Source organism: Aeromonas sp. 1805 (assembly GCF_013085525.1).
Classification (GTDB): Bacteria; Pseudomonadota; Gammaproteobacteria; order Enterobacterales; family Aeromonadaceae; genus Aeromonas; species Aeromonas hydrophila.
This window is the reverse complement of the sequence record NZ_CP038515.1, coordinates 1,013,280-1,069,440: the sequence shown is the minus strand read 5'-3', so window position 1 is coordinate 1,069,440 and position 56,161 is coordinate 1,013,280. Positions and strand designations below refer to the sequence as shown.

Here is a 56,161-nt window from a genome sequence, read left to right as displayed (position 1 = left end):
CAGGAACAGAAGGAACTGGTGGCCCAGCTGGTTGCTCAGGTGGCGAAGCGGGTGATCCAGGCCGAATTTACGCTCAATCCGCAACAGGTGCTCAAACAGGTAGAACAGGCGTTGGCGAGCCTGCCCGCTACCTCGGAAGAGCTGGTGATCTATCTCAGCGAAGGGGATCGGCAGCGACTGGCAGAGCAGGGGGTGACCCGCTGCGAGGGGTGGCCATTGCAGGTGGACCCGGCACTGGGCATAGGCGATGCACGCCTGGAGACCCGGGCGGCGGTCATAGAGGTCAACACGAGCGAACGTCTTGCCGCCTGCATGGAGCAGCTCAACAGCACACTGGAATTGCCCCAGGATGCATGAAGCCCTGCAACAGGCGCTCACATCGGCGCTGGACAGCTTTGACGATGTCCCCGGCTTTCGCCGCTATGGTCGGCTGGTGCGGGTAACAGGGTTGACGCTGGAGGTGGTGGGCTGCCAGCTGGTGATGGGTCAGCGTTGCAGGGTCGATACTGCGACAGGCACGCCATTGTTGGCTGAAGTGGTGGGCTTCAACCGCGATGTCTCCTATCTGATGCCGCTGCAACCGATGGGCGGTCTCTATGCCGGAGCCCGGGTTCTGCCCATCGACGGAGAAGAGACGATTCGGGTCGGTGAACACCTGCTGGGTCGTGTCGTCGATGGCCTGCTGCAGCCACTGGATGGCCGGCCGCTGTGCGATGAGGGGGAGCATGTTGCGCTGTTCTCTTCCCCTCCGAACCCTTTATTGCGTACACCGGTTCGCGAGCCGCTAGATGTCGGCATCCGCGCCATCAACGGCTTGCTGACCGTCGGCAAGGGACAGCGGCTGGGCCTGTTTGCGGGCTCAGGGGTCGGCAAGAGTATGTTGCTCGGCATGATGACCCGCAATACTACCGCCCAGATAGTCGTCGTCGGCCTGATTGGTGAGCGGGGACGCGAGGTGCGCGAGTTCATCGAGCACAGCCTGGGGGCGGAAGGGCTGGCTCGCGCCGTGGTGATAGCGGCGCCGGCAGATCAGTCACCACTGATGCGGCTGCGGGCGGCTCAGCTGTGCCACCGTATCGCCGAGTACTTTCGTGAGCAGGGTCAGGATGTGTTGCTGTTGATGGACTCTCTGACCCGCTATGCTCAGGCCCAGCGTGAAATAGCCCTGGCAATAGGGGAACCGCCTGCGACTCGAGGTTATCCACCCTCGGTATTCAGCATGCTGACCCAGCTGGTGGAACGAGCCGGTAATGGTACGCACCCGGATGGTTCCCTGAGCGCCTTCTATACGGTGCTGGCGGAGGGGGATGATCAGCAGGATCCGGTGGTGGATTCGGCTCGCGCCATTCTGGATGGTCACATAGTGTTGACCCGCAGATTGGCGGAGGAAGGTCACTATCCAGCCATCGACATTGGTGCCTCGGTCAGCCGGGTAATGCCGCAAGTGGTACCTGCCGAATGGCAACAACTGGCCGTCACGTTGCGTCAACTGTGGGGTCGCTATCAGCAGGTGCGTGAGCTGCTGCCGCTAGGTGGTTATCAGCCGGGCGCCGATCCCCAGATGGATGAAGCCGTGCAGCGTTATCCAGCTATTGCCGCCTTCCTGCAGCAAGGCATCCACGAAGAGACTCCCCTCGCTCAGGTCACCACCGGGCTCCGACAAGTGCTCGGAAGGCAATAAGGGGCTACCGTGCTGAAGTCTTATCTTGGTTTGCAGCAGGATGCGCTGGAAAACATGGGCAAGGAGCGCCAACGACTGCGGGAAGATGCCATGCGGGAAGAGCAGCGGGCATTGCGGTTGCAGGAGGTCATTGGCTCATTGCACTGTGGTTCGGCAACTTTTCACCCTCTGTTGTGGCTGAACAAGCATCAGATGGATGGTCAGCTGCGGCAACTGCTGGCCCATCAAATGCAGCAGTCTGCTCTGGCCAGACTCGATCTGGAGCGACACGAGGGAGAGGTGCTTAAACAGTTTGGTCGGGTCAAAGGGTTGGAACTGCTGTTGGATAAACGTGAACAGGCACAGCAGCGGCAGCTGGAGTCGCGCGATCAACGCCAGCTGGATGAGCTGGCCAGTCTGCGGCATCGCATGATGAAAGGGGAGTAGGGATTAATCCGGAAAGCGTTCCTGCTGCCCATAGGCGGGTTCCTGACCCAGCAGCGTATTGATGGTTTCTATCTGGCCGGCCAGCAAGCGGCCGTTGAGCTCGTTCTGACGCAGACATTGCTGCAACAGCTGTTCCAGCTGCAGCCACTGCTTGGCAACCTTGTGTTGCAGGTTGGCGGGCAGTTTTTCGATGAGTGCCGCCATCCCCTTTTCATCAGGCTTCAATCCCAGCGCCAGCAGATGCTGACAGCGTTGCTGCGCCTGTTGCTGCACCTGCATCATCAGTTGTGTTTGCTGCTGATTATGTTCAGCCAGCGCGTCGACGTCGTGAGCTGCCAGCAGACTATGCTGGCGCAGCAGCAGTTGTTGCAGGGCGACATAGCGGGTGCTGTCTTGCTGAATGCCCAGGATCAGTTCTTTGACCCTTTGCTTGGCGTCCATGCTCATCGACGATGCATGTCCAGAATGGCCTGACCCAGCGCATCCATGTCGAGTCCGAGCTTGCCCTCGCTGATGGCCTGGCGGATCCGGTTGACCTTGTCCATATCCACGTCGGAAGTCGTAGCCAGCTCGGCCCTCGCCTGATTCACGAACTGGGCCGTGGTGCTGATCTGGGCATCAGCTTGGCTGGCGCGTGGCTGCGACGGGGTGGATGGCGCTTCCTGCTTGCGTTGCAGCTGGGCCTGAACATAGAGCGGGTCGGTGCGTGTGATCTTCATAACGTCAATTCCTGATGGTCTATCTATGACAAGCGACCCAAGGTCGATGTAACTTAAATCAAACCTGTGCTTTGCGTTAAAAACGGGTTTCAACTTCCCCCTTGTCGATCACCCAGGCCTGGATTTCTTTGCCTGAACTCAGATTTTTCACCCGAATTCCCTCGCCGATGGCCCCGTTCGCCAGGGCTCGGCCCCGCGTGGTGGCGGAAAATCCATCTTGGCTAGCCCGGATCAACACCCCTTCACCTTCCCGTATGGCCCAGGCTTTCTGCAAATCCAGTTCGCCAATCAGCTGACCCATCCGCAGGTTGCGGTTGCTCTTGCTGCCCACCAGAGACTCTGAGGTGGGCACAAAGCCACGTTGCAACCGGCTGACCTCAAGTGATTTTTCGATGAGATCGCCCGGCCGGATGACATGGCCTCTCGGCAACTCCTGCGCCGTCACCCAGACCGGCAGCATCAGTGTCACCTCGACCCTGGCCCTGATCTGCCAGGCCGGGTCGACGCACTCTGCCAGATAGGGTCGTCGTCCCCAGGGCTGACGGTACTGACCGCCGGCCTGCAGGCGGATAGGTTGCGAGCAGTCGGGTAGATGGGTGACTGCCGGGGAGATCCAGACCTGATATTCCGCTTCGGGCGCTGGCCAGCCCTGCTGCTGCAGATAGGCATGCAGGGCCTGGCTGGCATCCTCCTGCAACAGCGCTTCAAGCTGCCGGGTCAGGGCGGTTGGCTCGGCCAGCAGTGGCCATGACAGTAGCCACAGGGCCAGCACGTTGCTTCGCTTCCATACGGGAAACAGTGCTTCCCCTTTTATCCGTGTTATCAGCCACTGTTGACGCTGTAACCAGCGGAAATAAAGGTTCTTCATGGTTGGCATGAGTCTTGATAAAGAGTGCACCGGTCTGACTGATTCATAGAAGGATGAAGCATGAGTATCTCATTTGACAGCGCTTTGGGTGTACACCCTTATGCCCTCGATGTGCGGGCGGATCGGGCGCGTATCCTGGCAGGCAACCTGGCCAATGTAGATACCCCAGGTTATCTGGCCCGGGATGTCGATTATAAGACGATTCTGGGGCGTGTCGCGCAGCAAGTTGCAGCGGGAGACGAGAGTGCCGCCATTGCACAGGGCAGCATGGCCAATGACATGCAGCATCCTCTCTATCGCATTCCCTATCAGGTATCGATGGATGGCAACACCGCCGAACTTAGCGTCGAGCAGAGCAAGTTTGCCAACAATGCTACTGATTTCCAGACCAGTCTCACCTTTCTGAATATGAAAATTACCGGGATCGCCAAAGCGATCGAGGGCCGCTGATTATGTCGTTCAATCGCATCTATGACATTGCCGGTAGTGCAATGCGAGCACAAACCGTTCGTCTGGACACAGTTGCCTCCAACCTGGCGAACGTGGACAGTGCTGCGGGCAGTGAAGAGGCTGCCTTCCGTGCCATCAAGCCGGTGTTCTCCACCCTCTATCAGCGGGTGCAGGATGCCGAGTCGCTGGGGTCGGCCCAGGTGCAGATTGCCGGCATAGTGCAATCGGATCGTCAGGTCGAGAAGCGTCTTGAGCCCACCAACCCCCTGGCTGATCAGGACGGCTTTGTCTACTACTCCAACGTCAACGCGGTGGAGGAGATGGCCGACATGATGAGTGCCTCCCGTGGGTTTGAAACCTCCGTCGAGGTGATCAACCGTATCAACAGCATGCAGCAGGGTCTGTTGCGCCTGGGTCAGGGAGTGTAAGCCATGAGCCTGCCTCAGGTAAGCAGTCTGGATACGGCCCGCAGCACCAGCCAGCGCAACACGACACCGGAGATAGCCCCCAATAACACGGCTGCCGGCCAGAATGCTCAGAGCGGTATGCAGTTGCGTAACGAATTCCTACAGATGATGGTTGCCCAGATCCAGAACCAGGATCCCACCAACCCCCTGGATGGTGCCCAGTATGTTACCCAGCTGGCCCAGTTCAGCATGGTGGAAGGGGTGGAAAGCCTGAAAGTCCTGCAGCAGAAGTCCATCAACATGATGGATACCCAGCAGGTACTGCAGAGTACGGACCTGATCGACAAGGAAGTGATGGTTCCGAGCAAGACACTGACCAAGAGCGATGAAAAAGCGATCCGGGGGCAGGTGGAGCTGGCCGGTGCAGCCGATCAGGTTGAGCTCAAGGTGTATGACGAGCACGGCACCCTGGTTGCAACCAAGAACTGGGGTGAGAGCAAGGCCGGTGGCCTCGACTATGAACTGCCGCCTTTGCCTGCCGGTGAATACAGCTTCGAGGTCAAAGCCTCGCTCAACGGTGTGGCGACCACTACCAAGAATTATGTGGCCAGCACGGTAGAGCGGGTCACCCTGCCTGGTACAGGCGAAATCATGTTACAGGTGGCCGGAGTGGGCGATGTCCCTCTCTTCAGCGCCATCCAGTTCGGCAAATCGGCGTAATCAGATAGGAGCGAAACTGTGTCTTTCAGTATCGGATTGAGCGGCCTGCGCGCCGTAAACCAGGAATTGAGTGTCATCAGCAACAACGTGGCCAACGCCAGCACGGCCGGCTTCAAGTCAAGCCGTGCCGAGTTTGCTGCCATCTATGGTGGCGGTCAGGCGGGCGGGGTCGAGATGAACAACGTTTCCCAGAACTTCGACCGCAATGGTGACGTGACCCGTACCGGTCGAGGGCTGGATCTGGCGATCTCGGGCAGCGGCTTCTTTGTACTCAAGGACAGCAACGGTCAGACCTCCTATACCCGGGCAGGCATGTTCCAGCGGGATCCTAACAATTACCTGACCACCGCCAGCGGTACCCGGCTGCAAGGCTACACCACCAATGATGCGGGCGAACTGCAGTCCGGCGTGGTGGGAGACATTCAGGTCAAGGCTGGCAGCCTGCCTGCCAAACCATCCGACAAGCTGGAGTTCGTCGCCAACCTCAAGGCCGATGCCGGCGTGATCGACCAGACAGCCCATCCGTTCGACCCAGCCAAGTCGGACAGCTTCAGCTATTCCCAGTCCAGCAAGGTGTATGATTCTCTGGGGGTTGAGCACACCGTCACCCAGTATTTCGTCAAGACGGCCGACAACACCTGGCAGGTCAACTATGCCTTCAATGGCACCAAGACAGGTACACCAGTGACGCTGGAGTTCAACACCAACGGTACCCTGAAGTCTCCGACGACCTCCCCGGTCCTGGACCTGACCCCACCCGGCGCTGAAAAGATCTCCCTGCAGGTCGATATCGCCCGTGTCAGTCAGTACGCCTCCGATTTCAACGCCACGCGCAACCAGTCAAATGGTTATGCGGCCGGCGATCTGACCGGGGTGCGGGTGGATGCCGATGGTGGTGTCTATGCCACCTTTACCAACGGTCAGAGCCTGTTGCAGGGCCAGGTGGTGATGGCGAACTTCACCAACCCCAACGGCCTGCTGCAAACCAACAACACCACCTGGCAGCAATCGTTCAGCTCTGGCCAGCCGGTATTGGGTGCCCCTGGCACAGGGACCATGGGGTCATTGACCGCAGGGGCCTATGAGGGCTCCAACGTGGATCTGACCGGGGAGCTGGTCAGCCTGATGACTTCTCAGCGCAACTATCAGGCCAACGCCAAGACCATCAGCTCCGCTGACAAGATGACTCAGGTTCTCTTCAACTCCTTCTAAGGCTTGATGCGTGGAAAAGCTTATCTATACCGCCATGTCGGGGGCGCAGCATACCCTGATGGCCCAGCAAATCCGGGCAAACAACCTGGCCAACGTTAACACGGCCGGCTTTCGGGCTGACTTCGAGCGCGTGTCGGCCTATGCCCTGGCCGGTGATGGCTATCCAAGCCGGGTAATGGCCCGCGAGGAGCTGGCCGGTACCGACTTCAAGGCGGGAGCCTTGATGCAGACGGGCCGCAAGCTGGATGTGGCGATCCGTGGTGAAGGCTTTATCACGGTCCAGACCGCCGATGGCAAAGAGGCCTATACCCGGGCCGGCAATCTGGAGAGTGATGCCGATGGTCTGCTGACGCTCAATGGTCGTCCGGTACTGGGGGAAGGCGGGGAAATGGTCCTTCCTGCCTATCGGGATCTGAGTTTTGGCAAGGACGGTTCACTCAGTATCACACCGCCCGGCGGCGGTGCCCGGCTGGATGTGGGGCGTCTCAAGCTGGTGAACCCGGACCCGGCAGAACTGGTCAAGGGGCCGGATGGTCTCTTCCGGTTGCGTCAGGGCGGGGATGCCGAGGCCAGCGAGCAGGTGGTACTGGCGTCCGGCTTTCTGGAAGGGGCGAACGTGAATGCAGTCGACGAGCTGATCAGCAGCATGTCGCTGACCCGCAATTTCGAACTGCAGGTCAAATTGATGAAAACAGCGGACGATCAGGCCCGGCAAGGTGCCCGGTTGATTTCCGGCCAGGGCTGATGAGTGGCGGGCTTGCTGCCCGCCACGGCCAATTCGCATTGAGGGGGCGTTGATGTCCTCATGAATCAGGTGGAGAGACGAAGATGCACGCGGCACTTTGGGTAAGTAAAACCGGTCTGTCGGCGCAAGATGCCAAAATGGCCAGTATTTCCAACAACTTGGCTAACGTAAACACGGTCGGATTCAAGCGCGATCGGGTTGCGTTTGAAGATCTGTTCTATCAGGTGCAACGCCAGCCCGGGGCCCAGCAGGATCAACAGAACCTGTCTCCCATCGGCATCCAGATGGGTAACGGGGTTCGTGTGGTCGGTACCCAGAAAGTGTTCACTCCCGGCCAGTTCCAGAACACCAACCAGGAGCTGGACATGGCGGTCGTGGGGGCCGGTTTCTTCGGGGTGGAACGCCCTGACGGTGAGACCGCCTATACCCGCAATGGTCAGTGGCATCGCAACGCCGAAGGCCTGCTAGTCAACTCCGATGGCTTGCCCATGCTGCCGCAGATCCAGATCCCGGACAATGCGACCAAGGTGTCCATTGGCACCGATGGAACCGTGAGTGCGACTTTGCCGGGCCAGCAGGAAAATGTGGAGCTGGGTCGCATCACCCTGACCAACTTTGCCAACCCTGCCGGCCTGGAAGCGCTCGGTGGCAACCTCTATCGAGCGACCGGCGCCTCTGGTGAGGCCATTGAAGGTGTGCCCGGTGAAGAGGCCATGGGGGCCATCAAGCAGTTCACGCTGGAGAGCTCCAACGTCAACGTGGTGGAAGAGATGGTCGACATGATCACTACCCAGCGGGCTTATGAGATGAACGCCAAGGTCGTCTCGTCGGCCGACCAGATGCTCAAGTTCATTACCCAAGCGCTGTGATGATGAAGACGATGTGGCGTTATCTGTGGGTGGTACTGCTGTTGGGCGGCTGTGCCACCTATGAGCTCAAGGCTCCCGAACCGGGTGAGGAAAAGTGGGCGCCTTCACGCCCCAAGTTGCCCGTCTCGGCCAAGGGGGAAGACGGCAGCCTCTATCGCGGCGACTACATGATGACCCTGTTTCAGGATCGTCGAGCCTATCGTATTGGCGATATTCTCACCGTAGTGCTGGAAGAGCGTACCCAGTCGAGTAAGAAAGCCAACACCAGTATGAGCAAGAACAGCAGCATGAACGTGCCGGCACCGACCATAGGTGGCAAGGTGCGTTCTGACTGGGGGGCGTCACTCAGCGCGGATCGTGACTTTGATGGCGGTGCGACTTCCAGCCAGCAAAATACTCTGGCCGGCTCGATCACGGTGACGGTGGCCGAAGTGATGCCAAACGGGGTGCTGGGGATCCGCGGCGAGAAGTGGATCAGGCTCAACCAGGGCGATGAGTATATCCGGTTGGGTGGCATGGTACGGGTTGAGGATATAGACCAGAGCAACCGTATTTCATCCCAGCGCATCGCCGATGCCCGCATCACCTATGCCGGGCGTGGAGCCCTTGCCGACAGCAACCAGATGGGGTGGCTGGGGCGTTTCTTCAGCTCCGCATTCGCCCCCTTTTGAGGTCTTACATGAACAGATGGTTTATCACCCTGCTTTGCCTCTGCCTGCCCTGGTGGGCCAATGCCGCACCCGCCAAGCGGGCCTTGCTGGATATCGCCGATGTGCAGGGGATGCGGACCAACCAGCTGGTGGGTTATGGGTTGGTGGTGGGTTTGTCCGGCACGGGTGACAAGAGTCAGGTCAAGTTCACCGGCCAGTCGATGGCCAACATGCTCAAGCAGTTTGGGGTCCAACTACCGGATGATATCGATCCCAAGCTCAAGAACGTTGCGGCGGTGTCGGTTCAGGCCAATTTGCCGGCTCTGGCAGGCAAGGGGCAGATGGTGGATGTAACGGTCACCTCGATCGGGGATGCCAAGAGTCTGCGCGGCGGTTCGCTGCTGCTGACGCCACTGCGCGGTATCGATGGGGAAGTGTATGCCGTCGCCCAGGGCAATCTGGTGGTGGCCGGGGTCAAGGCCGAGGGGCAGTCCGGTTCGTCGGTGACCATCAACGTGCCGACCGCAGGGATCATTCCCAACGGCGCCATCATAGAGCGCGAAGTGGCCAGCAACTTTGCGGAAAAGCCCGAAGTGACGCTCAATCTGCACCAGCCCAATTTCAAGACCGCTCGCAATGTGGAGCGGGAGATCAATCGCCAGCTGGGACCGGTGGCCAGAGCGGTCAGTGCGGGGCGGATCCAGGTGGCGGCACCCAAGGATGAGAGCCAGCGGATCTCGTTCATGGCGCTGTTGCAGGACATTCAGGTTGATATGGGCAAGGAGCGCCCACGGGTCGTCTTCAACAGCCGGACCGGAACCGTGGTCATGGGGCAGGGGGTCAAGGTTCACAAAGCGGCGGTCAGCCATGGTAGTCTGACGGTGACCATTGGCGAGAGCCAGACGGTCAGTCAGCCCAATGCCTTCTCCAATGGGCAGACCACCACGACCCCCAACTCGAAGATCCAGGTGGATCGGGAACGAAACAACATGTTTGTCTGGCCGGATGGCACCTCACTGGAGGTGATCGTCAAGGCAGTCAACTCGCTCGGGGCAACCCCCGATGATGTCATGGCCATCCTACAAGCACTCGATGAGGCTGGTGCCCTCGAGGGAGAGCTGGTGGTCATCTAAGGATCTCTATGACCAGAATAACCTCGGAACCTGGGTTTTATCAGGATCTCAACGAACTGCAGCAGATAAAGAGCAACCCGGATCAGCGTGCCGCACTGGATGCGGCCGCCGGCCAATTCGAGGTGAGCTTCCTGCAAACCGTGCTCAAGCACATGCGTTCAGCCTCCGATGCCATGCAGGACGAGGATGACAAGCTCATCAAGGGCCAGGAGCTCTATCGCGACATGTATGATAGCCAGCTGGCGATGAGCATGGTCAAGCGTGGCGGCATCGGGTTGAAAGAGCAGATGGTCAGCCAATTGGCGCCGACATTAAAGAATGCCGAGTCGGTGGTCGCTTCAGAACAGCAGACCCTGGCTGCCTTCAGTCAGCCTCTGAATTCGGCAAAAATGAGGAAAGTTGACTGATGTCGCTGCTCAATATCGGTTTTAGCGGACTTAACTCGGCCCAGATCGCGTTAAATATCACCGCCCAGAATATCGCCAATGTCAATACCATCGGCTATAGCCGCCAGGAAGCCATGATGGGCAGCCTGTCCGGTTTTGGCCGGCTGGATAATGGCCAGGGGGTAGAGGTAACCGGTGTTCGCAGGATCACGGATGACTATCTGGTCTCCCAACATTGGCGCAGCCGCTCTGCAACCGGCGCCTCTTACTCTTTCCATCAATACATCAATACCACCGAACAACTGCTGGGCAGCGAGTCGATGAACATCGCCAAGGGGCTGGACAGTTTCTTCGCCTCTCTGAGTGCAGCGCTCGACAGCCCGGAAACGCCGGCTCAGCGCAGCCAGATCGTCAGCTCGGCGGGGGCACTGGCCAACCGCTTTGGCCAATTGAATGAAAGCATGCTGACCCAGGAGAAGCAGATCGATGATCAGCTCAACAGTACCGTTTCTCAGGTTAACAGCTATCTGAAACAGGTTGCCGAGTTGAACACCCAGATCAGCGAGCAGGCCTCCAAGGGCGTCAATACCTCGGTGCTGGAAGACAGTCGCGAGCAGATCGTGCGTGAGCTGTCGACCTTCATGGAAGTCAGGGTCAACCGGCAAAGTGATGGTTCGTTCTCACTGAGCCTGCCTCAGGGCCAGCCGCTGGTGCTGGCCGGCAGCAGCAGTACACTCTCACTGGCGGGTGACAAGCTCAGTTTGAGCTTCGGTCCGCAATCGTTTGATATTCCCAAGCTGCATGGCGGCAGCCTGGCGGGGGTCATGGAATATCGGACGACAGTTCTGCGTCCGCTGCGTGACGAGCTCAACCAGATCGCGAAAAAACTGGCGGATGATTTCAATGCTAAGCAGGGTGGCGGTGTCGACTTGCATGGTAATCCGGGCAAGCCGCTCTTCACCTACGATCCCCTCAACCCGTCCGGCACTTTGAAGATTGCCGATGGCTTCACTGGCGATGACCTCGCCTTTGCCAAGGCCGGCGGCGGCAGTGGTGACAACCGCAATCTGCAGGAGCTGTTGACCATCAAAGATGATCAATATGATGCCTACAGCGCCTTGCTTGGCCGGATGGCGGTACAAAGTGGCCAGGCCAAGGCCACCATGACGGCTGATGCCAATATGGAGAAACAGCTGGCCACCAAGCTGAGCAGCGTCAGCGGGGTCAACACGGATGAGGAAGGGATCAAGATCATGGCCTATACCAAGGCGTATCAGGCCAACGCCAAGGTGATAAGCACTTCAGAGCAACTTTTCACCTCCATCCTGAACATGTTCTAGCGGAGCGATCATGCGCATCAGTACAAACCAGATTCAACTCAGCATGCTCGATAACCTGCAGTATGGTTTCGGTGAATATGCCCGCCTCGATCGTCAGATCTCCACCAACAAGCGTATTCTGCAGCCTTCTGATGACCCGGTGGGGAGTGTGCGTCTGCTCGGATTGAAGAAAGAGCAGGTGGCCATGGAGCAGTATCAGAAGAATATTGCCAATGCCAAGAGCCAGCTCTCTCAAGGGGAGATCCAGCTTGACACTATGACCAACATGCTGAGTCGATTGCGTGATCTGACCCAGACTGCTGCCAACGGCTCCCTTTCCGAAGATGATCGTCGGGCTGTTTCCAGCGAGTTGGCCATAATCAAGGATGGTTTGCTGGACCTCGCCAATGCCCGCAACGAGAGTGGCTCCAGTCTGTTTAGCGGCAGCCAGGTAGATAAGACCGCCATAGTGAAAGACTTGAGCGGTAACTATGTCTACCAGGGGGATAACTTGGTGCGCGAAGTCGGCATCGCCAAGGGGGTGACGGTGGAGCTTAACCATACCGCAGACAAGTTGTTCATCCAGAACGGGGACTTCTTTAAGCAGCTCGACGACATGGTGGCCTCTTTCGATAGTGGTGCTGCGGACTCTGCCGATAAGGCCAGGGCTATGCTGGATCGCAGTCTGACCCTGCAAGATGATATCAGCCAGATGGTCAGCACCATTGGTGCCCGCATCAATCTGCTCGACCAGGTGGATGAAGGGCATGCTGAGAAGAGCGTCTATAGCAAGGAGGTGAGCAATCAGATAGAGTCTCTCGACTATGCAAGTGCCGTCACCCAACAGGCCCATGTGCTGATGGCTCTGCAAGTTCAGCAGCAGGCCTTTGCCAAGGTCAATGGGCTGAGCCTGTTCAATTACATGCCATAAATCCAGTTTCAGGGAGCCATGATGCAGATTCAACAAACCCGTTTGGGCGGCGTGGCCGAAACGCCAGCCCAGCCTAGACTGCACGGGCGCGTGACTGCTCAGAGTGCGTCCCAACCAGCCACCAAAACAGAACGTCATCCCAATATAGTCCGGCTAGATCGCTGGGCCCTGATCGGTACGGCGCAGCAGCGGATCGCTCATGCCCAAGGGGGAGAGCAGGCTTTGAGCCAGGTTTGGGGTGAATTGAAGCGTCTCGAACAGCAGCTTGGTCAAAGCCGTGCCACCAGCGGTGATCTGGTCTCACGCCTCAAGTTGCTGGAAGAGAAGCTGACTCAACCCCAGGCACCGCTGACCACAGAGTTGAAGCCCCGCTTGCTCGCTTCAGCAGGGGAGAGCCGGGTAAGTTATGGCTCGGAGCGGATTGATCTGCTTAGTCCCAAGGCGAGTGCCGAACGCCTAGTCTTTTCCTTCCCGCAGACCAGCAGTGCCGTCGAGGTGATGCTTCCTGCTGGCGCCAATGAGACGGAAGCGGTTACCCGACTGGATCGGGCACTGCGCAAAGAGCATATTCAGGCTCGACTGAATGAACTGGGCAAGTTGGAACTGACCGTCCCCGAACTGCATCGACGCAAACTGGATGAACCGGTTCTGCTCAGTGGTGAGGGGATCCGTATTCCAGCAGGCAATCCTGTTCCGGTGCAGTTCAAACCCAAGCCTGGGCAGTTGACCCAGCTGGGGGAAGGTATTGACAAGGGGGAGATCAAGCAGGAGCAGCAGCGGCTAAAGAGGCTGCTCGGCGAGATCGAACAGTCGGTACGAGAACTTAAGCTGTTTCGCCAAAAGATGGTTAAGCAGCTTGACCGAGTGAAAGCACGCAGCCAGAACCTCAAGCAGGAAGAGCTTGAGCAGTTGCAGGGCAAGCTCAGCCAGCAACTCAAGGACGGTGGTTTCATGGGCACTATGGCCGGCTTGCTGGCCCAGGCCAATGTATCGCGCCAAAACGTTGTTGCCCTGTTGACCTGAGTCCGGACGAGTGCACCGATCTAAAAAACCGCCAGCGCTTTGCTGGCGGTTTTTATTTCAAGGTTTGAGGAGGGCGTAGAGGCTCAGATCCGATGCAAAACCAGACTCACTCAATCCTTGTTCTATGGTCTTGATAAAACCTGCATTGTGCTGGCGTATGGTGTGATAGCTGTAGAAAAGGTTGATGATATCCTGTTCTTCTAGCTCTTTATCCATGGCCAGCAGGCACAGGTAGCTGCGTAGCAGGAAGTAGTCGATAACCAGCAATTGATAGGCTTGGGCCGGGGTGCTCTGCTGCTGCGGGAAGTTATGGTGGTAGACGTAATAGAGCAGGTAGTTGTCCATGATCTGGGGGCGTACCGCCAAGAAGGGAACAACCTTGCCATACCAGGCCTGCTGCAGCTGTGCGAGTTTTTCCTCATCATAGACCCCCTCCAGCAGCCGGTTGATCTTGTCGAGACAGCCTTGCATGGTTTGCCGCCCACGCCTTCCCTGTGAGTAGGACAGCAATTGATGGGTGATGGTCCGCAGTCCCCACCATTGCAACCGTGGCAAGACCGGCAGCTGCTCGAACATGGTGAGGAGCTCTCCCCGTTCAGCCAGTACGGCCACCTGATCCAGAAAGGCTTCGTGTGACAGCTGTGCTGGATCCCGGTGGACCAGCATGCCGATGAGCCACAGCCGTATTTCGACGGGAACCTCCGTGGCAGCCAGTACATGGATGCTCAAGCTGTGCAGAGTGGCCATAGCGGTAGAGGGAGGGGATACGAACGGCAGGCGTTGATCCAGCTCGGTGACCTCGGTTTGCATTGCCATCGGATCGAGCAACAACTGCCGGCTGACTTCGGGGCAGGAGAGCATCAGGGATTTCCGGACCTGGTTGCCTATGCGTGAATGGGATCTTGGATAGGTTTTGCAGGTATGGCTCAGCGCTTCGGCACCAGCCTTGCTATGAATTTGGCAAAGACGATTCTCATCAAGGAAAGGGCAGGCTCCCTGCTCGTCAAGCTGGATCTCCCCCCAATGTTCATTGCTCTGTTTGACCTTGCGGATATGTAATTTGCTGAGGGACTGGACTGTGGGGTCAGGGTGCCTCTCGTAGCTTCGGAAGGTCAACTTGTCGATGCTGATGGTCCAGCTATGACAGCAGTTGTCCTCGCAGCGATCTCCTATGCACTGGAAATGTTTAACAAAGTGAGGGGTATAGAGAGAGGCTGCCATGTCGCTGTCCGGTAAAGAGAGGTGCCGTGATAATAGCAATAACCATGCCGAATACTCTGACTCTGCCACAGAGATCGTTGACTACGACGGGGTGAAGGAAGTGCAAAAAAATATGCGTCAAGCTGTCTACATTTCTGCGAGAAAGAGGTCGCCTATATCTGATGTCCACCTAACAGGCTGCTGTGCAGCGTCATATCGAGGAATACATCATGGGCTTGTCCATTCACACCAACTTCGCTTCTCTGACCACCCAGAGCCAGCTCAACACCACCAACAAGATGCTGGGCACCGCCATGCAGCGTCTGGGTACCGGTCTGCGCATCAACTCCGCCGCCGATGACGCCGCTGGCTTGCAGATGGCGACCCGTCTGCAATCTCAGTCCAGTGGTCAGAAAGTGGGCATGCGCAACTCTCAGGATGCCATCTCCATGATGCAGACCGGTGAAGGCGCCATGGATGAGATGAGCAACATCGTTCAGCGCATGAAGGATCTGGCTACCCAGTCTGCGAACGGCACCAGCACAGCTGAAGACCGCAAAGCCATGGATGCCGAGTTCACCGAGCTGCGCGCCGAGCTGGACAACATCAGCAACAACACCACCTTCGGTGGACAAGAGTTGCTCAAGACCGGCAAAGGTTTCCAGGAAGATGTGACCTTCCAGATTGGCGGTACCGGTGCCGAGAAGCTCGAACTGAAGAAGACTGGCACCCTGGCCAAGGCGCTGGCGGAAGTTGTGGGTACCGGCAAAGGTACCGATGGTGCAGCCGTCAAGGTAGGCATCGGCGATCAGGGCAAGGCAACTGCCGCCATGGCTGAACTGGATACCTTCTCCCAGAAGATCGGTGAGTCTCGTTCTGCCTTCGGTGCCAACATCAACCGCCTGGAACATACAGTAAACAACCTCTCTAACATGAAAGAGAACACTGATCTGGCAAACGGCCGTATTATGGATGCTGACTTCGCCCAAGAGAGCACCAACATGACCAAGAACCAGATGCTGATGCAGGCTGGCATGTCCGTGCTGTCCAACTCCAATCAGATGACCGGCATGGTGACTTCCCTGCTGCGTTAATTCAGGTGGCACTCATCCCATCCTTGGATGAGTGCCCTCTTCCTTCTGTTCTTCTACCTTCTTTCCGCTTTTCCGCATATTTTCCCGATCTCCATTCAAGTCTTGGCCGATTCCCGTCGCTTTTCATTCCCATAGGGTTACCCGCTGCATCGCAGCTTTTTAAGGAGTAAATCATGGGCTTGTCCATTCACACTAATTTCGCTTCCCTGACCACTCAGAGCCAGTTGAATTCCACCAACAAGATGCTGGGCACCGCCATGCAACGTCTGGGCACCGGTCTGCGCATCAACTCCGCCGCCGATGACGCCGCCGGTCTGCAGATGGCGACCCGTCTGCAATCCCAGTCCAGCGGTCAGAAAGTAGGCATGCGCAACTCCCAGGATGCCATCTCCATGATGCAGACTGGCGAAGGCGCCATGGACGAGATGAGCAATATCGTTCAGCGCATGAAGGATCTGGCTACTCAGTCTGCCAACGGCACCAGCACCGCTGACGATCGCAAGGCGATGAATGCCGAGTTCAGCGAACTGCGCGCCGAGCTGGACAACATCACCAACAACACCACCTTTGGTGGTCAGACTCTGCTGGCCAAGGATCAAGGTTTCCAGAAAGCCGTGACCTTCCAGATCGGTGGCACTGCCGCCGAGAAACTGGAGCTGAAGGATGATGGTGCCCTGGCCACCGCTCTTAAGGGCGTGATTGCCGATGACAAGGGTACCAAGGGTACCGCCGTCGCCGCTGGCATTGATGATCAGGCCAAAGCCACCGCCGCCATGGCCGAGCTGGACACCTTCTCCAAGGGGATCGGCGAGGCGCGTTCCGCCTTCGGTGCCAACATCAACCGTCTGGAACACACAGTCAACAACCTCTCCAACATGAAAGAGAACACCGATCTGGCGAACGGCCGTATTATGGATGCCGACTTCGCTCAGGAAAGCACCAACATGACCAAGAACCAGATGCTGATGCAGGCTGGCATGTCTGTGCTGTCCAACTCCAACCAGATGACCGGCATGGTGACTTCCCTGCTGCGTTAATCTGTTGCCTAGCCACCTCGAGAGGGGTGGCTTTGTTATTGTTTGTCCGTTGGAAAGCACCGACTCGGTTTTTTCCAACGAGCATGCCACCGATAAATTGATAGGGATGTGATGATGCAAGTAGATCCGGCCAGCATGGCAATGAAACTGGTAGCCATAGAGCGCCAGAACATGGATAAGCTGCTGAAGAAGCAGTTGGACAGTGTCAAGGGACAGCAGAGCGCCATCAGCACGCTCACCACCAAGCTGTCGACCTTCCAGACCATGCTCAAGGATTTGAACAAGGCGAGCAATCTGCAAGCCCAAAAGGCCAGTATGTCTCAAGAGGGGGTCATGACGGTCACCAGCAACGGCAAGGCCAGTTCGGGTCAGTACAACTTCTTCGTGGAGCAGCTGGCCCAGTCTCATCAGGTGGGTCTACAGCTCGACAGCGACACCACCCCACTGCCGACCAATGGTGTCTTCTCGCTCACTGTCAAGGGAAAGACTATCGACATCGATCTGGCGACCCTGCCTGCAGGCTCAACCGCCAAGGATCTGGTTTCCCATATCAACAATGCCAAGGACAACCCGGGTGTGAAGGCAACCCTGGTGCGTACCGACGGCAAGGTCAGCATGGTGCTGACCAGCAAGGAGAGTGGGGTGGAGAATGCCATCACGCTGAGCTATAGCGGAGATGGCTCGAATGCTCTGGGTACGGCCGTTGCCGGTAAGAAGGACATCACCCAGGCACAGGATGCCAAGCTGCGAATGGGGGGCGACAATCCGCTGACCATCACCTCCTCCAGCAACAAGATAGAAAACGTCGTTGACGGCTTGACCTTCCAGCTGACCAAGGCCCAGAAGGCGGGTGATGCCCCTCTAATGGTGACCATAGATCAGGACAAAGAAGCAGTGACGGGATCTCTCAAGAAGTTTGTCGACAGCTATAACGAGCTGGTCGATGAGCTGGCCAAGATGACCTCCAGCGACCCCAAGGCGCCGGGAGCCCTCTCTTCTGACAGCGGTGTGCGCAGTCTCAAGAGCACCCTGTCTCGCAGTGTGCGGGACCTGCCAGATGGATTTAGCCTCAGCAGTCTCGGCATCAAGACCGATAAGACGGGCAAGCTATCCTTCAACGAGACCGACTTCAACAAGGCGCTAGAGAAAGATCCCGAGCTGCTTGGTAAGGCTCTTATGGGCGATAATGGTCTGCTCAAGAAGATGAGTGATTCGCTCGATCCTTACACTAAAAGGGATGGTGCCCTCAAGGGACGCAAGACCGGCCTGGAAGCAAGTGAGAAACGGGTAACCGAGCGGATGGATGCGCTGGATCGTCGTATGGAATCCGCGTATAAGCGCTACCTCAATCAGTTCACCACTATGAACCAGATGATGCAGACTATGGGTGCTCTCTAAACCGGCACGCTTCCTGCTGTCTGTGGCATCTTTCCGGAACAAGCGAGTTGTACATGTTTGAAGATCAAGATGGCTACGATGCCTACCAATTCGCCGCTACCCAGGCCAAGGCGGCGAGTGCGGACCCACATCAGCTAGTGCTGATGTTGATGGATGGGCTGCTCGATGAAATGGCCCGGGCGGAAGGCCATATTCTGGCCAAGCAGTTTGAGCGAAAAGGACAAGCTATCAACAAATGCCTGCAGATCCTGGGGGGACTGGACAGTGCGCTGGACATGGAGAAGGGCGGGGAGCTTGCTGTCAACCTGCATCGTCTCTATGACTATTGTGGTCAGCGCCTGTTTGAAATCAGCGTATCGAACGATGTGGCCGGGTTCGCCGAAGTGCGTCGTATCCTGCTGGAGTTGAAGGAAGGTTGGGAAGCAATGGCGCGTCATCCTCGCTGATGCGGAAGTGATGCTTCCTTCGCCCCCGGACTGATCCCTGAGCATTCTCCTGAATTCCTGTGTTTCTCAGCTGGCCTGCTCCTTGCTAGCTGGCAAGGTCATTTTCATTGGGGGCCATCACCATGTCGGTAACCGGAACTAAGCAACTTACTGCAGAGCATGAGACTCGCCAGCGTCAGCTGCTGGGGTTGGGGCGTCTGATATTGCAGCAGGCCCGCGCCAGCCAGTGGGATGCCGTTCGTTTGGCTGATAGCCGATTGTCCCAGTTCATTCAGCATATGCAAGGGCAGCCAGAATTATGGGCCGCCATGCAACCTGCCAGGGATCAGGTGCGATCCTGGCAGCAGGAGGCCCTGCTGCTTTGCCAGCAAGAGACGGCCTTGCGTAAACGGGAGTGGCAGGAGTTGTCCCAGAAGCGGGAAGGGTTGCAAGCCTATGGCGAGGTACAGGAATGGGTATGATTCAGTTCCCAGGCCTTGATGGCTTGGCTGCGCTTGATTCCGCAGGATTCAATCGTCTTTCCCGGCAGCCTGATGGCCAGGGCGACACATACCAGCCGCTGGACTTGCCATTCATGGAAGAGCAGGTGGCATTGCCTTTGCCAGTTGAAACCATCGACGAGAAAGAGCCGGATGTGACTGATGAGCAGCGAGATGATGCCACAGAGCAGTTGGATTCTTTCAGCAACCTGCCCCCCGTTTTCCTCTTGACCGATGATGCTGCGAGACTGTCGATGCTGCGCCAGGCACAACCTGTAGCCGCAACAACTGGTGGAGGTGTTGAGTCTGTCCGACCTGACGGGTCGTCAGCTGTCTCGGCGGTATTGCGTTCACTGTCTGCCTATGGTCGTTCTGATTACAACAAAGTAGCAGGGGAGACGGCGGGTCCTCAGAGTGAAAATAGGGTGTTCGTCTCCAGTACGGATGCATCCAACCGCATGGGCACACAGCCTGCTAGGCAGACAATGGACCCGGTATTGCGTGACAAGGTGATTGCCAGTGTGCAGCCCCTGCTTGCGAGCGACGGTGCCGGTGAACGTGAATCCACCTTTGCCGATGTGAAAGGTGTGATCAGCAATCTGACGCCTGCGGCACCCCCCAAATCTGCCGAGTATCAATGGGCTCCTGTGAAGTTGGCCGACAACCCCGCTCAGTGGGGACAGCAGCTGATGGATGTGCTGAAAGACAAGGTGGAGCTTCAGGTCAACCAGCAGATCAAGCAGGCCCATATCCGGCTTGACCCCCCCGAACTGGGCCGACTCGAGTTGACTGTGCGTCTTGAGGGGGATCGCCTCAATGTTCAGCTCAACGTAACCAATCCTGCGGTGCGCGAGGCCTTGATCCAGTCGATGGAACGCTTGCGGATGAGCCTGACTCCCCATCATGCGGGGGGAGTCGAGGTCAACGTGGGTCAGGGGGGGAGCAAGAGCGCCAGGGTAAATGGCAACAACAGCAGATCATGGCCGGACGACGTCAATGGCAGAAAGAGTTCGAGCCTGCCGATAGCAGTGGACGTGACTGGTTGAACACCCTGGTTTGATTTTTATTATCCGGCAATAGCGAGAGTGATTTCATATTATGCGGCGAGTGGTTAAGTGGTTGATGATGGGCGTGATGGCTCTGTGCCTACTGGCCGTTCTGGCCTATGGGGCCTATTTGAAGCGAGATCTGGTTGCCGTATGGCTGGGATTGGCTGAGCCAAAACCCGAGCTCAGTGCCACTCCGCTGTTCAAGCCGATGGAGCGCTTTGTCATCAGCCTGGAAGGGGGTGTTGAGTCCCATTATCTCGTACTCGAGTTGGCTTTGGTGACCCACAATCCGGCACAGCTCAATTCGCTCAATGAGCTGACACCATTGATCCGCAATGCCATGGTGCAGTATTTCAGTCACCGTACCCACGATGACGTGAAGAAAGAGCTGCAGAACATCACTGCACTGCAAAGTTCTCTACTGGGCAAGCTGGTCACCACGTTGCAGAGTTATGGTTACAAGACCTATCTGGATGAGGTGTTGATCACCAAAGTGCTGGTGCAGTAACGCATATATGATCGATGTCGACTGGGATAGCCCGCATGAGTTCAGCGCTTCTCCTCCCCGTACGGGCGAGCAGGCCATACTGACCCGATATTTGCCGCTGGTGAAGCGAGCGGCCAGTCACTTGCGCAGTCAGGTGTCGGCTTGCTTCGATCAGGAAGATATGGAACAGGTTGGCATGATGGGGCTGCTGGAAGCCTGGCGCCGATACGACAGCGAGCCTGATGCCCAGTTTGAGAGTTATGCCTTCAAGCGGATCCGTGGGGCCATGCTGGATGAGCTTCGCCGCCTGGATTGGCGGCCGCGCCAACTGCGGCAGCAAGTACACAGTCATAATCAGGCCCAGCGTGAATTGCACAACCGATTGGGACGACCTCCATCAGAGCAGGAGTTGGCATCGGTATTGGAGTGCTCCATCGAGGAAGTGCGCCAGCTGGCCTATGCCAGTCAGGCTGAAGCGCTGCATAGCCTGGAGGAGTGGCTGGAGAACGGCGGCAAGGCGCCAGCTACCGAATCCGATGATGTCGATATGGCGATGACCATCAGCAAGGCGCTAACCTCGCTCGACAAGCGTGAGCAGCTGCTGCTCTCCCTCTACTATCAGCAAGAACTGAACATGAAAGAGATTGCCCTGGTGCTGGGGCTGACGGAGTCTCGGGTTTGTCAGTTGCACAAGCAGTGTGTCCTTCAGCTCAAGCAGCGTTTGGTCGACTCCATTTATTAACGCTTCACCATCCCTGGTGAGGATCCTTGAATTCTGCGGGAGCGTTCATGCAAAAACAGATAGGCCTTGGCGTCATTTTCATATGTGTGCTGGGTGGTTTCATGATGGCGGGTGGCAAGCCCATTGCCTTGTGGCAGCCTGCCGAGCTGATCATCATCATCGGGGCTGCGGTGGGCTCCATGTTCCTAGGCAATTCAAAGGAAGTGATGCATGAGATGTGGCGGCAGATGAAGTTGTGCTTCAAATCCAACAAGGATGAAAAAGAGATCTATCGTGAGCTGCTGACCCTGATGCATCAATTGCTGGAGGAGACGCGCAACAAGGGCATGAAGGCGCTGGATGAGCACATTGAGAACCCGCAGCAGAGTTCGGTGTTTCTGATGTATCCCCAGATATCGGAAGATCCCCAGTTGCTCGGTTTCATTATCGACAACCTACGTTTGCTGGGTATGGGCAAGATCACGCCTCATGAGTTGGATACCGTGCTGGAACAGGAGATCATGGCCATCGAGGAAGACATGCTCAAGCCGGCGCACGCACTGCACAAGACCGGGGAAGCTTGTCCAGGTTTTGGGATCTTGGCAGCCGTGATGGGGATCATCATTACCATGCAGCAACTGGACGGCCCGCTGAGCAATATCGGTGTGCATGTCGCTGCAGCGCTGGTAGGCACCTTCATCGGTATCTTCCTCTGTTACTGCCTGCTTGAGCCTATCAGCAATGCCATGGAAGAGATGGTCAAACGGCGGATCGGGCTGCTCATGTGCATTAAGTCTATTCTGATCGCCCAGTTGCGCGGCAAAACCCCGCTGATCTCGGTTGACTCGGGCCGTAAGATGTTGGAGCCCGATGTGAAACCCAGCTTCCTTGAACTGGAAGATTGGGTGACCAACAGGGCCATGTAATGCGCAATCACGAACAGATCATCATCAAACGCCAGCAACGGCGTAATAGTGCGCCCAAGGGGGGCGGGGCCTGGAAAGTTGCCTTTGCTGATTTTACCTTGGCAATGATGGCATTTTTCATGGTGCTCTGGATCCTGGCTGTTTCCAGCCAGGAGGAGCGTGAAGTCGTTGCCAGCCGTTTGCGTGATTACAGCATCATGGACAGCGAGGCCAATCCATTCGATATCAGAAATAGCCCCTATCCGGTTGATCTGGGTGGTAATCCTTCTGTATTGGAAGAACTCAGTCCCAAGTTCGTAGAACAAGGGCAGAGGATGCCGAGGCACATGGAGCGGGATCGCAGTATTTTTTCTGATGGTGCCAGCGGTGGTTATGAAAGTCTGTTGGTCGGAAAAATTGAAGGCGAGGCACAGATGAAACAGCTGGCCGGTTTCATTGGCTCGCTGGCTGAGCAGATGCAGGCCAAAAATAATCTGGAGTTACAGCTGGTCCCGCAGGGTCTGCGGATCCTCATTCGTGATGATGACGAGCGGGAGATGTACAGCCGTGGCAGTGCTCGCATCAGCCCCTTCTTCAGACATATGCTGATGGCGCTGGCTCCGATTTTTCAACGCGTCGAAAATCGAGTCATGATTTCGGGTCATACCGACAGCACCCCTTTCGCGGGGGATAATTACAGTAACTGGGAGCTGTCATCCGACCGCGCCATGATGGCAAGGCGGGTATTGCTGGCCGGTGGCATGCCTCCGGAACGAGTAGGGCAGGTCGTCGCCATGTCGGATACCATGCTGGAGAATACGGCTGACCCACGGGGCAGCCAGAATCGCCGGATTGAGCTGCTGGTGATGACCAGTCAGGCAGAAAAGAATCTGGAACAACTGTTTAGCGCACAAACGCAAGCCGCCGTGAAGCAGGCCAAGGACGAAACTTCCCATGGACAACCTTGAAGTAGCGCTGTCGGGACCGAGCGAGTTCAATGATCCCCGCCGCAAGGTACCCCGCTGGTATCTACACGACGGTACTACCCCCTTGGAATCACAAAGCTGCGGCATTGCTGCGCGGTTGATGGTCTCTGGTTTGCTGTTTGACAAGAGCATTGGCAGGGCAGTGATCAAGGATATTGGACCGGGAGGCGTTGGTTTTCTGGCTCCTGCCCGTTTCATCTTGCCCGAGACTGTCAGTTTGTCTCTCTCCCCCCGGATTGTGCTCGATTGCCGTATCACCCATCGACGAGCCATCGGGCAATATCTCAGTTTCTATGGTGCCCGCTGGTCAGTTCCTGAGTCAGTTGATCTCTCACCGGTACTCAGCCACTGGCGTCACTGTTTCATGGCAACAGGGGCGGGCGCCTCGTGTCCAGCCCCAGTGGATCCTGTAACGCATCCAGATTGATCTTACCCCGACTCATATCCAATCCTCTTGCCGCTTGCAGCAACAAGGGGTCATGCAAGCTTTCCAGTGACACTGCCTTGCGAAACACCGCTTTGCTGTTTTGGTGTGTCGGGGCAGGAGAGCCTCCCCGGCTGTAGACGATGGGACAGTTGGTGATTCCGGGAGCATCGGGAAGCTGCCACGCCGGGTTCCAGCGGCTTGCTTCATTCATCGCTACCCCCTTTGTCATGGCCCACTGCAACAGGGAGCAACTGCCAGGATGCATGGCTACCTGAATATTTTCTCCTGCTTGCCAGGAGGGCAGGGTGAGGTGGTGTTGTTCTGCTCGATCAAGCAATTGGGCTAGCGCGATAAAGCGAGCCACATAGAGGCGTGTTTCCGTGGGTAACTGCAGCTCCCATACATTGCGCGTACCTGCATTGAGCACAGCTTTCAGCACTCGGCCCTCCCCCGCGTTATAGGCCGCCAGCGCCAGTAACCAATCCTGCCCAAAGAATTGATGAAGCCAGCTGAGATAGGAAAGCGCAGCATCGGTCGCAAGAGGCAAGGAGTAGCGGCCATCAAAGCTTGGCATCATGGGAATGGAGAAGCGTGCGGCTGTGTCCGGCATCAACTGCCAGGGACCTGCGGCTCCTGCTGTCGATACCACATCCAGGCGATAACTGCTCTCAATCAGTGGCAAAAAGGCCAGCATACTGGGCAACTTGCGAGCGCTAACCTGTTGTTCTACCCAGCGGATCATTGGCTGGGATTGCGCCAGTCGTCTTTGCAGGTGATCTCGTTGCTTCAACAGAAACTGGGTTTGCTGAGTGACCAGATCAGCTCCTTTTCCTTGTATTGGGGTAGGAAAACCAGCCTGCCAATGATAGTTATGATAGGAATAACAATAAGGCGGAGTCATTAGCAGTACGCTAACTAGCCAGCGGATAGCTCGAGTCATGATATGGGGGAAAGGCAAGCAGCGCTAAAAAATAAAAACATGATGTATCTCAACAGTTTTCGATAGTTTTTGTCGACTGTTCATGTGGAATCCAGGATGTGATAAGCATGATAGCACGAGTAAAAAAGACCCCAAAAGCGGGCAAGGCGATCCAGAAATTTCTACTGTATTTGATTCTCGCCAATTTTGTATTGATGGGACTTTATGTCGTGCATGCCGGAGAGCTGGCATTTGGTACCAATATCCTGCTGACGTTCCTGCTGATTATCTACAATCTGCTGCTTTGCCAGCTGGTCTGCCTGCGAGCTCGACGTGCCGGGGATGGCTACATCATTTATCCCGTGGTCGGTGTTAGCATCATCTTGTGTGCCGTGGTGTTGTTCCGCTTCATTATTTCCCCCTGACAGAGTCGGCATTCAGGTCGACAGCTAATTAATCGATACACCTCTTGCGCAAATAACTTGTGGAAAATCAACTCATTTAATCCTCGCTGCTGAAACGCTGCGTCAATATGTTCCCCATGCCCGAGATCCTCGCTTGAAAAGCCCTCAGCACGTCCTTAAACTTCAAGGTGGGGAAAAGTGGATCAAAGTGGTTTTTATCGGGCGGTTTGCCCCCTTTAACTCATTTTCAGGGACTGCAATTTGTTGCGTGGTGCGCATGCCATCAGCCTCGACAGCAAGGGGCGATTGGCGATTCCGACCAAGTACCGTGATTGGCTGCGCGACGAAAGCGAGGGTCAGCTGGTCTGCACCATCGATATTGCCCATCCCTGCCTGTTGCTTTACCCCCTGAACGAATGGGAAGAGATCGAGCGCAAGCTCAAGACGCTCTCCAGCATGAATCCCCTTGAGCGCCGCCTGCAGCGGCTGTTGCTTGGGCATGCGACCGAATGCGAGCTGGACGGCAATGGCCGTCTGCTGCTCAGCCAGCCACTGCGCAGCCACGCCGGGCTGGACAAGAAGATCATGTTGGTGGGCCAGCTCAACAAGTTTGAGCTGTGGGATGAAGCCCGCTGGCAACAACAGGTCAATGATGACATTCAGGGCTTGCCCGAAGACGACTGGGCAAGCTCGCCACGACTACAGGATTTCTCTTTATAAATGACCCAAGCCGCTGAACACATCACAGTGCTGCTGCACGAAGCCGTTGAAGGGCTGGCCATCAAGCCGGACGGCATCTACGTCGACGGTACGTTTGGCCGGGGTGGTCACTCTCGTCTCATTCTCCAGCAGCTTGGCCCCAACGGCCGGCTGATCGCCATTGATAGGGATCCCCAAGCCATTGCCGAAGCGGCCAAGATCCAGGATCCGCGCTTCGAAATCGTGCACGGCCCCTTCTCCGGTATTGCCTCCTACCTGGATGAACGTGGCCTGCTGGGCAAGGTAGACGGTTTCCTGCTGGATCTGGGGGTCTCTTCTCCCCAGCTAGACGATGCCGAGCGCGGTTTCAGCTTCATGAAGGACGGTCCGCTCGACATGCGGATGGACCCCACCTCCGGTCAGAGCGCCGCCGAATGGCTGGCTCGTGCCGACGTGGACGACATTGCCTGGGTGCTGAAGACCTTCGGTGAGGAGCGTTTCGCCAAGAAGATCGCCCGTGCCATCGTGCACGATCGGGTGACCGAGCCCTATGTCCGCACCCGTCAACTGGCGGAGATGATTGCCCGCGTCAATCCGAGCAAGGAGAAGGGCAAGCACGCCGCCACCCGCAGCTTCCAGGCCATCCGCATCTACATCAACAGCGAGCTGGACGAGATCGAGACAGCGCTCAACGGTGCCCTGCAGGTGCTGGCACCGGAAGGTCGTCTCTCTGTCATCAGCTTCCACTCGCTGGAAGATCGGCTGGTGAAGCATTTCATTCGCAAGCATGAGAAAGGGCCGGAAGTGCCGCACGGCATTCCGTTGACCGAGGCCCAGTTGGCTGGCGGTCGCAAATTGAAGTCGGTCGGCAAGGCGCTCAAGCCTTCCGAGCACGAGGTCAATGAAAACAGCCGATCCCGCAGCTCGGTGCTGCGGGTCGCCCAGCGGTTGGCGGAGTAAGCCATGAGCGAGGTGCGCGTCCATCTGGCCAGGGAGATCCTCGGTGATCTCTGGCGACACAAGCTGCAGGTGGTGCTGGCCATCGCCGTGCTGATCACCGCCTTTGCAGTGATCCTGGTGACCAACATGACCCGCGGTCTGACGGCCAAGCAGAACGACCTGATGGCGGAGGAGGATCGGCTCAATATCGAATGGCGGCACCTGTTGCTGGAGCAGGGCACGCTGGCCGAGCACTCCCGGGTGGCGAGTCTGGCCATGGACAAGTTGCAGATGGCTCGCCCGCTGGTGACCACCGAGAAGGTAATTACACAACCATGAAACGCAAGGCTTCCGCCAAGGCCCAACCCAAGGTCAAAGCTCCGTCACTCTATCCGTGGCGCTTTCGCACGCTGGTGTTCTTCATCGGCATTGCGTTTGCCGGCTTGATCCTGCGACTGGCCTGGATCCAGGTGATCGACCCGGATCGGCTGCGTCAGGAAGGGGACATGCGTTCGCTGCGTACCACTGCCACTCAGGCGGTGCGCGGCATGATCACCGATCGCAACGGCGAGCAGCTGGCTGTGTCGGTTCCTGTGGAAGCCGTCTGGGCCGATCCCAAGACGGTGCACGAGTCTGGCGCCATCCATAACGAGCGGGCCTGGCTGGCCCTGTCCGCCGTGCTCAAGCTCGACATCAACACTCTCAAGCACCGCATCTCCAACCCGAGCAAGCGCTTCGTCTACCTGCAGCGTCAGGTGACGCCGGCGGTGGCGGAATACATCAAGGGCCTCAAGCTGGGCGGCATCTATCTGCGCCCCGAGGCGCGCCGTTTCTACCCGACCGGCGAGATCAGCGCCCACCTGGTGGGGGTAACCAACATCGACGGTAGCGGCATCGAGGGGATAGAGCGCAGCTACAACGAGTGGCTGACGGCAACCCCTGGTGAGATGCGTGTGCGCAAGGACAGGCAGGGCCGGGTCATCGAGCGGCTTGGTCTGGTCAAAGAGGGCAAGAACGCCAACGACCTGCAACTGAGCATCGATCAACGGGTGCAGGCGCTGGCCTACCGGGCGCTCAAGCGCGCCACCGACGAGAACAAGGCGACCTCCGGCTCCATGGTGATGCTGGACGTCAAGACCGGCGAGGTGCTCGCCATGGTCAACACCCCCTCCTACAACCCCAATAATCGCGGTCAGTATCAGAGTTTCCGGGTACGCAACCGGGTGGTGACCGATACCTATGAGCCGGGCTCCACCGTCAAGCCGCTGATCCTGCTCAGCGCCCTGCAAGCCGGCGTTACCAGCTGGAAGGACACCATTCCGGGTGGCCCGCTCTTTATCGGGGCCAAGCAGATCCGCGACGTGAGTATCCACAAGGCGACCAACCTGTACGACATCCTGCGCTACTCCTCCAACATCGGCATGTCGCGCATCGCGCTGCGGATGCCGGCGCAGGAGATGATCAACACCCTCAGCATGGTGGGCTTCGGGATGGACACCGGTAGCGGTCTGATGGGCGAAAGCAGCGGCATGCTGCCCCAGCGCCGGCGCTGGTCCGATATCGAACGGGCCACCCTGTCGTTCGGTTATGGCCTGCGGGTCACCCCGCTACAGCTGGCCTCCGCCTATGCCACCCTGGCCAACAAGGGCAAGCGGGTGCCGCTCTCCATCGTCAAGGTGACCGAGCCGCCCAAGGGGGAGCAGGTCATCGATCACAACAACGCCACCGCCATGTTGCAGGCGCTGGAGTACGTGGTCAGCAATGCCATTCCCAAAGCGCAGATCCCCGGTTACCGGGTCGGCGGCAAGAGTGGTACCGCCAAGGTCGCGGTCGCGGGTGGCTACGGCAAGGATTACATGGCCTGGTTCGCCGGTTTCGCCCCGGCCAGCAATCCCCGTTTCGTCATGGTAGTGGTGATCAACGAGCCCAAGGGCGACGCCTACTACGGTGGCGCCGTGGCAACGCCGCCGTTTGCCGAGGCCATGGGCGGGGTGCTGCAGCTCTTCAATATTCGTCCTGACGCGGTGCCGCCTGCGGTGCCCACCAAACTTGCCCGTACGGAGGCTTCCAATGTTGTCCCGCGCACTTGATCAACTGATGCGCCCCTTTGGCATTACTGCCCCGGCGCTCGCGCTTACCGACATCCAGCTGGACAGTCGGCAGGTCGGGCCCGGTTGTCTCTTCGTGGCGATTCGCGGGCATCAGGTGGATGGCAGACGGTTTATCGAACAGGCGGTGGCTCAGGGAGCGACCGCCGTACTGTTTGAAGAGGACGGTGAATTCGTGGCACCGGTGCTGAGCGTGCCTTGTCTCGGGATCCCGGATCTGCCAGCCAGGCTCTCCGAGCTGGCCGGCTATTGCTACGACCAGCCGGCCAGCAAGCTGGATCTGGTGGGCATCACCGGCACCAACGGCAAGAGCACCACGGCGCTGCTGGTGGCCAACTGGCGCACCCTGCTGGGGGGCAAGGCCGGGGTGATGGGCACCATTGGCAACGGCCTGTTCGGCGAGCTGGTGGAAGCGGAAAACACCACCGGCAGCGCGGTGCAGGTGCAGGCCAATCTGGCCGCTCTGCAAGCGCAGGGGGCGGATCTGGTGGCGATGGAGGTGTCCAGCCACGGCCTGGTACAGCATCGCGTCGCGGCCCTGCCGTTTGCCGCCGCCGTGTTCACCAACCTGAGCCGGGATCATCTGGACTATCACGGCACCATGGAGGCCTACGGCGCCGCCAAGGAAGAGCTGCTGAAACTGGTGGACGAACCCTGCGCCGTGCTCAATGCCGACGACCGGTTGGGCCGCCAATGGCTGGCCGCCTATCCGGCCGCCGTGGCGTTCAGCGTGCACGGCCCGGTGGCCGGTCACCCGGGGCGACAGCTGACGGCGCAGGGTCCCCATTTCCACCAGCAAGGTTTTCGCACGCAGATTAACTCCAGCTGGGGGAATGGTGTATTATCCGCCCCCTTGCTCGGGCGCTTCAACGTCAGCAACGTGCTGGCCGCGATGGGCGCCATGCTGGTGCTCGGTTATGACTTCGACGAGCTGCTGGCCAGCGCGCCGCAACTGCAGCCGGTAACCGGCCGCATGGAGTGCTTCGGTGGCGGCAAGGCGCCGCTCGCCGTGGTCGATTACGCCCACACGCCGGATGCGCTGGAGAAGGCCTTGCAGGCCCTGCGGGTGCACTGTGAAGGGCGGCTCTGGTGCCTGGTGGGCTGTGGTGGCGACAGGGATCGCGGCAAGCGTCCCATGATGGCCGCCATGGCAGAGCTGCATGCGGATCGCGTGATCCTGACCGATGACAATCCCCGTACCGAGGAGCCGGCCCGGATAATGGCCGACATGGTGGCGGGTCTTCGCGATCCCGGCGCCGTGCAGATCGAGCACGACAGGACCAAGGCAATCCAGCTGGCACTGAGCCAGGCGAGCAAACAGGACATCATCCTGGTGGCCGGTAAAGGCCACGAGGATTATCAGATCATTGGAACCGACAAGCGGCACTACAGCGACCGGGAAACCGTCGCGGCCGCCTTGCACACATTATTGGAGTCATTCGCATGATGACCCTCAGGCTTGCCGAGCTGGCGCAGGTACTCGATGCCCGTCTGATTGGTGAAGACGGAGCGATCACGGCTGTCAGCACCGACACCCGTACCCTGGGCGCAGGTGCGCTGTTTGTTGCGCTGCGCGGCGAGCGTTTCGATGCCCACGATTTCTGCGAGCAGGCCGTGGCCGCCGGGGCATCGGCCCTGCTGGTCGAGCGTGAACTGCCGTTGGCGATCCCCCAGCTGGTGGTGGCCGACAGTCTCAAGGGACTGGGTCGCCTCGGCCGGCTGGTGCGCGAGCGGATCAACCCGAAAGTGCTGGCCATCACCGGCAGCTGTGGCAAGACCACGGTGAAGGAGATGGCGACCGCCATCCTGCGTCAGGAAGGGGAAGTGCTGGCCACCGCCGGCAACTTCAACAACGAAGTGGGGGTGCCGCTGACCCTGCTGCGCCTCGAGCCGCAACACCGGTTTGCGGTGATGGAGCTGGGGGCCAACCACCCGGGCGAGATCGCCTGGACCACCTCGCTGGCGAAACCCGATGCCGCCATCATCAACAACGTGGCGGCCGCGCACCTGGAGGGCTTCGGCTCGCTGGAAGGGGTATTCCACGCCAAGAGCGAAATCTTCGAGGGGCTGGGCGAGGGCGGCACCGCCATCGTCAATGCCGACAACGAATTCTGGTCGAAGTGGCAGGCTCGCGGGATCCACTGCGCCTTCTCCATCAAGGATCAGCGTCAGCCGTTCCACGCCAGCAACGTGGTGATCAACCAGCAGGGTTGTGCCGAGTTCGTCATGGTGACCCCGCAGGGTGAAGTGAGCCTGACCCTGGCCATTCCGGGCCGCCACAACGTGGCGAACGCCCTGGCCGCCGCCGCCGGCACGCTGGCGCTCGGCGCCTTGCTCGCCTCGGTCAAGGCCGGGCTCGAGCAGATGGCGCCGGTCAAGGGCCGTTTCTGCGTCCAGCGCTGGGGTGGTCTCACCCTGGTGGACGACACCTACAACGCCAGCGTGGAGTCCGTACTGGCGGGCATCGATGCCCTGACCGCCATGAGCGGCTACAAGGTGCTGGTGTTCGGTGACATGAAGGAGTTGGGCGAGGAGTCCGCCGAGCAGCACGCCCGGGTCGGACGCCACGCCAGCGAGCGCGGCCTCGATGCCGTGCTGACCGTAGGGGAACAGAGTCGCCACACCGCAGATGCCGCGGCTGGCCGACATTTCGATAACAAGGCGTCGTTGTTTGAAGTGCTTGCGCAAATGATAAATACACATCAAGAAATCGCGATCCTGGTCAAGGGTGCCCGCGGCTCCCGCATGGAAGATATCGTCGAGATGGTCAAAGACCGTCAGGAGTCAGCCACATGCTAGTCTGGCTGGCGGAACTGCTCACCCCGCACTTCACCTTCTTCAACGTCTTCTCCTACCTGACGTTTCGCGCCATCCTGTCGATCATCACCGGCCTGGTGGTGGCGCTCTGGATGGGGCCGCGCCTCATCCGCCGATTGCAGATCCTCAAATTCGGCCAGGTGATCCGCAATGACGGTCCCGAGTCGCACCTGAGCAAGAAAGGCACCCCGACCATGGGCGGCCTGATGATCATCGCCGCCATCTTCATCTCGGTGCTGCTCTGGTGTCGCCTCGACAACCCCTATGTCTGGCTGGTGCTGTTCGTGCTGGGCGCCTATGGCGCCATCGGCTTCGCCGATGACTACCTCAAAGTGGTGCGCAAGAACACCGACGGCCTGATCGCCCGCTGGAAGTACTTCTGGCAATCCGCCGTTGCGCTGGGGGTGGCCGTGTTCCTTTACGCCACCGCCACTCACGACGGTCAGACCCAGCTGGTGGTGCCCTTCCTCAAAGACGTGATGCCGCAACTCGGGCTGATGTTCATCGTACTGACCTACTTCGTCATCGTCGGCACCTCCAATGCGGTCAATCTCACAGATGGCCTGGATGGTCTCGCCATCATGCCGACCGTGATGGTGGCGGGGGGCTTCGCCTTCATCGCCTGGGCCACCGGCAACGTCAATTTCGCCAACTACCTGCATATTCCCTATGTGCCCTATACCTCCGAGCTGGTGATCGTCTGTACCGCCATCGTCGGGGCGGGTCTGGGTTTCCTCTGGTTCAATACCTATCCCGCCCAGGTGTTCATGGGGGACGTGGGCTCCCTGGCGCTGGGCGGCGCGCTCGGCACCATCGCCGTGCTGGTGCGTCAGGAGTTTCTGCTGGTGATCATGGGCGGCGTCTTCGTGATGGAGACCGTCTCGGTGATCCTGCAGGTGGGGTCCTACAAGCTGCGCGGCGTGCGCATCTTCCGCATGGCACCGATCCATCACCACTATGAGAAGAAGGGCTGGCCGGAGCCGCGCGTCATCGTGCGCTTCTGGATCATCACTCTCATGCTGGTGCTGCTCGGCCTCGCCACCCTGAAGGTGAGGTAAGCCATGGTCATCATCATCGGACTCGGCAAAACCGGACTCTCCTGCGTCGACTACTTCCTCAGCCGTGGCGTGACGCCGCTGGTGATGGACACCCGCGCCAATCCGCCGGGCAAGGACGAGCTGCCCCCCGAGGTGGAACTCATCCACGGGCTGGATGGCGAGCTGCTCAAGCAGGCGCACATGATAGTGGCGAGCCCGGGCATTGCCCTGGCAACGCCGGAACTGCAAGCGGCTGCCGAGTTTGGGGTGCGCATCGTCGGCGACATCGAGCTGTTCGTGCGCGAGACCCAGGTGCCGGTGATCGCCATCACCGGCTCCAACGGCAAGAGCACGGTCACCACCCTGGTGGGCGAGATGATCGCCGAAGCCGGCCTCAAGGTCGGGGTGGGTGGCAACATCGGCACGCCGGCGCTCGAGCTGCTCAAGCAGCCGATGGATCTCTGCGTGCTGGAGCTCTCCAGCTTCCAGCTGGAGACCACCCACAGCCTGCGCGCCGCCGCCTCCGTGGTATTGAACCTCAGTGAAGATCATATGGATCGCTATCAGGGCATGGCCGACTATCGCGCCGCCAAGATGGAGATCCATCAGCACTCACAGCACATCCTGATCAATCGCGACGATGCCCAGACCCTGCCCGACGTGGGGCAGGTGTGGCAGAGCTTCGGCCTTGACTGCAACGGTTACGGTCGCTGCGAGCTGGATGGCCGTCACTGGCTGACCCTGCACGGCGAGCCGTTGCTGGCGGTGGACGAGATGAAGATCGTCGGCGCCCACAACCAGGCCAACGCGCTGGCCGCCATGGCCCTGTGCGATGCGGTCGGTATCCCGCGCGAGCCGCAGTTGCGAGTACTGCGCCGTTTCGAGGGGTTGCCCCACCGTGCCCGCTTCGTGCGGGAGGTAAACGGGGTGCGCTGGATCAACGACTCCAAGGCCACCAACGTGGGGGCGACCCTGGCTGCCGTGGCCGGGGTGCGCGAGTCGGTGAAGGGCCGTCTGCTGCTGCTGGCCGGTGGTCAGGGCAAGGGCCAGGATTTCGGCCCGGTGCAGGCGCTGCTCGGCAGCCAGATCGATCACATGTACTGTTTCGGCCAGGATGCCGAGGTGCTGCTGGCGCTGGGCGAGCAGACCGAGCGTGTGGCGGATCTGGATGCCGCGGTTGCCAAGGCGGCCGCCGATGCCAGACCTGGCGACTGGGTGCTGCTGGCGCCGGCCTGCGCCAGCCTGGACCAATTCAAGTCTTTCGAAGCGCGCGGTGATCGTTTCACCGAGCTGGTACAGAAGTTATGAACGCCCTTCGCGCAGTCGCAGGCTTCTTGCAGCGCTGGCTGTTGCCGGCGCGCCCTGCCGGTCTCTATGACCGGCAGCTGGTCGTGCTGGCGCTGGCGCTGATGGCGGTGGGTCTGGTGATCGTGGCTTCCGCCTCGATCCCGGAGGGGATCGCCATCAACAACGATCCCTTCATGTTCGTGAAGCGTCACGGCCTGTTTCTGCTGATGGCGCTCGGCATCTCCTGGTTCGTGCTGCAGGTGCCGATGGCGCGCTGGCAGCACTACAACGGCCCCATGCTGCTGCTGGCCATCGTCATGCTGGTGCTGGTGTTGCTGGTGGGCCGCAGCGTCAACGGCTCGGTGCGCTGGTTGCCGCTTGGCCCCTTCAACCTGCAGCCGGCCGAGTTCGGCAAGCTGGCGCTGTTCGTCTATCTGGCGGGTTATCTGGTGCGCCGTCAGAGCGAGGTGCGCGAGCGCTTCATCGGTTTCATGAAGCCGATGGCGGTGTTGTTCGTAGTGGCCATCCTGCTGCTGGCCCAGCCCGATCTGGGCTCGGTGGTGGTGATGTTCGTCACCTCGCTCGGCATGCTGTTCCTGGCCGGCGCCCGCCTGGTGCAGTTCATCGGTCTCATCCTGGTGGGGGTGAGCGCCGTGGTGACCCTGATCATCGCCGAGCCGTACCGGATGCGACGGGTGACCTCTTTCCTCGACCCCTGGGCCGATCCGTTCGGCAGCGGCTACCAGCTGACCCAGTCGCTAATGGCCTTCGGCCGTGGTAGCTGGTTTGGCGAGGGGCTTGGCAACTCCATCCAGAAGATGGAGTACCTGCCGGAGGCACACACCGACTTCGTGTTCGCCATCCTGGGTGAAGAGCTGGGCTATGTGGGCGTGCTGGGCGCGCTGTTTCTCATCTTTGCGCTGGCAATCAAGGCGCTCAAGCTGGGGCACCAGGCGCTGGTGGCCGAGCGACTGTATGAAGGCTATCTGGCCATCGGCATCGGCATCTGGTTCAGCTTCCAGACCTTCGTCAACGTGGGGGCAGCCAGCGGCATGATGCCGACCAAGGGGCTGACCCTGCCGCTGGTCAGTTATGGTGGTTCGAGCCTCATCATCATGATGGTGGCGGTGAGCATGTTGATTCGTATCGATTTCGAGTTGCGCCAGGCCAGTGCCCAGGCGCGCGTGCGGGAGGTTTAGTGAGCAAGACGCTGTTGGTGATGGCAGGCGGTACCGGGGGCCATGTGTTCCCCGGCTTGGCCGTGGCTGATCGCCTCAAGGCCCAGGGCTGGACCATTCACTGGCTCGGTACCGCCGACCGGATGGAGGCCGAGCTGGTGCCTGCCCATGGTTACCCCATCTCCTTCATCGATATCCAGGGAGTGCGTGGCAACGGCATCAAGCGTCTGCTGGTGGCGCCCTATCGCATCGTCAAATCCGTGCTGCAGGCGCGCCGGGTGCTCAAGACCATTCGCCCCGACGTGGTGCTCGGCATGGGCGGCTTTGCCTCCGGCCCGGGTGGCGTGGCGGCCTGGCTGTCCGGCATCCCGCTGCTGCTGCACGAGCAGAATGCTGCTGCAGGCCTGACCAACAAGTTGCTGGCTCGCCTCGCCAAGCGGGTGCTGATGGCATTTCCGGGCGCCTTCGCGCCGAGCCGTCGCACCGCCGTGGTGGGCAACCCGGTACGCCCTGAAGTGGTGGCGCTGCCGGATCCTCAACTGCGCAGCGGCGCTGAGCCACTGCGGTTGCTGATCGTCGGTGGCAGCCTGGGGGCCCGGGTGCTCAACGAACAGGTGCCGCCAGCGGTGGCGGCGGCTGGTGTACCCATCGAGGTACGTCACCAGTGTGGCAAGGGCAATCGGGATGCCGTGGCCGAAGCCTACGCCAAGCAGGGTGTTGCGGCTGAAGTGAGTGAATTTATCAAGGACATGGCCGGTGCCTATGCCTGGGCCGATCTGGTGGTGTGCCGGGCGGGGGCGCTGACCGTCTCCGAAGTGGCTGCCGCCGGGGTCGCTGCCATTTTTGTACCACTGCCCCACGCGGTGGATGATCACCAGACCCGTAACGCCCTGACCCTGGTCGACGGTGGTGCGGCTGAATTCCTGCCCCAATCCGAGCTGACGACGGCCTCGCTGGCTGCGCGTCTCTCCTGGCTTGCCGGGCGCAGGGAAACCCTATTGAACATGGCCCAGGCCGCCCGTCGCGTGGCCATTACCGATGCCGCCGAGCGGGTTGCCGACGAGTGCAAACGCCTGGCGACCGGGCAGATTGAGAGAGAACTATGACCAAGGTTGAACTGGCAAAACTGCGTACCGTTATCCCTGAAATGCGCCGCGTGCGTCGCATCCACTTCATCGGCATCGGTGGTGCCGGGATGGGCGGTATCGCCGAAGTACTTGCCAACGAAGGGTATCAGGTAACCGGCTCGGATCTGGCCCGCAATGCGGTGACCGAGCGACTCGAGTCCCTTGGTGCCCACATCTTCGTCGGCCACAGTGCCGAGCACGTGAACGAGGCGAGCGTGGTGGTGGTCTCCACCGCCATCAAGCAGGACAACCCCGAGCTGCTGGCCGCCCGCGAGCTGCGCATCCCCGTGGTGCGCCGCGCCGAGATGCTGGCCGAGCTGATGCGCTTCCGCCACGGCATCGCCATCGCCGGCACTCACGGCAAGACCACCACCACCAGCCTGGTGGCGAGCATCTATGCCGAAGCGGATCGGGATCCGACCTTCGTCATCGGTGGTTTGCTCAACAGCGCCGGCACCAATGCCCGCCTGGGTAGCAGCCGCTATCTGATTGCCGAGGCGGACGAGAGCGACGCCTCCTTCCTGCATCTGCAGCCGATGGTCTCCATCGTGACCAACATCGAAGCGGATCACATGGATACCTATGGTGGCGATTTCTCCAAGCTGAAGGCCACCTTCATCGACTTCCTGCACAACCTGCCGTTCTACGGGCTGGCCGTGGTGTGCGTGGATGACCCGGTGATCCGCGGCATGCTGCCGGAGATCGCCCGTCCCACCATCACCTATGGCCTGAGTGATGATGCCGATGTACAGGTGCTGGACTTCGTGCAGACCAGCAACCGCAGTCGCTTCCAGGTGCGCCGCAAAGATGCCGGCGAGCTGGAGGTGACCCTCAATCTGCCCGGCATTCACAACGCGCTCAATGCCGCCGCGGCGATTGCGGTCGCCACCGAGGACGGGATCGGCGATGATGCCATCATCCGGGCGCTGGCCAAGTTTGAAGGGGTGGGTCGCCGCTTCCAGCAATATGGCGAGTTCGAGACCGGTCGCGGCAGGGCCATGCTGGTGGATGACTACGGTCACCACCCGAGCGAGGTCAAGGTCACCATCAATGCAGCTCGCGCCGGCTGGCCCGAGAAGCGGTTGGTGATGGTGTTCCAGCCGCACCGCTACACCCGCACCCGCGATCTCTACGAAGACTTCGCGGACGTGCTCTCCAAGGTGGACGTGCTGGTGATGCTGGAGGTTTATGCCGCCGGTGAAGAGCCCATTCCGGGCGCCGATGGCCGTGCCCTGTGCCGCTCCATCCGCTCCCGCGGCAGCCTGGAGCCCATCTTTGTCGCGACGCCGGACGATGTGCCGGCGGTGCTGGCCGGGCTGGTCGGCGAGGGCGATCTGGTACTGACCCAGGGGGCAGGGAACGTCGGCGCACTGGCTCGCCGTCTCGGCGAGATGAAATTGAGCATCGAGAGCATGAAATCCGGCGCCTGAGGGCCCAATGAGTATTTTGACCGCCAAGCCGGGGCCTATATAATGGCGAACCGGTCTGCAAAGGGCCGGCATGGCGCGTTAAACGGGGATCGATCGGGTGGAGGCAAGGGCACAAGGGCGCACCAAGGGGGGCTTCATCGCCGGGGTGGGATTTTTCATCCTGGTCATGTGGGGCCTCTACCAGACCGCGCTGGATGTTAAAGATTGGCTGACGGATGCCAATCGGTTGCCCATGAGCGAGCTGTTGCTGCAGGGGCAACACCAGTATTTGCAAACCGATGAACTGCGCAGCGCCGTGCTGGATGGCGCCGAGTTGCGCAACTTCTTCGAGTTGGATGTGAACGAATTGCAGGCGCGGTTGAACGCCTTGCCTTGGGTGGCCCAGGTCTCGGTACGCAAGAAGTGGCCCAACAAGATCAAGGTCTATCTCACCGAACAGGCGGTTGCGGCCCGCTGGAATGGCAACCGCTTCGTCAACACCAAGGGTGAGGTGTTCAGTGCGCCGGACAGGGTGAAGACCCCTCTGATGCAGCTGTCCGGGCCAGAAGATCAGGCCGTCAAGGTGCTGGAGGCCAGCCGTCAATACGAGGCGCAGCTGGCGGCCAGAGGGTACAAGCTGCTGGGGGTGAATCTGACCCCCCGCCATGCCTGGGAACTGACCCTGGATGGCAACATTCAGCTGTTTTTGGGGCGCTCGGATATTGCGCTTCGACTGCAGCGGTTTATCGATGCCTTTCCGGTTATCGAGCCTCGTGAGCGGGTTGCTTACGTGGATCTTCGATACGACACCGGAATGGCAGTTGGCTGGAAGAAGAACGAAGAGAAAGTGAATGACCAAAACCGCAGATAGAAATCTGATTGTCGGACTGGATATCGGCACAACCAAGGTGGCGGTTCTGGTTGGCGAAGTGCTGCCAGACGGTGAGCTCAATGTCATCGGCATGGGCAGTCACGCCTCTCGCGGCATGGACAAGGGCGGGGTCAACGATCTTGATTCCGTGGTCAAGTCCCTGCGTCGCGCGGTGGAAGAGGCTGAAATGATGGCCGACTGCCAGATCAGCTCCGTCTATCTGGGGTTGTCCGGCAAGCATATCGACTGTCGCAATGAAACCGGCATGGTGCCCATCTCCGACGAAGAGGTGACCCAGGAAGACGTGGACAACGTCATCCACACCGCCAAGTCGGTACGGTTGTCCGATGAGCTCCGGGTGCTGCATGTGCTGCCCCAGGAGTTCGCCATCGACTACCAGGAAGGGATCAAGAACCCGGTCGGCCTCTCCGGCGTGCGGATGGCGGCCAAGGTGCACCTGATCACCTGCCACAACGACATGGCTCGCAACATCGAGAAATGTGTGGAGAAGGTGGGTCTGCGGGTGGATCAGCTGATCTTCTCCGCACTGGCGTCCAGCTACGCCGTGCTGACCGAAGACGAGAAAGAGCTGGGTGTCTGCGTGGTGGACATCGGTGGCGGCACCATGGACATGTCGCTGTTTACCGGCGGTGCCCTGCGTCACACCAAGGTGATCCCGTACGCCGGCAGCACGGTGACCAGCGACATCGCCTATGCCTTCGGCACCCCGCCGCTGGATGCGGAGGCGATCAAGGTGCGCTATGGCTGCGCCCTCGGCCGGCTGGTCAGCAAGGAAGACAATATTGAAGTACCCAGTGTCGGCGGCCGTCCGGCGCGCAGCCTGCAGCGGCAGACACTGGCTGAAGTGATTGAGCCCCGTTACACCGAGTTGCTCTCCATGGTGAATGATGAGCTGGTGCGGGTACAAAGCGAATTGAAAGCGCAGGGGGTCAAGCATCAGCTTGCAGCCGGTGTGGTCTTGACCGGCGGCGCTGCCCAGATCGAAGGCATTGTGGAGTGCGCAGAGCAGATCTTCCAGAGCCAGGTCCGGGTAGGGGAGCCCATGAATATCCGGGGATTGAGTGATTATGTGCAGGCGCCTGTGTACTCGACCGCGGTCGGGTTGCTGCAGTATGGCCGCACCCATCAATCCACCGGCAGTAGCAAGGAATATGCCGCCAAGGCAAGCGTAGGTGGGCTGGTCAAACGGGTCAGCAACTGGTTGCGTGGCGAGTTCTAAAAGATTTTGCTGAGTCAGGCAAATAAAGCGGAGAGACAACATGTTTGAATTTATGGATAGCCACACTGACGAAGCCGTCATTAAAGTGATTGGTGTGGGTGGCGGCGGCGGCAACGCGGTCGAGCACATGGTTCGTCAAAACATCGAAGGCGTTGAATTCATTACCGTCAACACCGACGCCCAGGCTCTGCGTAACTCCAGCGCCAACACAACCCTGCAGATCGGCGGTGGCATCACCAAGGGTCTGGGTGCCGGAGCCAATCCGGAAGTGGGTCGTGATGCGGCCATGGAAGATCGGGAAGCGCTGCGCGAGCTGCTGACCGGCTCCGACATGGTGTTCATCGCCGCCGGCATGGGTGGCGGTACCGGTACCGGTGCTGCACCGATCGTGGCCGAAGTGGCTCGCGAGATGGGTATTCTGACAGTTGCTGTCGTAACCAAGCCGTTCTCCTTTGAAGGGAAGAAGCGGATGGGCTTCGCGGCTCACGGCATCGAAGAGCTGTCCAAGAACGTCGACTCCCTGATCACCATCCCCAACGACAAGTTGCTGAAGGTGCTGGGCCGCGGCATCTCCCTGCTGGACGCCTTCAAGGCTGCCAACGATGTACTGCTTGGCGCGGTACAGGGCATTGCCGAGCTGATCACCCGTCCGGGCTTGATCAACGTCGACTTCGCGGACGTGCGTACCGTGATGCGTGAAATGGGTACCGCCATGATGGGTACCGGTTCCGCCTCCGGTGATGACCGTGCCGAAGAAGCGGCCGAGAAAGCCATCTCCAGCCCGCTGCTGGAAGACGTGGATCTGGCCGGTGCCCGTGGCATCCTGGTCAACATCACCGCCGGCATGGACATGACCATCGAAGAGTTCGAAACCGTGGGTAACGCGGTCAAGGCCTTCGCCTCCGAAAACGCCACCGTGGTGGTGGGTACCGTAATCGACCCGGAAATGCACGACGAACTGCGTGTGACCGTGGTTGCCACCGGTATCGGTGCCGAGCGTAAGCCGGACATCACGCTGGTGAAGAACAACATGGTACAAGAGCGTCCGGCCCGTCAGCCCCTGATCAGCGAAGCCCTGCAGTCTCGCGTGATGGAAGAGGCCCCGGCCAAGGTGGTCAACGCCGAGCCGCAAGCTCGTCGCGAACCGGATTATCTCGATATTCCTGCGTTCCTGCGCAAGCAAGCTGATTAAGCCTCTAATGACGCTGGTTTGTTTGTTGCTTAAGGAATGTGCTAAGATGGCCCGGCAACGACCATCTGGTCAGGAATTTGAGCTGTTAAGCGGATACGCCCATGATTAGACAAAGAACCTTGAAAACGAGTGTCCAGGCCACCGGTGTCGGCCTGCATTCGGGCCGGAAAGTCACAATGACGTTCCGTCCGGCGCCTGTTAACACAGGGATCGTTTACTTGCGTACCGATCTGAATCCTGTGGTTGAGCTGCCAGCCAATGCCGATCAGGTGCGTGATACCGTGCTTTGTACCGCTCTGGTCAATGAAGCCGGTGTCCGAGTCTCTACCATTGAGCACCTCTCTGCCGCGCTGGCCGGGATGGGCATCGACAACCTCTATGTCGAGGTTGATGCGCCCGAGATCCCGGTGATGGACGGCAGTGCGCACCCCTTTATCTACCTGCTGCAAGAAGTCGGTATCCGTGAACAGAATACGCCCAAGCAGTTTGTGCGGATCAAGCAGAGCATCCGAGTTGAAGACGGCGACAAGTGGGCGGAATTCCACCCCTATCGCAACGGCTTCAAGATGGATCTCGAGATCGACTTCCAGCATCCGGTATTTGAAGGACGCAATCAGCGTTGCGTGCTGGATTTCTCCGGTGCCTCTTTCGTGAAAGAGATCAGCCGTGCTCGTACGTTCGGTTTCATGCGTGACATCGAGTACCTGCGTTCCCAGAACCTGGCGCTGGGCGGTAGCCTGGAAAACGCCGTGGTGCTGGATGACTATCGGGTACTGAACGAAGATGGCCTGCGCTATGAAGATGAATTCGTCAAACACAAAATGTTGGATGCGATCGGTGACCTTTACATGTGTAACCGCAGCATCATTGGCGAATTCCGTGCCTACAAGACCGGCCATGCCCTGAACAACAAGCTGCTGCGTGCCTTGCTGGCCAAGCAGGAGGCCTGGGAACTGGTGACCTTCGAGGGTGAGGGCGACAAAGCGCCCATCGCTTACTACGATAACGGTCTGGTTCTGGCCTGATAGCTGTGCAACGGAACGTCGGTCCTCTCTCCGCACCGACGTTCCGTCATTTGTTTACTCCATTCTGTAATACCGATTATCTCCCGGTTTTATTTCCCGTGCGGGCCAATGGCCACACCTGACCGAGCAGACTGATTTCTATGAGCATTACCCTGATCCTCAATGGCAAGCAGCGACGCAAGTTGCACTTACCGAAACAACGTCTGGCCTGGGTCGGCGGTATCTTCTTCACTGTATTGGCCCTGAGTGGTGGCTGGCTCTGGCAGAGCTGGCATCAAAAAATGGAGGCGCTGGAAGTCGCGCTGGCCATGGCCGAACAGCAAAAATCCACGCAAGGAGCAGATGAAGCCCGCGAACAGCTTGCCATGCTGGCCGCCCAGGTGGGCACCATGCAGGGGCAGCTGGGTCGTCTCAACGCGCTCGGCGAGCGGCTGACCGAAAAGGCCGACCTCGATCCCGAAGAGTTCAATTTCAAGGAGCTGCCCCCCATGGGCGGCCCCTCCTATGATGCGGATCTGGAAGTCAGCCTCAACGAGCTGCAGGACTCCATGAAGCATCTCAGCCAGCAGCTCAGCAGTCGTGAAGAGCAGCTGTCGGTACTTGAATCTTTCATCATGAATCACCATATAACCGATGCCGGCTTTATTTCCGGAACACCGGTCAAGCAGGAGCGGGTTTGGGTCTCCTCTGGCTTTGGTGGCCGGGTCGATCCGTTCAACGGTCGCGCCAAGATGCACAAAGGGGTGGATTTCCGTGGCAAGCCCGGCACCCCCATTCTGGCGACGGGCCCGGGCGTAGTGAGCTGGGCGGGCCGTCATCCGGAATTTGGCAACATGGTGGAGATCAACCACGGCAATGGTTTGGTGACCCGCTATGCCCACAACTCCAAGTTGCTGGTCGAAGTGGGCACACTGGTCGATGAGGGCCAGAAAATTGCCTTGATGGGACGCACCGGTCGCGCGACCGGGGTCCATTTGCATTACGAAGTGTTGAAAGATGGTCGTCAGGTGGACCCCGCGCGTTTTCTCAATGCCAGACGGGGTTAGGTTTTTTTCTCCAGGTTCCAGTGACGGAACACTTATATAACCAGAAATAGTTGGTACCCATGATTAGCACACTGCTTACCAAGATTATCGGCAGCCGGAACGACAGAACGCTCAAGGCTCTGCGCAAAATTGTAAAACAGATCAATGCGATGGAGCCTCAGTTCGAAGCTCTGTCCGATGCACAGCTGCAGGCCAAGACGGCCGAGTATCGTCAGCGTCTGGAGCAGGGTGAGACACTGGAGCAGTTGCTGCCGGAGGCCTTTGCCACCGTGCGTGAAGCCTCTCGCCGGGTGTTCGGCATGCGTCACTTCGACGTCCAGCTGATCGGTGGCATGGTGCTGAACTCCAACCGCATCGCCGAGATGAAGACAGGTGAAGGTAAGACCCTCACCGCGACCCTGCCGGCCTACCTGAACGCCCTGAGCGGTCGTGGTGTGCACGTGGTGACCGTGAACGACTATCTGGCCAAGCGTGACGCCGAGGCGAACCGCCCGCTGTTCGCCTTCCTCGGCATGACAGTCGACTGCAACGTGCCCGGCATGGACGCGTCCCAGAAGCGTGACGCCTACGCCGCCGACATCACCTACGGTACCAACAACGAATTCGGTTTCGACTACCTGCGCGACAACATGGCGTTCTCGCCCGAGCAGCGCGTGCAGCGTCCGCTCAACTATGCGCTGGTGGATGAGGTGGACTCGGTGCTCATCGATGAAGCCCGTACCCCGCTCATCATCTCTGGCCCGGCTGAAGACAGCTCCGAGCTCTATATCCGCGTCAACAAGCTGATCCCGCTGCTGGTCAAGCAGGACAAGGAAGACTCTGAAGAGTACACCGGTGACGGCCACTACACGGTGGACGAGAAGAACCGCCAGGCATTGCTGACCGAGAACGGCCAGATCTTCGTGGAAGAGCTGCTCAAGAAAGAGGGGCTGCTGGCCGAGGACGATTCTTTGTTCTCCGCCACCAACATCAGCCTGCTGCACCACGTCAACGCCGGCCTGCGCGCCCATACCCTGTTTGAACGCAACGTCGACTACATCGTCCAGAAGGACGAGATCGTCATCGTTGACGAACACACCGGCCGTACCATGCCGGGTCGTCGCTGGTCCGATGGCCTGCATCAGGCGGTCGAAGCGAAGGAAGGGGTCAAGATCCAGAACGAGAACCAGACCCTGGCCTCCATCACCTTCCAGAACTACTTCCGTCTGTACGACAAGCTGGCGGGCATGACGGGTACTGCTGATACTGAAGCCTTTGAATTCCAGCAAATTTATGGCCTGGATACCGTGGTTATCCCGACCAACAAGCCGATGGTGCGCAAGGACATGGGCGATCTGGTCTACCTGACCGCCAACGAGAAATATGCTGCCATCATCGAAGACATTCGTGGTTGCGTCGAGCGTGGCCAGCCGGTGCTGGTGGGGACCGTCTCCATCGAGAACTCCGAGCTGCTCTCCGGCATACTGACCAAGGAAAACATCCCGCACAAGGTGCTGAACGCCAAGTTCCACGCCATGGAAGCGGAGATCGTCGCTCAGGCCGGCCAGACCGGCGCCGTCACCATCGCCACCAACATGGCCGGTCGTGGTACCGACATTGTGCTGGGTGGCAACTGGCAGGCAGAGATTGCCCAGCTGGAGAACCCGACCGAGGCACAAATCGCCGAGCTGAAAGCGGCCTGGCAGGTGCGTCATGATGCGGTATTGGCCGCCGGTGGTCTGCACATCATAGGTACCGAGCGCCACGAATCTCGTCGCATCGACAACCAGCTGCGCGGCCGTTCCGGTCGTCAGGGCGACCCGGGCTCCTCCCGTTTCTACCTCTCCATGGAAGATACCCTGATGCGGATCTTCGCCTCCGATCGCGTCACCGGCATGATGAAGAAGCTGGGGATGGAAGAGGGCGAGGCCATCGAGCACCCGTGGGTGACCAAGGCGATCGAGAACGCTCAGCGCAAGGTGGAAGGTCGCAACTTCGACATCCGCAAGAGCTTGCTGGAGTTTGACGACGTTGCCAACGACCAGCGCAAGGTGGTCTACGAGCAGCGCAACGAGTTGCTGGACACCAGCGACATCTCCGAGACCATCCACGTCATCCGTGACGATGTCTATGGCGCCATCATCGACGAGTACATCCCGCCGCAGTCCCTGGAAGAGATGTGGGACGTGCCGGGTCTGGAAGCCCGCCTGAAGTCCGACTTCGCGCTGGATCTGCCGTTGCAGCAGTGGCTGGCGGAAGACGACAAGCTCTATGAAGAAAAGCTGCGCGAGCGCATCCTGGATGAAGCCACCAAGCTCTATGCCCACAAGGAAGAGCTGGTCGGCAAGGAAGTGCTGCGCAACTTCGAGAAGGCGGTGATGCTGCAAACCCTGGACGGCCTGTGGAAAGAGCACCTGGCGGCCATGGATCACCTGCGTCAGGGCATCCATCTGCGCGGTTACGCCCAGAAGAACCCCAAGCAGGAGTACAAGCGCGAGTCCTTCGATCTGTTCACCCAGATGCTGGAAACCCTCAAGCGCGACGTGGTCAGCATCCTGAGCCGGGTACAGGTTCAGGAGCGCGACGTGGAGGCGATGGAAGAGCAGCAGCGCCAGCAGGCCGAAGCCGCTCCCCGCACCTACACCCATGCCGCGGCCGACAACCAGCTGGCTGACGACGAAGCCCAGGCCGAAGCTGCGCCGGTTACCTTCGTGCGGGACGAGCAGAAGGTGGGACGCAATGACCCCTGCCCGTGTGGCTCAGGCAAAAAATACAAGCACTGCCACGGTCAGTTGACCTGATAGCGCAATGACGATGATGCACCGCCTCCGGGCGGTGCATTCATTTCCGGCAGGCAAAGAGGGAGAGCCGTGCGATGAGCAAGATGCCGACAGGATGGGATACCACTGCCCACAACAGCTGGCTGGTCGGCCAGCGCCAGGTTGCCATCCAGCAACTGCTGGCCCGGCTCAACGGCAGCACGGCCAAGCCGGTAGCCTTGCAGCTGCAGTTTGCCTATTACCTCTTTCTGTGCGACGACCCGGCTTCTGCGGCGCAGGTGCTGGAGATGGCCCACAAGGCCGAACCCGGCAATGACGAGGTGCTGCGCAACCTCTGCGCTTGCCTGTCGCGGGCCGGTCAGTACGAGCTGGCAGTGGCGCGTTTGCAAACCCTGCTGCAGCGCGCCCCCGACGATTTCCACGCGCTGGACGCCCTCTGCGCCTCGTTGGCCAAGCTGGATCGCCACGATGAGGCTGCCCAGGCGGGAACCCGCTCACTGACCCTGAAGGCCCGGTCGGCGGGCAAGGCACCACCATCCTGGTCATTGCCTGCGGCAGAACCGGCCGTCTGGTTGGCCGATGGCAGTCGCAAGCCGGATGTCATCGCTTTTTCCCTGTGGGGCAGCGAGCCTCGCTATCTGCGGGGGGCCATCGACAACGTGCTGGCGGCGGCCTATCTCTACCCGGGCTGGCGGTTGCGTTTCTACGTGGATGAGAGCGTGCCGGCGGAGTTGCTCGCTGCGCTGCGCGAACTGGGGGCAGAGCTCTTGTTGCAGCCTGCCGGTCAGACTTTGCGTCAGCGTCTGTGCTGGCGTTTCCAGGTGGCCAATGATCCACTGGTGGAGCGCTTTCTGGTGCGGGATGTGGATTCGGTGCTGGGCGTGCGCGAGCGACTGGCGGTACAGGAGTGGCTTGCATCGACGCGCTGGTTTCATATCATGCGCGACTGGTGGAGCCATACCGATCTGGTGCTGGCGGGGATGTGGGGCGGGGTGGCCGGCGTATTGCCGCCGTTGGCGCCCCTGCTGGAAGGCTATCAGCCCGACGTGATGGAGACGCCAAACATCGACCAATGGTTTTTACGCGACCGGCTCTGGGGTTATCTCTCGCAGAGCTGTCTGGTGCACGATCGCTGCTTCACGCCGCCCGGTGCCATTCCCTGGCCGCAGCCCGCCCCTGGCGGGAGCGAACATGTGGGGCAGGATATCTTTACGGCACAAAGGGAGCCGCAGGCCCGTCGGCTGGCGCCCTGGATTGCCCGTTTGCCGTGTTTACGTTGAGGACAATGATGGAACAAAAGAAACGGATCTGGGTGGCGGTCGGCGTCATCGAGAACGAACGGGGCGATATCTTCATCGCCAAGCGCTCCGCCGATCGCCATCAGGGGGATCGCTGGGAGTTTCCCGGCGGCAAGGTGGAAGCCGGGGAGGATCTGCTTACCGCGCTGGATCGCGAACTGTGGGAAGAGATCGGGATCCGGGTGCAGGATTGCGCCCCCTTCATGGAACTGCATCACGACTACCCGGACAAGCAGGTGCTGCTGGATATCTGGAAGGTGACCCGCTTCAGCGGCGAGCCGTTTGGCAAGGAGGGGCAGGAGTGTCGCTGGGTGCCGCTGGCCTCGCTGCACGAGTACCACTTCCCCGATGCCAATGGCCCGATCGTGACGCGCTTGCAGGCATCACTGGCCGCACAGGGCTGATGTGAGCCGCAGTGCATACCAAAGCAAAAAGGGCCGTATCGGCCCTTTTTGCTTGCTGGCTTACTGCCACTGCTCCCCTTCTTCGGGGTATGGCAGCAGCTCCGGGTCTATTTCCCCCGGGATCCGCTTCTCCTCGTCGGCCCACTCGCCGAGATCGATCAGCTGGCAGCGCTTGCTGCAGAACGGGCGAAACGGGCTTTGCGGGCCCCATTCCAGCTCGGTTTGGCAGGTCGGGCACTTTACTTTGGTCACCATGAATACTCCTCAGCAGCAGGCAAGCTGGAAGGGGACATCACCGATCTGCTGCTCCGTGGTGGGCAGGAAACGCAGGGCGAACCGGTTCTTGTGGCCGCTCAGGGTGGGATAGCACTGCTGGGTGCCGGTCAGACGAATGCGGATCAGCTCGGCGCTCTCGGCAGTGTCCTGGAAGAAGCCGTTGACGGCAACCTGCTCGCTGAAGTTGCCGGACTCACGCCACAGTCGCAGCAGCAGGGAGATGGCGTTCATCAACAGATTGATGTCGCTCAGCCACAGCTGCATCTGCTGATGACGGGCGATGGCCGGGGTGGCGAGCCAGTGGTGCAGTTGCGGCACGTCGAAGGCGCACAACCCGCCCGGAATGGAGAAGCGCTGGCGAATGGAGCCGAGCAGCCGATCCTCTTTGAGGCGGGCACCGGGACGTGGGGCACTCAGCAGGTTGCGGGAGAGCTGGGCGCTCTCCTGTTGCATCTGGCTGATCTGCTCCAGGTCGACATCGGGCAGGCTGGCCCAGTGGCTCAGGCGCTGGCCGAGGCGCTCCAGATCCTTGATCAGATCGGCGCGCAGGTCGCCGCGTTCCAGCAACTCCTGCAGGTCGAACAGACCCTTGAAAAAGGCGATATGTGCCCAAGACTGGTCGCTCTCCAGATTGTCGCGGATCTGGGAAAACAGGGACTCCAGACGAAGATAGGTCCGGCTTTTTTCATTGAGGGGAAAATCGTAAATCATGCCTAATCCTGGCCAGCCATAAACCGGCCTAGTGTACTCACAGTTGGCGGGCTTGTTGAGAGGCAAATGCCAGATATGTCTCGTGCAGCGTTAAAATTCGGCTCTTTATCGCCTCGGGCGTGCCATTCTGGTTGTCCAGCACATCGTCGGCTGCCGCCAGCCGTTCGGCCCGGCTCGCCTGGGCGGCCAGGATGGCTTGGGCCTGCTCGCGGCTCACGCCGTCCCGGCGGCAGGTTCGTTCAATCTGGGTCGCCTCGTCCACGTCGATCACCAGTACCCGATTGGCCAGGGCAGTGAGCCGGTTTTCCACCAGCAAGGGCACTACCAACAAGCAATAGGGGGAGCGAGCGGCCGCACACTGGCGCTGCATCTCGGTGCGAATGAGGGGGTGGAGCAGGGCGTTGAGCCAGCCCTTGGCCTGCGGGTCAGTGAAGACCCGCTCACGCAGCCGACGGCGATCGAGCTGGCCAGCGGGGGTGATGACTGCTGAGCCAAAATGGGCAGTAATGGCGGCCAGGGCCGGGGTACCGGGCTCGACGACCTCGCGGGCGATGACGTCCGCATCCACTACTTCGATGCCGAGCTCTGCAAACTGATTGGCAACCGTGGTCTTGCCGCTGCCAATTCCGCCGGTGATTGCGACTACATACATGGGTCAGTGCTGCCTTTGATCAGAGAAACGTCGTGAGGTACCAGCGGGTGATGGTATCGCCCCACAGCAGCGCGATCCAGCCGGCGATGGCCAGGTAGGGGCCGAAGGGGATGGGTTTGTTCTGATGATGGTTGTGCAGCAGGATGAGACCAATCCCGATGAAAGCGCCCACCAGCGACGAGAGCAGCAGTACGATGGGCAGTGCCTGCCAGCCGAGCCAGGCACCCAGCGCCGCCAGCAGCTTGAAGTCGCCATAGCCCATCCCTTCCTTGCCGGTCAGCAGCTTGAAGGCCCAGTAGAGGCTCCAGAGCACCAGATAGCCGGCCATGGCGCCGATCACCGCATCGGCCAGCGGTGCAAATCCCCCTGCCAGGTTGAACAGCAAGCCGCCCCACAGCAGTGGCAGGGTCAGCTGGTCAGGCAGCAGCATCTTGTGCAGATCGATGAAAGTGAGTGCCACCAGCACCCAGGTGAGCAGCAGGGCGGCCAGCAAGCCCCAGCCCGGTGCGAATGTCGCGGCGACGACCAGCGAGAGCAGGGCCGTCAGCAGTTCCACCAGAGGATAACGGGCCGAGATGGGGGCCTGGCATTCACGGCAGCGCCCCTTGAGCCAGAGCCAGCTGAGCAGGGGGATGTTTTCCATGGCCGTGATGGCGTGGCCGCAATGAGGGCAGGCAGAACGCGGCACCATCAGGTTGTAGCGATCTTCCTGTTGCGGCTGTGTCTCTGGATTGAAATAGCCGAGATATTCGGCCTGCCACTCCCGCTCCAGCATGATGGGCAGGCGATGGATGACCACGTTGAGAAAACTGCCGATCATCAGAGAAAAGAGGAATACCAGCGAGAAATAGAGCCAGGGCAGGCTGTGAAAAACGTCAGTGATCAGCAACATTGAGTCTCGGATTGATGGGGGATCAGTGGATCACCGACCCCAGTTTGAAGATGGGCAGATACATGGCGACCACCATGCCGCCGACCAGAACCCCCAGCACCACCATGATGAGAGGCTCCAGCAGGCTGGTGAGGCCATCGACCAGATCGTCCACCTCCTGCTCGAAGATGGTGGCGACCTTGGAGAGCATATCATCGATGGCGCCAGACTCCTCACCGATCATCACCATCTGGATCACCATGTCCGGGAACAGATCGACGGTGCGCATGGCCACGTTGATCTGCATGCCGGCCACCACCTCGTTGCGAATGGCCATGACGGCAGTACGGTAGACATAGTTGCCGGAGGCGCCAGCTGCAGAAACCAAGGCATCCACCAGCGGGATACCGGCAGAGAAGGTCGTGGAGAGGGTACGGGCGAAACGGGCCATGGCGGCCTTGTGCAATATCATGCCGACCACGGGGATGGTCAGTATGAACTTGTCGGTGTTGTCCTTGACCTTCTGGGAGGCGCGCCAGGCGCGCACGTAGAGAAAGATGGAAAGCGCTATGCCGCCAAAGATCACATACCACCAGTTCTGCATGAAACGGGAGATGCCGATGACAAACTGGGTAAAGATGGGCAGCTCGGCACCGAAGCTCTTGAAGATGTCCTCGAACTGGGGAATGACAAACAGCAGCAGGATGGAGGTAACAACAATGGCCACCAGTATGACCATGGTGGGGTAGAACATGGCTTTCTTGATCTTGGACTTGAGTGCTTCCGATTTCTCGCGATAGGTGGCGATGCGATCGTAGATGGTCTCCAGAGCGCCGGACTGCTCGCCAGCCTCCACCAGATCGCAATAAAGATCGTCAAAGTGGCGGGGATGGCGGCGCAGTGCCTCGGACATGGGCGTGCCGGTCTCCACATCGGCGGCAATCTGGCCCATGAGCTCGCGCATGGCCGCCTTCTCGTGGCTGCGAGCGATGATCTGCAGGCTTTGGACCAGAGGTACGCCGGCTGACAGCATGGTGGTGATCTGGCGGGAGACGACGGCGATGTCCATCGGTTTGATCTTGGCGCCGCCCTTGGAGAAGAGCCCCTGGCTCTTCTTGCTCACCTTGGTGACGTTGACACCCTGTTTGCGCAGCTCTGCCTTGACCGTGTTGATGCTGTCGGCCTGCAATTCGCCGGAGACCTTTTGGCCCTTGCGATTAACCCCGCTCCAGCGAAAGGCGAAGACTTTCTTGGGGGCATTCTGTTTCTGGGTTAGCGTTGCCATCACTGCGTCCTGCAATGGGGCTCGGGTTGCTCGTCATGAGGAAAAGCAGCCTCGGCCTGATGGAAATCGCCAGGGCCGGCGGCACCTGGATGAATCGGCTGAGCGATAGACTCTGTCAGTTGGTTGTTACCCGGTTTATCTCCGCCAGACTGGTCACCCCTAGGCGGGCCTTCTCAAGGCCGGAGGTACGCAAGGTACGCATGCCCTCCTTCTGGGCGATGGCGGCAATTTGCAGAGAGTTGGCCCCCTGCATGATCAATTTTGCGATGTTTTCAGACATTAGCATGATTTCGTAGATGCCGACCCGGCCCTTGTAGCCACCCGAACACTCCTTGCAGCCAACCGGTTTGAACAGCCGCAAGCCTGCGGCCAGCTGCTGCTGGGTAAAACCCAGCTCAAGCAACTCAGCCTCTGGCACCACTTCGGGAGCTTTGCAGTGATCGCACAATTTACGCGCCAGCCGCTGAGCCATGATCAGGGTGACCGAGGAGGCGATATTGAAGGCGGGCACCCCCATGTTCATCATCCGGGTCAGCGTTTCTGCCGCCGAGTTGGTGTGCAGGGTGGATAGCACCAGGTGGCCGGTCTGGGCGGCCTTGATGGCAATTTCAGCGGTCTCCAGATCCCGGATTTCACCCACCATGACCACATCCGGGTCTTGGCGCAAGAAAGAGCGCAGGGCGCTCGCGAAGGTCAGTCCTGCCTTGGGATTGACTTGCACCTGATTGACGCCGGGCAGGTTGATCTCCACCGGATCTTCGGCGGTGGAGATATTGACCTCGGTGGTATTGAGAATATTGAGACCGGTATAGAGTGAAACCGTCTTGCCCGAACCGGTAGGGCCGGTCACCAGAATCATGCCCTGAGGCTTCGACAGGGCACGCAGGTATTGCGCCTTCTGGCGATCGTCAAAACCGAGCTGCTCGATATTGAGGCGTGCCGCGGAGGAGTCGAGCAAACGGATAACGATCTTTTCGCCCCACATGGTGGGCAGGGTATTGACCCGCATATCCATCGACTTGTTGCGCGACAGCTTCAGTTTGATGCGACCATCCTGGGGCAGTCGCCGCTCGGCGATGTCGAGCCGTGCCATAACCTTGAGGCGGGCGGAGAAGCGGTTGGCCAGGTTGACCGGTGGGGTCGCTATCTCATGCAGAATACCGTCTATTCGAAAGCGGATGCGGTATTTGGTCTCATAGGGCTCGAAGTGAAGGTCGGAGGCTCCACGCTTGATGGCATCCATCATGATCTTGTTGATGTATTTGACGATGGGCGCGTCGTCGTCGGCCGTATTGACGCTCTCGTCGAGCCGCGATCCCTCATCCGACACTTCCAGCTCGGAAATCTCGGATTCGTCGATGTCCTCCATGCCGAGGGCATCCTGATCGTTCTCCATCAGCTTGCCGATGGCTGTGGTGAGTTTGTTCTCCTCGACCAGCAGCGCCTCGGTATGCAACCCGAAGCTGAAGCCAAAATCCTCCAGTGCAGACACATTGGTCGGGTCTGACATGGCGATATAGAGGGTGTGCCCTTGGGTGTAGATGGGTAGGACGTGATGTTTTTCAATCAGCTTCTGATTGAGGTACTTCTGCGGGATCTCGGCCAGGTCGAAGGCGGCAAGATCCAGCAGAGGTACCCCATACTCCAGCTCGCAGAAGTCAGCCAGTGCCTTGCTGTCGAGGATTTCGTTTTCGATCAGAAAAGTCACAAAAGGTTTGCGCTGTGCCTTGGCTTGGCTCAGATAGCGTTGTGAGTCGGACTCACTGAGCAGGGAAGAGGCGGCCAGGCTTAACGCCAGGCCGCTATTGGGGCTAGAGGTCATGCTATATCAGCAAACACCAGCAGCAATGCAGGTTGAGCTACTCACTACTGCCCAAGTTACCTGACCGTTACTACCTGTGCCGTCAAGAATATATGTGTATGCTACAGGAGCTACACCGGTTGCAGTAATACGGGCTGCACTTGCTGCCCCAGCCCCGACAGTCACACCACTAACATACCCGCTGGCGCCTGCTGCAGATGGAATACCCCCGCCACTGTTTTGGTCACACAATGACATGTCACCGCCAGTTTGGTAACAGACCTCGATTGCAGTTTTAAAAGCACCGGTTGCAGATACAACTTCGGTGAATTTGGCTTTTTGGGTATAGGTCTGATAAGCCGGAAGCGCAACTGCAGCCAATATGGCGACGATCGCGACCACGATCATCAATTCGATAAGGGTAAAGCCTGATTGTTTCTTCATTTCAAATATCCTTTTTGTCCTTGGTTCCTGGGAAGTGCCGGTGGAAAACTATCCACACGTCAGTATCTTATCCGAGCTGTTTGACTTGGCAACAGAGGCCGGGGTCTTTGTTAACAATCTTTCTGTCATTTGCGAAAATTTTGATATAAATCATGGATGAAGAGTCCCTATCGACTCTTTTTTACTGGCGGGGATGGGTCCATCTCACACTCCTTTGCCGAGGGATCCTGCCTTAAAGAAAAGGCGCCCGTGGCGCCTTTTGCAAGTCCTTCATCTTGTTATATGTCAGCGACAAGACGGGGGCATGATGATGCCTCTGCGGCTAGATGAATCGCATCGAGAGATCCAGGGCGCGTACATGCTTGGTCAGTGCACCAACCGAGATAAAATCGACCCCTGTCGCGGCATAGTCAGCCAGGGTATCCAGCGTGACGTTGCCTGAAACCTCCAGCTTGGCTCGGCCCTGATTGAGAGCAACCGCCTCGCGCATCATGGGAATGTCGAAGTTATCCAGCATCACTATGTCGGCGCTTGCAGCCAAGGCCTGCTCCAGCTCGACCAGGGATTCGACTTCTACCTCTACCGGTTTACCCGGGTTGAGACGGCGTGCTTCGCTGATGGCTTCAGCGATGCCGCCACAGGCGAGAATGTGGTTCTCCTTGATGAGGTAAGCGTCGAACAGGCCGATCCTGTGATTCTTGCCGCCGCCGCAGGTGACAGCGTACTTCTGGGCGCTGCGCAGTCCCGGCAGGGTCTTGCGGGTATCGAGCAGCCGACAATCGGTATCTGCCAGCTCGGCCACGTAGCGAGCGGTAAGAGTGGCCACTCCGGAGAGGGTCTGCACGAAGTTGAGGGCATTGCGCTCACCGGTCAGCAACACGCGGGCCGGGCCATGCAGGCGAAACAGTTCCTGATTGGGGGAGAGCACTTCGCCATCTTGTACCAGCCATTCAACTCTGACTTCGCCACCAAGCTGGACAAACACCTCATCGACCCAGGGCTGGCCGCAAAATACGCCAGCCTCGCGGGTGATGACCCTGGCGCTGGCGAGGCGATCCGCCGGGATCAGCTGGGCCGTGATGTCGGCGCTGGCATCCGGTTGATCCAACGGGGTGAGGGCATCGCCCAAGTCTTCGAGTAGTGCGGCGCGCACGGCGCGGCGGATGTCCTGTTGTAGCATGCCTTTTATTCCTGCAAAGGTCTGAGCAGCAACTGCCGCTCCTTTTGAACCAGCTCCAGCCGGCCGAGGGCGTTCATGCCTACCAGCACCTCGTCGCCAGCCGCTGCCGGATTGATGAAGATGGCCAGATCGTACAAGGTCAGTGGTCCCATCGCCAGCGTTTCGATGGTGCCGTTGCCGACCCGGATAAAGCCGGCTGCCGTATTCACCTGACTGCTGCCGCGGGCGGTCAGGCCAAGCCGCTCGGCAACCTGTTGTGGCACGGTAATGCGGGTCGCACCGGTATCGAGCAGCAGTTGCACCGGCTGACCGTTGATGGCACCCTCCAGACGATAGTGGCCGCTGGCATCGGCCTTGAGCAGCAGGTCGCCGCTGGCGGTGACTGATGGTTGTTCGCGGGCATGAAAATAGAGGGTCAGCAATCCCATCAGGGAGAGCCAGGCCAGCAACCAGAAGCGGCGTGCCATCGGGTGCATATCCTTTCCTGAGTCGAGCGGAAGATGGCTCAGCCTACCACAGTTGCCCGTTGTCATGAGGCGACTGCGATGAGCCTGAGAGGTGGATCGCCTTGTTGCCCGTCCAGTGTTGCCAGATGCACCATCCCATTGCAGAGCGAGTAGACAATGACTCAGCCAAAAATAGTATTTTCCATTGATTCAGACGGTTGGTGTGAGCAAGCCCGCAAGGTGCCGTCACCGCACCACAACGAGCGGGCCATCCCGAGCGATATCTCCCTGCTGGTGGTGCATGGCATCAGCCTGCCGCCTGGCGAGTTTGGCGGTCCCTTCATCGATGATCTTTTCCTTGGGCGGCTCGATCCCGACGCTCACCCCTATTTTGCCGGTATCCATCAGCTGCGGGTCTCGGCACATTGTCTGATCCGGCGCGACGGTGAGCTGGTGCAGTATGTGCCGTTTGGTGCCAGAGCCTGGCATGCGGGGGTATCTAGCTGGCAGGGACGCGAGGCGTGCAACGACTTTTCCATCGGGATCGAGCTGGAAGGGACCGATGAGCAGCCCTACACCGACGCACAATACGAGGCATTGGTTGGGCTCAGCCGAACCTTGTCCAGCCATTATCCCGCCATTACGGCGGATCGCATCGTTGGCCACTGCGACATAGCGCCGGGGCGCAAGACGGATCCGGGTGACAGTTTCGAATGGCCGCGCTACCGTCAGGCACTCAACTTTAAGTAATTATTCTAAAAATAAGTTTGTGTTTTTAAAACAATGGCTTGCCTTTATGGCAGGCCATTTTTGCTGGCTGTTGATCAAATGTTGCCTGTGAGCGATGTCAAAAATATTGGTCTGACCAATTTCTATGAGCTAAATCATAAATCCCTCTCTTTACCCCTTAAGTGGCAAGGTTGATTCTTGATTCAGATCATCTTTTGGGTGGACTTTTCCCATGCCCT

59 protein-coding genes and 1 pseudogene (1 of these 60 running past the window's edge) are annotated in these 56,161 nt (G+C 59.3%); 46 read left to right on the top strand and 14 right to left on the bottom strand.

Annotated features, from left to right (window positions below; translation table 11 throughout):
* The 3 genes in view from lfiH to lfiJ are tightly spaced (at most 9 nt apart) and all read left to right on the top strand, a layout consistent with a single transcriptional unit that may run on beyond the window.
* Positions 1–357 carry the 3' portion of a lateral flagellar assembly protein FliH gene (gene lfiH / locus E5E96_RS05110; RefSeq protein WP_043163919.1) on the top strand. The gene continues 336 nt to the left of window position 1, outside the view, so 357 of the gene's 693 nt are visible here — the last part of the coding sequence; its start codon lies off the left edge, out of view; its stop codon occupies positions 355–357.
* Positions 350–1,681 (top strand): lateral flagellar FliI-like assembly ATPase LfiI, encoded by a 1,332-nt coding sequence (gene lfiI / locus E5E96_RS05105; RefSeq protein WP_171281674.1) that lies wholly within the window; start codon positions 350–352, stop codon positions 1,679–1,681. Before lfiH ends, lfiI begins: the two co-directional genes overlap by 8 nt.
* A 9-nt stretch (positions 1,682–1,690) precedes the next feature.
* The gene (gene lfiJ / locus E5E96_RS05100) at positions 1,691–2,107 is read left to right on the top strand and encodes a lateral flagellar protein LfiJ (RefSeq protein ID WP_171281673.1); all 417 of its coding nucleotides are present in this window, start codon (positions 1,691–1,693) and stop codon (positions 2,105–2,107) included.
* 3 nt (positions 2,108–2,110) lie between these two features.
* Here lfiJ and lfgN read toward each other — a convergent pair whose 3' ends face one another.
* The 3 genes from lfgN to lfgA all read right to left on the bottom strand — a co-directional run bounded on the left by lfgN (position 2,111) and on the right by lfgA (position 3,703).
* Positions 2,111–2,548, bottom strand: coding sequence for a lateral flagellar protein LfgN (gene lfgN, locus E5E96_RS05095; RefSeq protein ID WP_301271279.1), 438 nt, complete (start codon positions 2,546–2,548; stop codon positions 2,111–2,113).
* 2 nt (positions 2,549–2,550) lie between these two features.
* Positions 2,551–2,826, bottom strand: coding sequence for a flagellar biosynthesis anti-sigma factor FlgM (gene flgM, locus E5E96_RS05090; protein ID WP_171281672.1), 276 nt, complete (start codon positions 2,824–2,826; stop codon positions 2,551–2,553).
* A gap of 76 nt (positions 2,827–2,902) precedes the next feature.
* Positions 2,903–3,703 carry a lateral flagellar basal body P-ring formation protein LfgA gene (lfgA, locus tag E5E96_RS05085; protein WP_171283204.1) on the bottom strand — a complete coding sequence of 267 codons (801 nt, stop codon included), beginning with the start codon at positions 3,701–3,703 and terminating at the stop codon, positions 2,903–2,905.
* Positions 3,704–3,754: 51 nt separating this feature from the next.
* Between lfgA and lfgB the strand changes: the two genes are divergently transcribed.
* From lfgB to E5E96_RS05025, 12 genes are all read left to right on the top strand, one after another.
* Entirely contained in the window at positions 3,755–4,144 is a 390-nt protein-coding gene (gene lfgB / locus E5E96_RS05080) for a lateral flagellar basal body rod protein LfgB (RefSeq protein WP_005305804.1), read from the top strand.
* A gap of 2 nt (positions 4,145–4,146) precedes the next feature.
* Positions 4,147–4,572: a lateral flagellar basal body rod protein FlgCL gene (gene flgCL, locus E5E96_RS05075; RefSeq protein WP_017409402.1), complete on the top strand. Its 426-nt coding sequence runs from the start codon at positions 4,147–4,149 to the stop codon at positions 4,570–4,572.
* A gap of 3 nt (positions 4,573–4,575) precedes the next feature.
* Positions 4,576–5,271 carry a flagellar hook assembly protein FlgD gene (locus tag E5E96_RS05070; protein ID WP_029304692.1) on the top strand — a complete coding sequence of 232 codons (696 nt, stop codon included), beginning with the start codon at positions 4,576–4,578 and terminating at the stop codon, positions 5,269–5,271.
* Between the two features lie 18 nt (positions 5,272–5,289).
* Entirely contained in the window at positions 5,290–6,483 is a 1,194-nt protein-coding gene (flgEL, locus tag E5E96_RS05065; RefSeq protein WP_029304693.1) for a lateral flagellar hook protein FlgEL, read from the top strand.
* A gap of 10 nt (positions 6,484–6,493) precedes the next feature.
* Positions 6,494–7,228 carry a lateral flagellar basal-body rod protein LfgF gene (gene lfgF / locus E5E96_RS05060; RefSeq protein ID WP_017409405.1) on the top strand — a complete coding sequence of 245 codons (735 nt, stop codon included), beginning with the start codon at positions 6,494–6,496 and terminating at the stop codon, positions 7,226–7,228.
* An 83-nt stretch (positions 7,229–7,311) separates the two neighbouring features.
* Positions 7,312–8,097 (top strand): lateral flagellar basal-body rod protein LfgG, encoded by a 786-nt coding sequence (gene lfgG / locus E5E96_RS05055; RefSeq protein ID WP_017409406.1) that lies wholly within the window; start codon positions 7,312–7,314, stop codon positions 8,095–8,097.
* Entirely contained in the window at positions 8,097–8,768 is a 672-nt protein-coding gene (gene flgH, locus E5E96_RS05050) for a flagellar basal body L-ring protein FlgH (protein WP_017409407.1), read from the top strand. Before lfgG ends, flgH begins: the two co-directional genes overlap by 1 nt.
* Before the next feature lie 8 nt (positions 8,769–8,776).
* Positions 8,777–9,880, top strand: a complete 1,104-nt coding sequence (gene fgIL / locus E5E96_RS05045) for a lateral flagellar basal body P-ring FlgIL (RefSeq protein ID WP_017409408.1) — start codon at positions 8,777–8,779, stop codon at positions 9,878–9,880.
* A gap of 8 nt (positions 9,881–9,888) precedes the next feature.
* A complete protein-coding gene (locus E5E96_RS05040) occupies positions 9,889–10,287 on the top strand; it encodes a rod-binding protein (protein WP_017409409.1) in 399 nt (132 codons plus the stop codon).
* On the top strand, positions 10,287–11,606 hold the full coding sequence (gene lfgK / locus E5E96_RS05035; RefSeq protein WP_171281671.1) for a lateral flagellar hook-associated protein LfgK: 1,320 nt from the start codon (positions 10,287–10,289) through the stop codon (positions 11,604–11,606). The genes E5E96_RS05040 and lfgK overlap by 1 nt, the downstream gene beginning before the upstream one ends.
* 10 nt (positions 11,607–11,616) lie before the next feature.
* On the top strand, positions 11,617–12,516 hold the full coding sequence (lfgL, locus tag E5E96_RS05030) for a lateral flagellar hook-associated protein LfgL (protein WP_043126871.1): 900 nt from the start codon (positions 11,617–11,619) through the stop codon (positions 12,514–12,516).
* Positions 12,517–12,537: 21 nt separating this feature from the next.
* The gene (locus E5E96_RS05025; protein WP_171281670.1) at positions 12,538–13,539 is read left to right on the top strand and encodes a hypothetical protein; all 1,002 of its coding nucleotides are present in this window, start codon (positions 12,538–12,540) and stop codon (positions 13,537–13,539) included.
* A gap of 57 nt (positions 13,540–13,596) precedes the next feature.
* Here E5E96_RS05025 and fliB read toward each other — a convergent pair whose 3' ends face one another.
* Positions 13,597–14,760: a flagellin lysine-N-methylase gene (fliB, locus tag E5E96_RS05020; RefSeq protein WP_171281669.1), complete on the bottom strand. Its 1,164-nt coding sequence runs from the start codon at positions 14,758–14,760 to the stop codon at positions 13,597–13,599.
* A gap of 209 nt (positions 14,761–14,969) precedes the next feature.
* Here fliB and lafA (E5E96_RS05015) point away from each other — a divergent pair, with 209 nt between their 5' ends.
* The 10 genes and pseudogenes from lafA (E5E96_RS05015) (at position 14,970) to lafU (ending at position 23,323) form a co-directional block, all read left to right on the top strand.
* Complete coding sequence (lafA, locus tag E5E96_RS05015; protein WP_017409415.1) at positions 14,970–15,833, top strand: lateral flagellin LafA; 864 nt, start codon at positions 14,970–14,972, stop codon at positions 15,831–15,833.
* 173 nt (positions 15,834–16,006) lie between these two features.
* Complete coding sequence (gene lafA / locus E5E96_RS05010; protein ID WP_171281668.1) at positions 16,007–16,870, top strand: lateral flagellin LafA; 864 nt, start codon at positions 16,007–16,009, stop codon at positions 16,868–16,870.
* Between the two features lie 114 nt (positions 16,871–16,984).
* Positions 16,985–18,268 carry a lateral flagellar capping protein LafB gene (gene lafB, locus E5E96_RS05005; RefSeq protein ID WP_171283203.1) on the top strand — a complete coding sequence of 428 codons (1,284 nt, stop codon included), beginning with the start codon at positions 16,985–16,987 and terminating at the stop codon, positions 18,266–18,268.
* 53 nt (positions 18,269–18,321) lie between these two features.
* Entirely contained in the window at positions 18,322–18,714 is a 393-nt protein-coding gene (gene lafC / locus E5E96_RS05000; protein WP_026141638.1) for a lateral flagellar export chaperone LafC, read from the top strand.
* 308 nt (positions 18,715–19,022) lie between these two features.
* Positions 19,023–19,175 carry a hypothetical protein gene (locus E5E96_RS22480; protein WP_253264705.1) on the top strand — a complete coding sequence of 51 codons (153 nt, stop codon included), beginning with the start codon at positions 19,023–19,025 and terminating at the stop codon, positions 19,173–19,175.
* Positions 19,166–20,253 (top strand): annotated as a pseudogene (lafE, locus tag E5E96_RS04990) (lateral flagellar hook-length control protein LafE). The gene E5E96_RS22480 and the pseudogene lafE overlap by 10 nt, the downstream one beginning before the upstream one ends.
* Before the next feature lie 38 nt (positions 20,254–20,291).
* Entirely contained in the window at positions 20,292–20,750 is a 459-nt protein-coding gene (gene lafF / locus E5E96_RS04985) for a lateral flagellar basal body-associated protein LafF (RefSeq protein WP_039213955.1), read from the top strand.
* A 7-nt stretch (positions 20,751–20,757) separates the two neighbouring features.
* Positions 20,758–21,471: a lateral flagellar system RNA polymerase sigma factor LafS gene (gene lafS, locus E5E96_RS04980; RefSeq protein WP_029304703.1), complete on the top strand. Its 714-nt coding sequence runs from the start codon at positions 20,758–20,760 to the stop codon at positions 21,469–21,471.
* Between the two features lie 47 nt (positions 21,472–21,518).
* The gene (gene lafT / locus E5E96_RS04975; RefSeq protein ID WP_017409423.1) at positions 21,519–22,376 is read left to right on the top strand and encodes a lateral flagellar motor stator protein LafT; all 858 of its coding nucleotides are present in this window, start codon (positions 21,519–21,521) and stop codon (positions 22,374–22,376) included.
* Positions 22,376–23,323: a lateral flagellar motor protein LafU gene (gene lafU / locus E5E96_RS04970; RefSeq protein WP_017409424.1), complete on the top strand. Its 948-nt coding sequence runs from the start codon at positions 22,376–22,378 to the stop codon at positions 23,321–23,323. The genes lafT and lafU overlap by 1 nt, the downstream gene beginning before the upstream one ends.
* A gap of 380 nt (positions 23,324–23,703) precedes the next feature.
* On the opposite strand, the gene E5E96_RS04965 is transcribed toward lafU, so the two are convergent.
* Positions 23,704–24,558 carry a lytic transglycosylase domain-containing protein gene (locus tag E5E96_RS04965; protein WP_171283202.1) on the bottom strand — a complete coding sequence of 285 codons (855 nt, stop codon included), beginning with the start codon at positions 24,556–24,558 and terminating at the stop codon, positions 23,704–23,706.
* Positions 24,559–24,815: 257 nt separating this feature from the next.
* Here E5E96_RS04965 and E5E96_RS04960 point away from each other — a divergent pair, with 257 nt between their 5' ends.
* The 20 genes from E5E96_RS04960 to mutT all read left to right on the top strand — a co-directional run bounded on the left by E5E96_RS04960 (position 24,816) and on the right by mutT (position 47,527).
* Complete coding sequence (locus E5E96_RS04960) at positions 24,816–25,112, top strand: hypothetical protein (RefSeq protein ID WP_017409426.1); 297 nt, start codon at positions 24,816–24,818, stop codon at positions 25,110–25,112.
* Positions 25,113–25,352: 240 nt separating this feature from the next.
* Positions 25,353–25,811 carry a division/cell wall cluster transcriptional repressor MraZ gene (mraZ, locus tag E5E96_RS04955; protein ID WP_005305730.1) on the top strand — a complete coding sequence of 153 codons (459 nt, stop codon included), beginning with the start codon at positions 25,353–25,355 and terminating at the stop codon, positions 25,809–25,811.
* Positions 25,812–26,750: a 16S rRNA (cytosine(1402)-N(4))-methyltransferase RsmH gene (gene rsmH / locus E5E96_RS04950; protein ID WP_011707587.1), complete on the top strand. Its 939-nt coding sequence runs from the start codon at positions 25,812–25,814 to the stop codon at positions 26,748–26,750. It begins immediately after the preceding gene.
* 3 nt (positions 26,751–26,753) lie between these two features.
* On the top strand, positions 26,754–27,068 hold the full coding sequence (gene ftsL / locus E5E96_RS04945) for a cell division protein FtsL (protein WP_005305726.1): 315 nt from the start codon (positions 26,754–26,756) through the stop codon (positions 27,066–27,068).
* Positions 27,065–28,819 carry a peptidoglycan glycosyltransferase FtsI gene (locus tag E5E96_RS04940; RefSeq protein WP_011707586.1) on the top strand — a complete coding sequence of 585 codons (1,755 nt, stop codon included), beginning with the start codon at positions 27,065–27,067 and terminating at the stop codon, positions 28,817–28,819. Before ftsL ends, E5E96_RS04940 begins: the two co-directional genes overlap by 4 nt.
* Positions 28,800–30,284 carry a UDP-N-acetylmuramoyl-L-alanyl-D-glutamate--2,6-diaminopimelate ligase gene (gene murE / locus E5E96_RS04935; protein WP_171281666.1) on the top strand — a complete coding sequence of 495 codons (1,485 nt, stop codon included), beginning with the start codon at positions 28,800–28,802 and terminating at the stop codon, positions 30,282–30,284. Before E5E96_RS04940 ends, murE begins: the two co-directional genes overlap by 20 nt.
* Positions 30,281–31,636 (top strand): UDP-N-acetylmuramoyl-tripeptide--D-alanyl-D-alanine ligase, encoded by a 1,356-nt coding sequence (murF, locus tag E5E96_RS04930; protein ID WP_171281665.1) that lies wholly within the window; start codon positions 30,281–30,283, stop codon positions 31,634–31,636. The genes murE and murF overlap by 4 nt, the downstream gene beginning before the upstream one ends.
* A complete protein-coding gene (gene mraY / locus E5E96_RS04925) occupies positions 31,630–32,712 on the top strand; it encodes a phospho-N-acetylmuramoyl-pentapeptide-transferase (RefSeq protein WP_011707583.1) in 1,083 nt (360 codons plus the stop codon). Before murF ends, mraY begins: the two co-directional genes overlap by 7 nt.
* Before the next feature lie 3 nt (positions 32,713–32,715).
* Positions 32,716–33,999, top strand: coding sequence for a UDP-N-acetylmuramoyl-L-alanine--D-glutamate ligase (murD, locus tag E5E96_RS04920; protein WP_171281664.1), 1,284 nt, complete (start codon positions 32,716–32,718; stop codon positions 33,997–33,999).
* A complete protein-coding gene (gene ftsW, locus E5E96_RS04915; RefSeq protein ID WP_016352178.1) occupies positions 33,996–35,177 on the top strand; it encodes a cell division protein FtsW in 1,182 nt (393 codons plus the stop codon). Before murD ends, ftsW begins: the two co-directional genes overlap by 4 nt.
* On the top strand, positions 35,177–36,262 hold the full coding sequence (gene murG / locus E5E96_RS04910; RefSeq protein WP_011707580.1) for an undecaprenyldiphospho-muramoylpentapeptide beta-N-acetylglucosaminyltransferase: 1,086 nt from the start codon (positions 35,177–35,179) through the stop codon (positions 36,260–36,262). The genes ftsW and murG overlap by 1 nt, the downstream gene beginning before the upstream one ends.
* Positions 36,259–37,713, top strand: coding sequence for a UDP-N-acetylmuramate--L-alanine ligase (gene murC / locus E5E96_RS04905; protein ID WP_171281663.1), 1,455 nt, complete (start codon positions 36,259–36,261; stop codon positions 37,711–37,713). The genes murG and murC overlap by 4 nt, the downstream gene beginning before the upstream one ends.
* A gap of 97 nt (positions 37,714–37,810) precedes the next feature.
* Positions 37,811–38,563 carry a cell division protein FtsQ/DivIB gene (locus E5E96_RS04900; protein WP_017409434.1) on the top strand — a complete coding sequence of 251 codons (753 nt, stop codon included), beginning with the start codon at positions 37,811–37,813 and terminating at the stop codon, positions 38,561–38,563.
* The gene (ftsA, locus tag E5E96_RS04895) at positions 38,544–39,803 is read left to right on the top strand and encodes a cell division protein FtsA (RefSeq protein WP_005305690.1); all 1,260 of its coding nucleotides are present in this window, start codon (positions 38,544–38,546) and stop codon (positions 39,801–39,803) included. The genes E5E96_RS04900 and ftsA overlap by 20 nt, the downstream gene beginning before the upstream one ends.
* A gap of 40 nt (positions 39,804–39,843) precedes the next feature.
* Entirely contained in the window at positions 39,844–40,995 is a 1,152-nt protein-coding gene (gene ftsZ, locus E5E96_RS04890) for a cell division protein FtsZ (protein ID WP_005305686.1), read from the top strand.
* A gap of 101 nt (positions 40,996–41,096) precedes the next feature.
* Positions 41,097–42,020, top strand: a complete 924-nt coding sequence (gene lpxC, locus E5E96_RS04885; protein ID WP_171281662.1) for a UDP-3-O-acyl-N-acetylglucosamine deacetylase — start codon at positions 41,097–41,099, stop codon at positions 42,018–42,020.
* A gap of 140 nt (positions 42,021–42,160) precedes the next feature.
* Positions 42,161–43,066 carry a M23 family metallopeptidase gene (locus E5E96_RS04880; RefSeq protein ID WP_016352175.1) on the top strand — a complete coding sequence of 302 codons (906 nt, stop codon included), beginning with the start codon at positions 42,161–42,163 and terminating at the stop codon, positions 43,064–43,066.
* 59 nt (positions 43,067–43,125) lie between these two features.
* Positions 43,126–45,846 carry a preprotein translocase subunit SecA gene (gene secA, locus E5E96_RS04875; RefSeq protein WP_011707576.1) on the top strand — a complete coding sequence of 907 codons (2,721 nt, stop codon included), beginning with the start codon at positions 43,126–43,128 and terminating at the stop codon, positions 45,844–45,846.
* Between the two features lie 74 nt (positions 45,847–45,920).
* On the top strand, positions 45,921–47,105 hold the full coding sequence (locus E5E96_RS04870; RefSeq protein ID WP_171281661.1) for a tetratricopeptide repeat protein: 1,185 nt from the start codon (positions 45,921–45,923) through the stop codon (positions 47,103–47,105).
* Positions 47,106–47,113: 8 nt separating this feature from the next.
* Complete coding sequence (mutT, locus tag E5E96_RS04865; RefSeq protein ID WP_016352173.1) at positions 47,114–47,527, top strand: 8-oxo-dGTP diphosphatase MutT; 414 nt, start codon at positions 47,114–47,116, stop codon at positions 47,525–47,527.
* Between the two features lie 60 nt (positions 47,528–47,587).
* Here mutT and yacG read toward each other — a convergent pair whose 3' ends face one another.
* The 9 genes from yacG to E5E96_RS04820 form a co-directional block, all read right to left on the bottom strand.
* Complete coding sequence (gene yacG / locus E5E96_RS04860; protein WP_005305661.1) at positions 47,588–47,782, bottom strand: DNA gyrase inhibitor YacG; 195 nt, start codon at positions 47,780–47,782, stop codon at positions 47,588–47,590.
* A 9-nt stretch (positions 47,783–47,791) separates the two neighbouring features.
* Positions 47,792–48,514 carry a cell division protein ZapD gene (gene zapD, locus E5E96_RS04855; protein ID WP_024945431.1) on the bottom strand — a complete coding sequence of 241 codons (723 nt, stop codon included), beginning with the start codon at positions 48,512–48,514 and terminating at the stop codon, positions 47,792–47,794.
* A 37-nt stretch (positions 48,515–48,551) separates the two neighbouring features.
* On the bottom strand, positions 48,552–49,166 hold the full coding sequence (gene coaE, locus E5E96_RS04850; protein WP_024945430.1) for a dephospho-CoA kinase: 615 nt from the start codon (positions 49,164–49,166) through the stop codon (positions 48,552–48,554).
* Positions 49,167–49,185: 19 nt separating this feature from the next.
* A complete protein-coding gene (locus E5E96_RS04845; protein WP_171281660.1) occupies positions 49,186–50,058 on the bottom strand; it encodes an A24 family peptidase in 873 nt (290 codons plus the stop codon).
* Between the two features lie 22 nt (positions 50,059–50,080).
* On the bottom strand, positions 50,081–51,322 hold the full coding sequence (locus tag E5E96_RS04840; protein WP_043126919.1) for a type II secretion system F family protein: 1,242 nt from the start codon (positions 51,320–51,322) through the stop codon (positions 50,081–50,083).
* A gap of 115 nt (positions 51,323–51,437) precedes the next feature.
* Positions 51,438–53,144: a PilB family type IVa pilus assembly ATPase TapB gene (gene tapB, locus E5E96_RS04835; RefSeq protein ID WP_017409440.1), complete on the bottom strand. Its 1,707-nt coding sequence runs from the start codon at positions 53,142–53,144 to the stop codon at positions 51,438–51,440.
* 6 nt (positions 53,145–53,150) lie between these two features.
* Positions 53,151–53,567: a type IVa pilus major pilin TapA gene (tapA, locus tag E5E96_RS04830; RefSeq protein ID WP_042066959.1), complete on the bottom strand. Its 417-nt coding sequence runs from the start codon at positions 53,565–53,567 to the stop codon at positions 53,151–53,153.
* A 322-nt stretch (positions 53,568–53,889) separates the two neighbouring features.
* Positions 53,890–54,747: a carboxylating nicotinate-nucleotide diphosphorylase gene (nadC, locus tag E5E96_RS04825; protein ID WP_166464211.1), complete on the bottom strand. Its 858-nt coding sequence runs from the start codon at positions 54,745–54,747 to the stop codon at positions 53,890–53,892.
* Positions 54,748–54,752: 5 nt separating this feature from the next.
* Positions 54,753–55,223: a TIGR02281 family clan AA aspartic protease gene (locus E5E96_RS04820; RefSeq protein ID WP_024944772.1), complete on the bottom strand. Its 471-nt coding sequence runs from the start codon at positions 55,221–55,223 to the stop codon at positions 54,753–54,755.
* Between the two features lie 147 nt (positions 55,224–55,370).
* Here E5E96_RS04820 and ampD point away from each other — a divergent pair, with 147 nt between their 5' ends.
* Positions 55,371–55,943: a 1,6-anhydro-N-acetylmuramyl-L-alanine amidase AmpD gene (ampD, locus tag E5E96_RS04815; RefSeq protein WP_043160629.1), complete on the top strand. Its 573-nt coding sequence runs from the start codon at positions 55,371–55,373 to the stop codon at positions 55,941–55,943.
* Positions 55,944–56,161 lie beyond the last annotated feature (218 nt).

Coding starts and splice junctions, on each gene's coding strand:
- E5E96_RS04840 (WP_043126919.1), bottom strand. CDS start 51,322: ATGGCAACGCTAACCCAGAAACAGAATGCCCCCAAGAAAGTCTTCGCC.
- E5E96_RS04880 (WP_016352175.1), top strand. CDS start 42,161: ATGAGCATTACCCTGATCCTCAATGGCAAGCAGCGACGCAAGTTGCAC.
- murF (WP_171281665.1), top strand. CDS start 30,281: ATGATGACCCTCAGGCTTGCCGAGCTGGCGCAGGTACTCGATGCCCGT.
- yacG (WP_005305661.1), bottom strand. CDS start 47,782: ATGGTGACCAAAGTAAAGTGCCCGACCTGCCAAACCGAGCTGGAATGG.
- mutT (WP_016352173.1), top strand. CDS start 47,114: ATGGAACAAAAGAAACGGATCTGGGTGGCGGTCGGCGTCATCGAGAAC.
- flgM (WP_171281672.1), bottom strand. CDS start 2,826: ATGAAGATCACACGCACCGACCCGCTCTATGTTCAGGCCCAGCTGCAA.
- lfiI (WP_171281674.1), top strand. CDS start 350: ATGCATGAAGCCCTGCAACAGGCGCTCACATCGGCGCTGGACAGCTTT.
- E5E96_RS05070 (WP_029304692.1), top strand. CDS start 4,576: ATGAGCCTGCCTCAGGTAAGCAGTCTGGATACGGCCCGCAGCACCAGC.
- mraY (WP_011707583.1), top strand. CDS start 31,630: ATGCTAGTCTGGCTGGCGGAACTGCTCACCCCGCACTTCACCTTCTTC.
- lafF (WP_039213955.1), top strand. CDS start 20,292: ATGCGGCGAGTGGTTAAGTGGTTGATGATGGGCGTGATGGCTCTGTGC.
- fliB (WP_171281669.1), bottom strand. CDS start 14,760: ATGGCAGCCTCTCTCTATACCCCTCACTTTGTTAAACATTTCCAGTGC.
- lafC (WP_026141638.1), top strand. CDS start 18,322: ATGTTTGAAGATCAAGATGGCTACGATGCCTACCAATTCGCCGCTACC.
- lfgK (WP_171281671.1), top strand. CDS start 10,287: ATGTCGCTGCTCAATATCGGTTTTAGCGGACTTAACTCGGCCCAGATC.
- fgIL (WP_017409408.1), top strand. CDS start 8,777: ATGAACAGATGGTTTATCACCCTGCTTTGCCTCTGCCTGCCCTGGTGG.
- lafA (WP_017409415.1), top strand. CDS start 14,970: ATGGGCTTGTCCATTCACACCAACTTCGCTTCTCTGACCACCCAGAGC.
- murD (WP_171281664.1), top strand. CDS start 32,716: ATGGTCATCATCATCGGACTCGGCAAAACCGGACTCTCCTGCGTCGAC.
- lpxC (WP_171281662.1), top strand. CDS start 41,097: ATGATTAGACAAAGAACCTTGAAAACGAGTGTCCAGGCCACCGGTGTC.
- murE (WP_171281666.1), top strand. CDS start 28,800: ATGTTGTCCCGCGCACTTGATCAACTGATGCGCCCCTTTGGCATTACT.
- E5E96_RS04870 (WP_171281661.1), top strand. CDS start 45,921: ATGAGCAAGATGCCGACAGGATGGGATACCACTGCCCACAACAGCTGG.
- lfgA (WP_171283204.1), bottom strand. CDS start 3,703: ATGCCAACCATGAAGAACCTTTATTTCCGCTGGTTACAGCGTCAACAG.
- tapB (WP_017409440.1), bottom strand. CDS start 53,144: ATGACCTCTAGCCCCAATAGCGGCCTGGCGTTAAGCCTGGCCGCCTCT.
- E5E96_RS04940 (WP_011707586.1), top strand. CDS start 27,065: ATGAAACGCAAGGCTTCCGCCAAGGCCCAACCCAAGGTCAAAGCTCCG.
- lafT (WP_017409423.1), top strand. CDS start 21,519: ATGCAAAAACAGATAGGCCTTGGCGTCATTTTCATATGTGTGCTGGGT.
- murC (WP_171281663.1), top strand. CDS start 36,259: ATGACCAAGGTTGAACTGGCAAAACTGCGTACCGTTATCCCTGAAATG.
- lafA (WP_171281668.1), top strand. CDS start 16,007: ATGGGCTTGTCCATTCACACTAATTTCGCTTCCCTGACCACTCAGAGC.
- E5E96_RS04960 (WP_017409426.1), top strand. CDS start 24,816: ATGATAGCACGAGTAAAAAAGACCCCAAAAGCGGGCAAGGCGATCCAG.
- ftsA (WP_005305690.1), top strand. CDS start 38,544: ATGACCAAAACCGCAGATAGAAATCTGATTGTCGGACTGGATATCGGC.
- tapA (WP_042066959.1), bottom strand. CDS start 53,567: ATGAAGAAACAATCAGGCTTTACCCTTATCGAATTGATGATCGTGGTC.
- E5E96_RS04845 (WP_171281660.1), bottom strand. CDS start 50,058: ATGTTGCTGATCACTGACGTTTTTCACAGCCTGCCCTGGCTCTATTTC.
- flgH (WP_017409407.1), top strand. CDS start 8,097: ATGATGAAGACGATGTGGCGTTATCTGTGGGTGGTACTGCTGTTGGGC.
- lfgN (WP_301271279.1), bottom strand. CDS start 2,548: ATGGACGCCAAGCAAAGGGTCAAAGAACTGATCCTGGGCATTCAGCAA.
- E5E96_RS05040 (WP_017409409.1), top strand. CDS start 9,889: ATGACCAGAATAACCTCGGAACCTGGGTTTTATCAGGATCTCAACGAA.
- lfgL (WP_043126871.1), top strand. CDS start 11,617: ATGCGCATCAGTACAAACCAGATTCAACTCAGCATGCTCGATAACCTG.
- ftsZ (WP_005305686.1), top strand. CDS start 39,844: ATGTTTGAATTTATGGATAGCCACACTGACGAAGCCGTCATTAAAGTG.
- E5E96_RS04820 (WP_024944772.1), bottom strand. CDS start 55,223: ATGCACCCGATGGCACGCCGCTTCTGGTTGCTGGCCTGGCTCTCCCTG.
- lafB (WP_171283203.1), top strand. CDS start 16,985: ATGCAAGTAGATCCGGCCAGCATGGCAATGAAACTGGTAGCCATAGAG.
- lafS (WP_029304703.1), top strand. CDS start 20,758: ATGATCGATGTCGACTGGGATAGCCCGCATGAGTTCAGCGCTTCTCCT.
- ftsW (WP_016352178.1), top strand. CDS start 33,996: ATGAACGCCCTTCGCGCAGTCGCAGGCTTCTTGCAGCGCTGGCTGTTG.
- E5E96_RS05025 (WP_171281670.1), top strand. CDS start 12,538: ATGCAGATTCAACAAACCCGTTTGGGCGGCGTGGCCGAAACGCCAGCC.
- lfgG (WP_017409406.1), top strand. CDS start 7,312: ATGCACGCGGCACTTTGGGTAAGTAAAACCGGTCTGTCGGCGCAAGAT.
- E5E96_RS22480 (WP_253264705.1), top strand. CDS start 19,023: ATGCAACCTGCCAGGGATCAGGTGCGATCCTGGCAGCAGGAGGCCCTG.
- lfgB (WP_005305804.1), top strand. CDS start 3,755: ATGAGTATCTCATTTGACAGCGCTTTGGGTGTACACCCTTATGCCCTC.
- rsmH (WP_011707587.1), top strand. CDS start 25,812: ATGACCCAAGCCGCTGAACACATCACAGTGCTGCTGCACGAAGCCGTT.
- zapD (WP_024945431.1), bottom strand. CDS start 48,514: ATGATTTACGATTTTCCCCTCAATGAAAAAAGCCGGACCTATCTTCGT.
- flgCL (WP_017409402.1), top strand. CDS start 4,147: ATGTCGTTCAATCGCATCTATGACATTGCCGGTAGTGCAATGCGAGCA.
- coaE (WP_024945430.1), bottom strand. CDS start 49,166: ATGTATGTAGTCGCAATCACCGGCGGAATTGGCAGCGGCAAGACCACG.
- lafU (WP_017409424.1), top strand. CDS start 22,376: ATGCGCAATCACGAACAGATCATCATCAAACGCCAGCAACGGCGTAAT.
- ftsL (WP_005305726.1), top strand. CDS start 26,754: ATGAGCGAGGTGCGCGTCCATCTGGCCAGGGAGATCCTCGGTGATCTC.
- secA (WP_011707576.1), top strand. CDS start 43,126: ATGATTAGCACACTGCTTACCAAGATTATCGGCAGCCGGAACGACAGA.
- nadC (WP_166464211.1), bottom strand. CDS start 54,747: ATGCTACAACAGGACATCCGCCGCGCCGTGCGCGCCGCACTACTCGAA.
- ampD (WP_043160629.1), top strand. CDS start 55,371: ATGACTCAGCCAAAAATAGTATTTTCCATTGATTCAGACGGTTGGTGT.